Annotated in this window: 65 protein-coding genes and 1 tRNA gene (2 of these 66 only partly in view); 37 read left to right on the forward strand and 29 right to left on the reverse strand. The window is 67.6% G+C overall.

Annotated features, from left to right (window positions below; genetic code table 11):
* Both BLT62_RS15325 and folE read right to left on the reverse strand, forming a co-directional pair.
* Nucleotides 1-408, reverse strand: partial view of an NAD(P)/FAD-dependent oxidoreductase gene (locus BLT62_RS15325; protein WP_231919250.1) — the 5' end (the start) only. It extends 873 nt beyond the left edge of the window; 408 of the gene's 1,281 nt are visible here — the first part of the coding sequence; its start codon is at nt 406-408; the stop codon falls past the left edge of the window.
* A gap of 2 nt (nt 409-410) precedes the next feature.
* Nucleotides 411-1,073 (reverse strand): GTP cyclohydrolase I FolE, encoded by a 663-nt coding sequence (gene folE / locus BLT62_RS15330; RefSeq protein ID WP_083364837.1) that lies wholly within the window; start codon nt 1,071-1,073, stop codon nt 411-413.
* Nucleotides 1,074-1,252: 179 nt separating this feature from the next.
* Here folE and BLT62_RS15335 point away from each other — a divergent pair, with 179 nt between their 5' ends.
* From BLT62_RS15335 to BLT62_RS15350, 4 genes are all read left to right on the forward strand, one after another.
* Complete coding sequence (locus BLT62_RS15335) at nt 1,253-1,936, forward strand: helix-turn-helix transcriptional regulator (protein WP_083364838.1); 684 nt, start codon at nt 1,253-1,255, stop codon at nt 1,934-1,936.
* A gap of 41 nt (nt 1,937-1,977) precedes the next feature.
* On the forward strand, nt 1,978-2,667 hold the full coding sequence (locus BLT62_RS15340; RefSeq protein ID WP_047411850.1) for a response regulator transcription factor: 690 nt from the start codon (nt 1,978-1,980) through the stop codon (nt 2,665-2,667).
* An 85-nt stretch (nt 2,668-2,752) separates the two neighbouring features.
* Nucleotides 2,753-4,453, forward strand: coding sequence for a sensor histidine kinase (locus tag BLT62_RS15345; RefSeq protein ID WP_083364839.1), 1,701 nt, complete (start codon nt 2,753-2,755; stop codon nt 4,451-4,453).
* A gap of 156 nt (nt 4,454-4,609) precedes the next feature.
* Entirely contained in the window at nt 4,610-4,900 is a 291-nt protein-coding gene (locus BLT62_RS15350; RefSeq protein ID WP_083364840.1) for a WXG100 family type VII secretion target, read from the forward strand.
* Here the strand turns inward: BLT62_RS15350 and BLT62_RS15355 are convergent.
* The 5 genes from BLT62_RS15355 to BLT62_RS15375 all read right to left on the reverse strand — a co-directional run bounded on the left by BLT62_RS15355 (nt 4,897) and on the right by BLT62_RS15375 (nt 10,172).
* A complete protein-coding gene (locus tag BLT62_RS15355; RefSeq protein ID WP_156786386.1) occupies nt 4,897-6,132 on the reverse strand; it encodes a hypothetical protein in 1,236 nt (411 codons plus the stop codon). The genes BLT62_RS15350 and BLT62_RS15355 overlap by 4 nt on opposite strands.
* Nucleotides 6,133-6,258: 126 nt before the next feature.
* Entirely contained in the window at nt 6,259-7,887 is a 1,629-nt protein-coding gene (gene groL, locus BLT62_RS15360; RefSeq protein ID WP_083364842.1) for a chaperonin GroEL, read from the reverse strand.
* A 130-nt stretch (nt 7,888-8,017) separates the two neighbouring features.
* Nucleotides 8,018-9,076: a DUF3048 domain-containing protein gene (locus tag BLT62_RS15365; protein ID WP_156786387.1), complete on the reverse strand. Its 1,059-nt coding sequence runs from the start codon at nt 9,074-9,076 to the stop codon at nt 8,018-8,020.
* 69 nt (nt 9,077-9,145) lie between these two features.
* On the reverse strand, nt 9,146-9,721 hold the full coding sequence (locus BLT62_RS15370) for a LytR C-terminal domain-containing protein (protein ID WP_083364844.1): 576 nt from the start codon (nt 9,719-9,721) through the stop codon (nt 9,146-9,148).
* A gap of 133 nt (nt 9,722-9,854) precedes the next feature.
* The gene (locus tag BLT62_RS15375; protein ID WP_083364845.1) at nt 9,855-10,172 is read right to left on the reverse strand and encodes a DUF3263 domain-containing protein; all 318 of its coding nucleotides are present in this window, start codon (nt 10,170-10,172) and stop codon (nt 9,855-9,857) included.
* 253 nt (nt 10,173-10,425) lie between these two features.
* On the opposite strand from BLT62_RS15375, the gene msrB reads away from it, so the two are divergent.
* Nucleotides 10,426-10,842, forward strand: coding sequence for a peptide-methionine (R)-S-oxide reductase MsrB (msrB, locus tag BLT62_RS15380; protein WP_083364846.1), 417 nt, complete (start codon nt 10,426-10,428; stop codon nt 10,840-10,842).
* Between the two features lie 6 nt (nt 10,843-10,848).
* Nucleotides 10,849-11,430: a nitroreductase family protein gene (locus tag BLT62_RS15385; protein ID WP_083364847.1), complete on the forward strand. Its 582-nt coding sequence runs from the start codon at nt 10,849-10,851 to the stop codon at nt 11,428-11,430.
* Nucleotides 11,431-11,452: 22 nt separating this feature from the next.
* Here BLT62_RS15385 and BLT62_RS15390 read toward each other — a convergent pair whose 3' ends face one another.
* Both BLT62_RS15390 and BLT62_RS15395 read right to left on the reverse strand, forming a co-directional pair.
* Complete coding sequence (locus BLT62_RS15390; protein ID WP_231919251.1) at nt 11,453-12,475, reverse strand: DMT family transporter; 1,023 nt, start codon at nt 12,473-12,475, stop codon at nt 11,453-11,455.
* Nucleotides 12,476-12,521: 46 nt separating this feature from the next.
* A complete protein-coding gene (locus tag BLT62_RS15395) occupies nt 12,522-13,526 on the reverse strand; it encodes a DMT family transporter (protein WP_231919252.1) in 1,005 nt (334 codons plus the stop codon).
* 121 nt (nt 13,527-13,647) lie between these two features.
* Here BLT62_RS15395 and BLT62_RS15400 point away from each other — a divergent pair, with 121 nt between their 5' ends.
* The 6 genes from BLT62_RS15400 (at nt 13,648) to BLT62_RS15425 (ending at nt 16,448) form a co-directional block, all read left to right on the forward strand.
* A complete protein-coding gene (locus BLT62_RS15400; protein WP_083364850.1) occupies nt 13,648-13,890 on the forward strand; it encodes a hypothetical protein in 243 nt (80 codons plus the stop codon).
* Nucleotides 13,887-14,129: a hypothetical protein gene (locus BLT62_RS15405; protein WP_083364851.1), complete on the forward strand. Its 243-nt coding sequence runs from the start codon at nt 13,887-13,889 to the stop codon at nt 14,127-14,129. The genes BLT62_RS15400 and BLT62_RS15405 overlap by 4 nt, the downstream gene beginning before the upstream one ends.
* A complete protein-coding gene (locus BLT62_RS15410; RefSeq protein WP_156786388.1) occupies nt 14,126-14,860 on the forward strand; it encodes a hypothetical protein in 735 nt (244 codons plus the stop codon). The genes BLT62_RS15405 and BLT62_RS15410 overlap by 4 nt, the downstream gene beginning before the upstream one ends.
* A 596-nt stretch (nt 14,861-15,456) precedes the next feature.
* Nucleotides 15,457-15,744, forward strand: a complete 288-nt coding sequence (locus BLT62_RS18010) for a hypothetical protein (protein ID WP_083364853.1) — start codon at nt 15,457-15,459, stop codon at nt 15,742-15,744.
* A 27-nt stretch (nt 15,745-15,771) separates the two neighbouring features.
* Entirely contained in the window at nt 15,772-15,975 is a 204-nt protein-coding gene (locus tag BLT62_RS18015; protein WP_083364854.1) for a hypothetical protein, read from the forward strand.
* The gene (locus tag BLT62_RS15425; RefSeq protein WP_083364855.1) at nt 15,972-16,448 is read left to right on the forward strand and encodes a hypothetical protein; all 477 of its coding nucleotides are present in this window, start codon (nt 15,972-15,974) and stop codon (nt 16,446-16,448) included. Before BLT62_RS18015 ends, BLT62_RS15425 begins: the two co-directional genes overlap by 4 nt.
* A gap of 7 nt (nt 16,449-16,455) precedes the next feature.
* Here BLT62_RS15425 and BLT62_RS15430 read toward each other — a convergent pair whose 3' ends face one another.
* Entirely contained in the window at nt 16,456-16,917 is a 462-nt protein-coding gene (locus tag BLT62_RS15430) for a hypothetical protein (protein WP_156786389.1), read from the reverse strand.
* Between the two features lie 273 nt (nt 16,918-17,190).
* Between BLT62_RS15430 and BLT62_RS15435 the strand changes: the two genes are divergently transcribed.
* Nucleotides 17,191-17,820: a hypothetical protein gene (locus tag BLT62_RS15435; protein ID WP_083364857.1), complete on the forward strand. Its 630-nt coding sequence runs from the start codon at nt 17,191-17,193 to the stop codon at nt 17,818-17,820.
* Between the two features lie 4 nt (nt 17,821-17,824).
* Here BLT62_RS15435 and BLT62_RS15440 read toward each other — a convergent pair whose 3' ends face one another.
* Nucleotides 17,825-18,580: a hypothetical protein gene (locus tag BLT62_RS15440; RefSeq protein ID WP_083364858.1), complete on the reverse strand. Its 756-nt coding sequence runs from the start codon at nt 18,578-18,580 to the stop codon at nt 17,825-17,827.
* A gap of 56 nt (nt 18,581-18,636) precedes the next feature.
* Between BLT62_RS15440 and BLT62_RS15445 the strand changes: the two genes are divergently transcribed.
* On the forward strand, nt 18,637-19,140 hold the full coding sequence (locus BLT62_RS15445) for a GIY-YIG nuclease family protein (RefSeq protein ID WP_231919253.1): 504 nt from the start codon (nt 18,637-18,639) through the stop codon (nt 19,138-19,140).
* A gap of 118 nt (nt 19,141-19,258) precedes the next feature.
* On the opposite strand, the gene BLT62_RS15450 is transcribed toward BLT62_RS15445, so the two are convergent.
* Entirely contained in the window at nt 19,259-20,443 is a 1,185-nt protein-coding gene (locus tag BLT62_RS15450) for a TIR domain-containing protein (protein WP_083364859.1), read from the reverse strand.
* 141 nt (nt 20,444-20,584) lie between these two features.
* Between BLT62_RS15450 and BLT62_RS15455 the strand changes: the two genes are divergently transcribed.
* The 9 genes from BLT62_RS15455 to BLT62_RS15495 all read left to right on the forward strand — a co-directional run bounded on the left by BLT62_RS15455 (nt 20,585) and on the right by BLT62_RS15495 (nt 26,334).
* Nucleotides 20,585-21,121 (forward strand): helix-turn-helix domain-containing protein, encoded by a 537-nt coding sequence (locus BLT62_RS15455; protein WP_083364860.1) that lies wholly within the window; start codon nt 20,585-20,587, stop codon nt 21,119-21,121.
* Nucleotides 21,122-21,303: 182 nt separating this feature from the next.
* Nucleotides 21,304-21,816 (forward strand): phage terminase large subunit, encoded by a 513-nt coding sequence (locus tag BLT62_RS15460; RefSeq protein ID WP_269457806.1) that lies wholly within the window; start codon nt 21,304-21,306, stop codon nt 21,814-21,816.
* A gap of 33 nt (nt 21,817-21,849) precedes the next feature.
* The gene (locus tag BLT62_RS15465) at nt 21,850-22,188 is read left to right on the forward strand and encodes a hypothetical protein (RefSeq protein WP_083364862.1); all 339 of its coding nucleotides are present in this window, start codon (nt 21,850-21,852) and stop codon (nt 22,186-22,188) included.
* Between the two features lie 35 nt (nt 22,189-22,223).
* Entirely contained in the window at nt 22,224-22,919 is a 696-nt protein-coding gene (locus BLT62_RS15470) for a hypothetical protein (RefSeq protein ID WP_156786390.1), read from the forward strand.
* A 30-nt stretch (nt 22,920-22,949) separates the two neighbouring features.
* Nucleotides 22,950-23,795 carry a phage portal protein gene (locus tag BLT62_RS15475; RefSeq protein ID WP_083364864.1) on the forward strand — a complete coding sequence of 282 codons (846 nt, stop codon included), beginning with the start codon at nt 22,950-22,952 and terminating at the stop codon, nt 23,793-23,795.
* A gap of 60 nt (nt 23,796-23,855) precedes the next feature.
* Nucleotides 23,856-24,599 (forward strand): hypothetical protein, encoded by a 744-nt coding sequence (locus BLT62_RS15480; RefSeq protein WP_156786391.1) that lies wholly within the window; start codon nt 23,856-23,858, stop codon nt 24,597-24,599.
* Between the two features lie 20 nt (nt 24,600-24,619).
* Nucleotides 24,620-25,531: a P22 phage major capsid protein family protein gene (locus BLT62_RS15485; protein ID WP_083364866.1), complete on the forward strand. Its 912-nt coding sequence runs from the start codon at nt 24,620-24,622 to the stop codon at nt 25,529-25,531.
* A 69-nt stretch (nt 25,532-25,600) separates the two neighbouring features.
* Entirely contained in the window at nt 25,601-26,059 is a 459-nt protein-coding gene (locus tag BLT62_RS15490) for a hypothetical protein (protein ID WP_083364867.1), read from the forward strand.
* A gap of 2 nt (nt 26,060-26,061) precedes the next feature.
* Nucleotides 26,062-26,334, forward strand: a complete 273-nt coding sequence (locus BLT62_RS15495) for a hypothetical protein (protein WP_083364868.1) — start codon at nt 26,062-26,064, stop codon at nt 26,332-26,334.
* Between the two features lie 133 nt (nt 26,335-26,467).
* Here the strand turns inward: BLT62_RS15495 and BLT62_RS17770 are convergent, their stop codons facing one another.
* Nucleotides 26,468-26,824, reverse strand: a complete 357-nt coding sequence (locus BLT62_RS17770) for a hypothetical protein (RefSeq protein WP_156786392.1) — start codon at nt 26,822-26,824, stop codon at nt 26,468-26,470.
* Nucleotides 26,825-26,913: 89 nt separating this feature from the next.
* Between BLT62_RS17770 and BLT62_RS15500 the strand changes: the two genes are divergently transcribed.
* From BLT62_RS15500 to BLT62_RS15515, 4 genes are all read left to right on the forward strand, one after another.
* Nucleotides 26,914-27,489, forward strand: a complete 576-nt coding sequence (locus BLT62_RS15500) for a hypothetical protein (RefSeq protein WP_083364869.1) — start codon at nt 26,914-26,916, stop codon at nt 27,487-27,489.
* A gap of 12 nt (nt 27,490-27,501) precedes the next feature.
* Nucleotides 27,502-28,647: a phage minor capsid protein gene (locus BLT62_RS15505; RefSeq protein WP_083364870.1), complete on the forward strand. Its 1,146-nt coding sequence runs from the start codon at nt 27,502-27,504 to the stop codon at nt 28,645-28,647.
* Between the two features lie 299 nt (nt 28,648-28,946).
* Nucleotides 28,947-29,228 (forward strand): hypothetical protein, encoded by a 282-nt coding sequence (locus tag BLT62_RS15510; protein WP_083364871.1) that lies wholly within the window; start codon nt 28,947-28,949, stop codon nt 29,226-29,228.
* Between the two features lie 2 nt (nt 29,229-29,230).
* The gene (locus BLT62_RS15515) at nt 29,231-29,536 is read left to right on the forward strand and encodes a hypothetical protein (protein ID WP_083364872.1); all 306 of its coding nucleotides are present in this window, start codon (nt 29,231-29,233) and stop codon (nt 29,534-29,536) included.
* 462 nt (nt 29,537-29,998) lie between these two features.
* On the opposite strand, the gene BLT62_RS17775 is transcribed toward BLT62_RS15515, so the two are convergent.
* The 5 genes from BLT62_RS17775 to BLT62_RS15535 form a co-directional block, all read right to left on the reverse strand.
* Entirely contained in the window at nt 29,999-30,529 is a 531-nt protein-coding gene (locus BLT62_RS17775) for a hypothetical protein (RefSeq protein WP_156786393.1), read from the reverse strand.
* Nucleotides 30,530-31,500: 971 nt separating this feature from the next.
* Nucleotides 31,501-31,632, reverse strand: a complete 132-nt coding sequence (locus BLT62_RS18365; RefSeq protein ID WP_269457788.1) for a hypothetical protein — start codon at nt 31,630-31,632, stop codon at nt 31,501-31,503.
* A gap of 31 nt (nt 31,633-31,663) precedes the next feature.
* Nucleotides 31,664-32,002: a hypothetical protein gene (locus BLT62_RS17780; RefSeq protein WP_156786394.1), complete on the reverse strand. Its 339-nt coding sequence runs from the start codon at nt 32,000-32,002 to the stop codon at nt 31,664-31,666.
* A gap of 534 nt (nt 32,003-32,536) precedes the next feature.
* Nucleotides 32,537-32,609: transfer RNA gene (locus tag BLT62_RS15530), tRNA-Thr, on the reverse strand.
* 111 nt (nt 32,610-32,720) lie between these two features.
* A complete protein-coding gene (locus tag BLT62_RS15535) occupies nt 32,721-33,632 on the reverse strand; it encodes a DsbA family protein (protein WP_083364875.1) in 912 nt (303 codons plus the stop codon).
* A gap of 252 nt (nt 33,633-33,884) precedes the next feature.
* On the opposite strand from BLT62_RS15535, the gene BLT62_RS15540 reads away from it, so the two are divergent.
* Together BLT62_RS15540 and BLT62_RS15545 are read left to right on the forward strand one after the other, a co-directional pair.
* Nucleotides 33,885-34,985, forward strand: coding sequence for an ABC transporter ATP-binding protein (locus BLT62_RS15540; protein ID WP_083364876.1), 1,101 nt, complete (start codon nt 33,885-33,887; stop codon nt 34,983-34,985).
* A gap of 139 nt (nt 34,986-35,124) precedes the next feature.
* Nucleotides 35,125-36,417, forward strand: coding sequence for a DUF4032 domain-containing protein (locus BLT62_RS15545; RefSeq protein ID WP_083364877.1), 1,293 nt, complete (start codon nt 35,125-35,127; stop codon nt 36,415-36,417).
* A gap of 108 nt (nt 36,418-36,525) precedes the next feature.
* Here BLT62_RS15545 and BLT62_RS15550 read toward each other — a convergent pair whose 3' ends face one another.
* From BLT62_RS15550 to ispD, 4 genes are all read right to left on the reverse strand, one after another.
* Complete coding sequence (locus BLT62_RS15550; RefSeq protein WP_156786395.1) at nt 36,526-37,098, reverse strand: hypothetical protein; 573 nt, start codon at nt 37,096-37,098, stop codon at nt 36,526-36,528.
* Between the two features lie 548 nt (nt 37,099-37,646).
* Nucleotides 37,647-38,729, reverse strand: a complete 1,083-nt coding sequence (rlmB, locus tag BLT62_RS15555; protein WP_083364879.1) for a 23S rRNA (guanosine(2251)-2'-O)-methyltransferase RlmB — start codon at nt 38,727-38,729, stop codon at nt 37,647-37,649.
* On the reverse strand, nt 38,726-40,141 hold the full coding sequence (gene cysS / locus BLT62_RS15560) for a cysteine--tRNA ligase (RefSeq protein WP_083364880.1): 1,416 nt from the start codon (nt 40,139-40,141) through the stop codon (nt 38,726-38,728). Before cysS ends, rlmB begins: the two co-directional genes overlap by 4 nt.
* Before the next feature lie 66 nt (nt 40,142-40,207).
* Complete coding sequence (gene ispD / locus BLT62_RS15565) at nt 40,208-41,449, reverse strand: 2-C-methyl-D-erythritol 4-phosphate cytidylyltransferase (RefSeq protein ID WP_083364881.1); 1,242 nt, start codon at nt 41,447-41,449, stop codon at nt 40,208-40,210.
* 44 nt (nt 41,450-41,493) lie between these two features.
* Between ispD and BLT62_RS15570 the strand changes: the two genes are divergently transcribed.
* Together BLT62_RS15570 and BLT62_RS15575 are read left to right on the forward strand one after the other, a co-directional pair.
* Nucleotides 41,494-41,940 (forward strand): RrF2 family transcriptional regulator, encoded by a 447-nt coding sequence (locus BLT62_RS15570; protein WP_331710502.1) that lies wholly within the window; start codon nt 41,494-41,496, stop codon nt 41,938-41,940.
* Between the two features lie 108 nt (nt 41,941-42,048).
* Complete coding sequence (locus tag BLT62_RS15575) at nt 42,049-43,230, forward strand: globin domain-containing protein (RefSeq protein ID WP_083364883.1); 1,182 nt, start codon at nt 42,049-42,051, stop codon at nt 43,228-43,230.
* 78 nt (nt 43,231-43,308) lie between these two features.
* On the opposite strand, the gene BLT62_RS15580 is transcribed toward BLT62_RS15575, so the two are convergent.
* Nucleotides 43,309-43,791 (reverse strand): CarD family transcriptional regulator, encoded by a 483-nt coding sequence (locus tag BLT62_RS15580; protein WP_083364884.1) that lies wholly within the window; start codon nt 43,789-43,791, stop codon nt 43,309-43,311.
* Nucleotides 43,792-43,968: 177 nt separating this feature from the next.
* Here BLT62_RS15580 and BLT62_RS15585 point away from each other — a divergent pair, with 177 nt between their 5' ends.
* On the forward strand, nt 43,969-44,451 hold the full coding sequence (locus BLT62_RS15585) for a hypothetical protein (protein WP_083364885.1): 483 nt from the start codon (nt 43,969-43,971) through the stop codon (nt 44,449-44,451).
* A gap of 76 nt (nt 44,452-44,527) precedes the next feature.
* Here BLT62_RS15585 and BLT62_RS15590 read toward each other — a convergent pair whose 3' ends face one another.
* Together BLT62_RS15590 and BLT62_RS15595 are read right to left on the reverse strand one after the other, a co-directional pair.
* Nucleotides 44,528-45,208, reverse strand: coding sequence for a response regulator transcription factor (locus BLT62_RS15590; RefSeq protein WP_083364886.1), 681 nt, complete (start codon nt 45,206-45,208; stop codon nt 44,528-44,530).
* Nucleotides 45,205-46,362 carry a sensor histidine kinase gene (locus BLT62_RS15595; protein WP_083365525.1) on the reverse strand — a complete coding sequence of 386 codons (1,158 nt, stop codon included), beginning with the start codon at nt 46,360-46,362 and terminating at the stop codon, nt 45,205-45,207. Before BLT62_RS15595 ends, BLT62_RS15590 begins: the two co-directional genes overlap by 4 nt.
* A gap of 183 nt (nt 46,363-46,545) precedes the next feature.
* Between BLT62_RS15595 and phoU the strand changes: the two genes are divergently transcribed.
* Nucleotides 46,546-47,205, forward strand: a complete 660-nt coding sequence (gene phoU, locus BLT62_RS15600; protein ID WP_083364887.1) for a phosphate signaling complex protein PhoU — start codon at nt 46,546-46,548, stop codon at nt 47,203-47,205.
* 64 nt (nt 47,206-47,269) lie between these two features.
* On the opposite strand, the gene BLT62_RS15605 is transcribed toward phoU, so the two are convergent.
* On the reverse strand, nt 47,270-48,022 hold the full coding sequence (locus BLT62_RS15605) for a phosphoglyceromutase (RefSeq protein ID WP_083364888.1): 753 nt from the start codon (nt 48,020-48,022) through the stop codon (nt 47,270-47,272).
* A 67-nt stretch (nt 48,023-48,089) separates the two neighbouring features.
* On the opposite strand from BLT62_RS15605, the gene BLT62_RS15610 reads away from it, so the two are divergent.
* Nucleotides 48,090-48,914 carry an SAM-dependent methyltransferase gene (locus tag BLT62_RS15610; protein ID WP_083364889.1) on the forward strand — a complete coding sequence of 275 codons (825 nt, stop codon included), beginning with the start codon at nt 48,090-48,092 and terminating at the stop codon, nt 48,912-48,914.
* A 27-nt stretch (nt 48,915-48,941) separates the two neighbouring features.
* Here the strand turns inward: BLT62_RS15610 and ygfZ are convergent, their stop codons facing one another.
* A complete protein-coding gene (gene ygfZ / locus BLT62_RS15615) occupies nt 48,942-50,099 on the reverse strand; it encodes a CAF17-like 4Fe-4S cluster assembly/insertion protein YgfZ (protein WP_083364890.1) in 1,158 nt (385 codons plus the stop codon).
* Nucleotides 50,100-50,103: 4 nt separating this feature from the next.
* A complete protein-coding gene (locus BLT62_RS15620; RefSeq protein ID WP_083364891.1) occupies nt 50,104-50,742 on the reverse strand; it encodes an FABP family protein in 639 nt (212 codons plus the stop codon).
* Between the two features lie 311 nt (nt 50,743-51,053).
* Between BLT62_RS15620 and BLT62_RS15625 the strand changes: the two genes are divergently transcribed.
* Nucleotides 51,054-52,046 (forward strand): IS481 family transposase, encoded by a 993-nt coding sequence (locus tag BLT62_RS15625; RefSeq protein ID WP_083362845.1) that lies wholly within the window; start codon nt 51,054-51,056, stop codon nt 52,044-52,046.
* On the opposite strand, the gene BLT62_RS15630 is transcribed toward BLT62_RS15625, so the two are convergent.
* Complete coding sequence (locus BLT62_RS15630; protein ID WP_083364892.1) at nt 52,043-52,387, reverse strand: hypothetical protein; 345 nt, start codon at nt 52,385-52,387, stop codon at nt 52,043-52,045. The genes BLT62_RS15625 and BLT62_RS15630 overlap by 4 nt on opposite strands.
* 194 nt (nt 52,388-52,581) lie before the next feature.
* On the opposite strand from BLT62_RS15630, the gene BLT62_RS15635 reads away from it, so the two are divergent.
* Both BLT62_RS15635 and BLT62_RS15640 read left to right on the forward strand, forming a co-directional pair.
* Nucleotides 52,582-53,253 (forward strand): winged helix-turn-helix transcriptional regulator, encoded by a 672-nt coding sequence (locus BLT62_RS15635; protein ID WP_083365526.1) that lies wholly within the window; start codon nt 52,582-52,584, stop codon nt 53,251-53,253.
* 65 nt (nt 53,254-53,318) lie between these two features.
* Nucleotides 53,319-53,432 carry the start of an RNA degradosome polyphosphate kinase gene (locus BLT62_RS15640; RefSeq protein ID WP_083364893.1) on the forward strand. It continues 2,058 nt past the right edge of the window, so 114 of the gene's 2,172 nt are visible here — the first part of the coding sequence; the start codon lies at nt 53,319-53,321; the stop codon falls past the right edge of the window.

The following is a 53,432-nucleotide window of genomic DNA, read 5'->3' on the forward strand; positions in this document are numbered from 1 at the left end:
GCGCAGGTAGTGAACACCGGCCAGCTGCGCACCCGGGCCGGGGAAGCGGCGGGAGCGGGCGCCGGTGGCGAAGAGCAGCTTGTCGAATCCCACGACGCCGCCACCACCGAGGGTGAGGCTGTGCGCCTCGATCGAGAGCCCGGTCGCCGCCTGGCCGCGCAGCACGCGGATGTCGTGCTCCTCGTACCAGCCGTCGTCGTGCACGAAGATGCTCGAGCGCTGGGCGCTGCCGATCAGGTACTCCTTCGAGAGCGGCGGGCGGATGTACGGGTACTCCGCTTCCCCGGCGATGATGCTCACACGGCCGGTGAAGCCGGCATCCCGCACGCCCTCTGCCGCACTCGCGGCGGCCAGGCCGCCGCCGATGATCACGAAGTGGTCCCGCTCGCCGGAATCCAACATGCTCATGATCAGTTCCCTTCCTCCAGGGCGGCCCCGATGCCGCTCAACGTCAGAAACTCGGCCCTGGCCGCGCGGTCGCTGCGCAGCTCGCCGTGCCAGGCGCTCGTCGTGGTGCGGGTGCCGGAGACCCTGACGCCCCGTGCCGCCATGCACTGGTGCTCCGCCTGGAGCACAACGCCGACCCCGCGCGCGCCGAGCTCCTCCTGCAGCCAGTCCGCCACCTGCTGGGTGAGACGCTCCTGCACCTGCAGCGCGCGGGAGAAATACTCGAGGATCCGCGCGAGTTTGGAGAGGCCGATGATGCGCTCCCCCGGCAGATAGCCGATGTGCGCCGTGCCGTGGAAGGGCAGCAGGTGGTGCTCGCAGAGAGAGGTGAATGGGATGTCGCACACCAGCACGAGCGAGTCGTAGCCGGCCTCGTTCTCAAAGGTCGTCGCGGTGAACTCACTCGGCGTGAGCATCTCGATGAGGGCGTCCGCCACCCGGCGCGGGGTGTCGGCGAGATGCGGGGCATCCGGGTCCCGGCCCAGCGCCTGCAGCAACTGGGCCACCGCCGCTATCGCCTGTTCGCGATCCGGCGCGGGCCGTGCCGCGACCGCGTGCACGATGCCGCGCTCCGGCGAGTCCTCGTCATCGAACGCGGTGACAAGAGCGGCATTCTGTCTGGGCATCGTGTCCCTTTCCCTGCGTAGGGCCTCGGGCTGAGGCTAGATCGCTCGGTGGCACTCGTCAATGGCCCGCGCATGCTGCTGCCTGCCGACCACGGCGCACCCGCCGTCTATAACCGTCTGTCCCGAGAATAGATCGCAAAAAGTCTTGCGTCAAGATCTATTTGTTTTAGAATTGGGGCATGCCACCACCGCCACCACCCCTGCCCGAGCGCATCAGCGCGGTAGCCGTTCTGGATGACCCGGCCCGCCGCGCGCTCTACGAGCTGGTCGCCCAGAGCGCACAGCCGATCGGCCGCGATGCCGCGGCCGCGGCGATCGGCCTCAGCCGCAGCACGGCGGCCTTCCACTTGGACAGGCTGGCCGAGGCTGGCCTGCTCGCCGTCGAGTTTCGGCGCCTCAGCGGCAAGACGGGCCCGGGATCCGGCCGCCCGGCCAAGTTGTACAGCCGCGCCGCCGGCGAGCTCAGCGTCAGCCTGCCCGCCCGCCACTACGACCTCGCCGGGGAGCTGATGGCGGCGGCCATCGGCGAGTCCAGCGCGAGCGGCGAGCCCGTGCTCGAGGCGCTGGCCCGCGTCGCCGCACAGGCCGGGCGCGCGATCGGGGCGGGATCCGACGACCTGGGCAGTGCGCTCGAAGCGAACGGGTTCGAACCGCGGGAACAGGGCGATGGCGGGATCGTGCTCGGCAACTGCCCGTTCCATCGGCTTGCCCAGGCGCACACCGCCGTGGTCTGCTCGCTGAACTATCAGCTGCTCTGCGGCGTTGCGGAGGGCGTCGGCGACACGGCCCACACGATCATCGCCGACCCGGATGCCGGCGAGTGCTGCGTCCGCGCGGTCCCCGGCGCGGACTCCCCTCAATAGACACACAGGAAAGCTACAGCTAACGCGCAGATACTGTGACCATGACCGATGGACCTCGCATTCTCATTGTTGACGACGAGCCCAACATCAGGGATCTCCTCACCACCAGCCTGCGCTTCGCCGGCTTCGCCGTGCGCGCCGTCGGCAACGGCGCCCAGGCGATCTCCGCGGTGCTGGAGGAAGAGCCAGACCTGATCATCCTCGACGTCATGTTGCCCGACATGAACGGGTTCGGCGTGACCAAGCGCCTCCGCTCGGCCGGATACACGGCCCCCATCCTCTTCCTCACCGCGAAGGACGACACGGAGGACAAGATCACCGGCCTCACCGTCGGCGGCGACGACTACGTGACCAAGCCGTTCAGCCTCGACGAGATCGTGGCTCGCATCAAGGCGATCCTGCGCCGCACCATGCACGCGGAAGAGGACGCCATCATCCGCACCGGCGAGCTCACCATGGATCAGGACACGCATGAGGTCCTGGTCGGCGACGAGCCGATCGAGCTCTCCCCCACTGAGTTCAAGCTGCTGCGCTACCTGATGCTGAACCCGAACCGGGTGCTCTCCAAGGCGCAGATCCTCGACCACGTCTGGGAGTACGACTTCAACGGCGACGCCGGCATCGTGGAGAGCTACATCTCCTACCTGCGCCGCAAGCTGGACCAGCACTCCAGCGAGCCGCTGATCCAGACGAAGCGCGGCTTCGGCTACATGCTCAAGTCCAAGGGCTGAGACCTGCCCGGCCCGTTGCCCGCGCCGAGCGGCCTGAGGAGCAGCCCGGCTGTTGCTCAGGCTGTCTTCATAGACTGAAGGCCTCATGCACCAGTCACTCTCCGAACGTTGGAACCGCGTCTCGTTGCGCACCAAAATCACCGGTGTGACGGTGCTGATGCTCACACTCGGCCTGCTGGTTGCCGGCATCGGCACGATGACGATGCTGCGCGTCTACGTGCTCGCCCAGATGGATGCCCGGCTCGCCACGACCGCGGCGTCGCAGAGCACCATCGAGCAGCTCGTCACCGTCAGCTGCGAGCCGACGCTCAACACCACGCGCGAGCGCATGTCCTCCGAGTACTTCGTCGCGATCTTCGACGACTCCGGAAAGCTCTGCAACTACAACTGGAAGGACCGCCCGGCCGAGGAGCTGCCGGTTCCCACCTTCCCGCTCGACCTGGCGACGATGATCAAGGCCGAGGGCCGGGTCTTCGACCTGACTGACAAGCTGGACAACACCACCTTCCACGCCGTCGCCGTGCCGGTGACCCTCAACAATGGCCCAGACGGCACCATGGGGGTCGCCCTCGTCGCCGTCTCGCTCGCGGAGACCGAGAAGACCCTCGCCACGTACCTGTCGATCTTCCTGGGCTTCGGCGTCGGCGTCATCATCCTCGGCGCCCTCATCACCCGGATGCTGGTGACCAGCACCTTCGCGCCACTGCGCGAGGTGGAGCGCACCGCCGCCGCCATCGCCGACGGAGACTTCAGCCAGCGACTCGGCGGGGCCACCCCGAACACCGAGGTCGGCCGGCTGAACCGCTCGCTGAACACCATGCTCAACCGCATCGACCGGGCGTTCAAGGACCGCGCCCGCACCATCGACCAGATGCGTCGTTTCGTCGGAGACGCCAGCCACGAGTTGCGCACCCCGCTCGTGTCGGTGCGCGGCTACGCGGAGCTGTACCGGATGGGCGCGCTGCAGACCCCGGAAGAGGTCGCGCAGGCGATGGAGCGCATCGAGAAGGAGGCCATCCGCATGGGCGGGCTGGTCGAGGACCTGCTCGAGCTGGCACGCCTGGACGAGACCAAGCCGCTGGCGCTGGCCCCCGTCGACCTCGTGCCGCTGGCCAGGGATGCAGCGCTGGACGCGATGGCGTCCTCGCCCGGCCGCACCATCACCGTGCTCACGCCCCCGCCCGCCGAGCGCGCCAACACCGGCGAAGTCGCCCCGGTGCTCACCCACCCCGCCGCGCCGGAGGGCGTCAGCAATGCCACCGGCCCGATCGCCTTCGCCGGCGCCACGCTGGCCAGGCTGCGCAGCCGCAGGCCCCGGCGCCCCGGCGCCGAGACCCCGCTCAGCGCGGCCATCACGGCGGGGCCGATCGAGGACGCGCGCTCCGTCATGGTCTTGGCCGAGGAGAACAAGATCCGCCAGGTCTTCACGAACCTGCTCGGCAACGCGATGCGCTTCACCCCGGTGGAGAGCCCCATCGAGATCAGCGTGAGCCTGGACCGCAACACCGAGCGCGCCTCGTTCGCGATCATCGACCACGGTGAGGGCATCCCGCCGCAGATCCGGGAGAAGATCTTCCAGCGCTTCTGGCGTGCCGACACCTCCCGCGCCCGGGAGACCGGGGGCAGTGGCCTCGGCCTGGCCATCGTGTCCTCGATCGTGGCGGCGCACAACGGCACCGTCGACGTCGTGGAGACGCCGGGCGGCGGCGCCACGTTCCGGGTCAACCTGCCGTTGGCCGACTCGGCCGCCGCGCCGAAGACGGTCACCCCCGCCGAGACTCGCTAGCCCGGCCGCGCGGCTGCCGCGACCGCGCCTGCTGTGCACAGCGGCGCCAGCGGCATCCGTTCTGCACAGCGCCCGCTGCGGGCACCCGGCGCCCCCTGCGCCCGCCTAGCCTCTTTGCAGGGCGGTCCTCCGGTGCCGCCAGGACAGGAGCAGAGCATGTCGCAGTTCAGCGTCGACAGCGAGCAGATCATCGCCACCTCGAACGTGGTGCAGGCCGGCATCGAGCGGCTGCGGGCGGAGGCGCACAGCCTCACCGCGCAGGTGACCAACCTGCAGGGCGCCTGGGCAGGGCAGGCCTCGAGCGCGTTCCAGGCCGCCGCGGGCGACTGGCGCACCATGAACCTCCAGGTCGACGCGACGCTCGCCGCGCTGGCCCAGTCGCTGGGCTCGGCCGGCGCGCACTATGCCGAGATCGAGCAGGCCAACGCCCGGTTGTTCCTGCGCTAGCTCACCGCGCCGTTGAGGTTGGCGACGATGGCCGCAGCGAAATCGGCGATGTTGTCGCGGCCTACACGGATGTCGACACCTTCCGGATACATGAACTGATCCGGCAGGTAGGCCGTGAGGTTCAGTTGAATCCAGTTGCCGCCGAAACGGATGTCGGCGGTGCAGGCCTCCTCTGGCACCCCGCAGCGGATGACTGCTGCGTCCCCCGCCCGCAGGCCGGGGACGGTGTCGGCCGTGATCGTGCCGGCAGCCTTCCACCCCTCGTGAAGGGCGTCGAACCCCCACCCGCCGCCCGGGAGGTAGTCGAAATAGCCGATACCGCTGTCGGAGTCCGCCATGTTGAGGTGGCAGCGCTGCGCGCCGGTCTCATTCATCCCGTGGTTGAACTGCCCGACGCGCGGCCCGTCCCAGAAGACGCCGACCGACAAGGGCCCCGCCGCCGCGAACTCCTCCGCCTGGGCATCGCTGAGGAAGTCGGTGCAGTCGGCGGGCAGCGGCAGTACCGTTGTCGGCACCGTCCAGCGCGGCGGAGCCTCGGGTTCGGCGGAGAGCGTCTGGACGAGCGCGTCCGTCAGCGGAGTGATGAGCTCGACCAGTTCGTCGTCATTCGACGTGTCAGCGGCCCCGACCCCGGTGATGGTGAGGTCGACCCACGCCGCGCCGACAAGGGCCTGGAAGAAGCAAGACTCGATTTCGGCGACGCAGCGCGGCCCCAGCGCGTTCTCGCTGTGGGCAAACGGAACCTCCTGCCCGCCGCTGTACGTCTCCGCATAGGCCAGCCACGGGGCCTCACCCTCCGGCACGACGGTCAGGTGCACACCGCGATAGCCCTTCACGCTGGCGGACTCCCACGGCTGCAAGGTCTGGTCATTCGCCCAGACGCAGTTGACGGAGCCCAGCTGCAGCAGCGAGACGGCAACGGGACCGTTGGAACTGTGATCGAATCCGATCGGCCGCAGCGAGAGCTCCTCGGCGAACACCGGTACGAGGAGCGCGGGCGGCACCAGCTCGTCGCAACCGGCCGCCAATCGGGCGCTCGGGGCCGCCTCGATCGGGGCCGCGGAGGGGGATTCGCTCGGCTGTGGCCGTTCGCTCGGCGGCGCGGTGGACCCGGGCGCCGGTTGTCCGGCGCAGGCCGACAGGAACAGTGCAATCCCGAGCGCGGCAGCCGACATCGACCAGCGCCCCACGCGCGTGTACGCGCCATTCTGTGATCCGGCTGAATGCCTCATGCGCGAACTGTATCGTTCGCGCGCGATCGCCGCCAGTGCGTGCCCGAAACCGGCCGGAACGCAGAAACCGGGCGCCTCCCGAAGGAGACGCCCGGCTCAGTTACTGCGAGGTTGTTGCGCGGGGACTTAGAAGTCCATGCCGCCCGACGGGTCACCCATCGGGGCCGGGTTCTTCTCCGGCTTGTCGGCAACGACGGCCTCGGTGGTGAGGAACAGACCAGCGATCGACGATGCGTTCAGCAGCGCGGAGCGGGTGACCTTCACCGGGTCGTTGATGCCGGCAGCGAGCATGTCAACGTACTCACCGGTTGCGGCGTTGAGGCCGTGACCGACGGGCAGGTTGCGCACCTTGTCCGCGACAACGCCCGGCTCGAGGCCGGCGTTGAGGGCGATCTGCTTGAGCGGGGCGTCGATTGCAACGCGCACGATCTGGGCACCGGTTGCCTCGTCACCCGTGAGGGCGGCGATGGCAGCGCCTTCGAAGGCGGTCTTGCCGGCCTGGATCAGGGCGACGCCACCACCGGCGACGATGCCCTCTTCGACGGCAGCCTTCGCGTTGCGAACGGCGTCCTCGATGCGGTGCTTGCGCTCCTTGAGCTCAACCTCCGTTGCGGCACCGGCCTTGATGACTGCAACGCCACCGGCCAGCTTGGCCAGGCGCTCCTGCAGCTTCTCGCGGTCGTAGTCGCTGTCGGTGTTCTCGATCTCGGCGCGGATCTGCGCGACGCGGCCAGCGATGGCCTCGACGTCGCCGGCACCCTCGACGATGGTCGTCTCGTCCTTGGTGATGACAACCTTGCGGGCCTTGCCCAGCAGGTCGAGGGTGGCGTTCTCGAGCTTGAGACCGACCTCCTCGGAGATGACCTGGCCACCGGTGAGGATAGCGATGTCCTGCAGCTGCGCCTTGCGGCGGTCGCCGAAGCCGGGGGCCTTGACGGCAACCGACTTGAAGATGCCACGGATCTTGTTGACGACGAGCGTCGCGAGAGCTTCGCCGTCGACGTCCTCAGCAATGATGAGGAGCTGCTTGCCGGTCTGGATGACCTTGTCGACGATCGGCAGCAGGTCCTTGATGTTGCTGACCTTGCCGTTGACGATAAGGATGTAGGGGTCTTCGAAGACCGCTTCCTGACGGTCGGGGTCGGTCACGAAGTATGCCGACAGGAAGCCCTTGTCGAAGCGCATGCCCTCGGTGAGCTCGAGCTCGGTTCCGAAGGTGTTCGACTCCTCGACGGTGACAACACCCTCCTTGCCCACCTTGTCGATGGCCTCGGCGATGATGGCGCCGATCTCGGCGTCTCCGGCGGAGATGGAAGCGGTCGCGGCGATCTCTTCCTTCGTCTCGACCTCCTTGGCGTTGACGACGAGCTCGGCGATGACCGCAGCGGTCGCCTTCTCGATGCCGCGCTTGAGGCTGATGGGGTCGGCGCCGGCTGCGACGTTGCGCAGGCCTTCGCGGACCAGGGCCTGTGCGAGCACGGTGGCGGTGGTGGTTCCGTCGCCGGCGACGTCATCGGTCTTCTTGGCGACCTCCTTGACGAGCTCCGCGCCGATCTTCTCGTACGGGTCGTCGAGTTCGATCTCCTTGGCGATGGAGACGCCGTCGTTGGTGATCGTGGGGGCGCCCCACTTCTTCTCCAGAACGACGTTGCGGCCGCGCGGGCCGAGGGTCACCTTGACGGTGTCGGCCAGAATGTTGAGGCCACGCTCAAGGCCGCGACGGGCCTCTTCGTTGAAAGCAATGATCTTTGCCATGTGTGATTCTCGTCCCTTCCCGGACGTTCCCAAGACTTTGGATTTAGCACTCAGGTGTTGCGAGTGCTAAGCCAATTCTGGCACTCGGATGCCGAGAGTGCAAGCGAGCCGGGGGCACTCCCGGCGACCATTAGGGAATGATCTCCACGCCGCCGGAGCTCGGCACCAACTCGACCCAGGTATTCCCGGGCGCCAGGGTGATCGGCGTGCCCAGATCGCTGACGAGACGGATGCTTCCGGCCGGGGAATCCTTGCGCCAGACGCCGTGCACGGTGCTTCCACCGCTGGACACCCAGGCCTCCCCCGCGCCGATCATCAGGGTGCGCGGGATGTCCTCGAAGCTGTAATCGTCGATCTCGACGAGCAGCGTCACGACGTTGCTCGCCCGCAGCTGTGCGCCAGCGGCGTCCAGGTCGGGCTCGCCCTCCTGCGAGCGCAGCCAGCTGGCGCCCGCGGCGTCCCAGCCCCAGCTCGGCCACCGGGCGTCAGAGAAACGCAGCTGCACGACCGAGTTGGCGGCGCCCTCTGCAACGGATGTCGGCTCGCCATCGTCCACCGCGTACTCGAACTGCGCAGCCGGCGGCGGGAGCAGGGCGTTGCGCCGCACCAGCTCCGCGGCGTGCACGATGACGTCGTGCGGCGACTCGTGCACGTCGTCGCGGTAGAACAGGCCCGTGTCGTCGAAGTCGAACACGGCGTTGACCACGGGGGTGTTCATCATCATGTCGACGAAGACCTCCTGGCCGCCGGAATAGGCGATGATGCCGCCGAAGGGCGTGACGATGTCGGGGTCCATGGGGCGCACCGAGCGCACCGGGCCGATCTCGTCGGGCAGATCGGAGTGCCAGATGGCGACGTAGCGGGTGAGGCCGCCCTCGACGAGCTCCTCGAACACGATGTCCGTGCGCTCGAGGCCCAGCTGCGGCCGCGCACCCTCGTGGTTGTCGATCTTCGCGGCCAACGCGGGGCGCTCGTCGGCGCCCTCGGCCGCGACCGTGCCGCGCAGCGGGGCCAGCACGGGCGGCGGCGGCGTCGGCCGTGCGGTCTGGGTGGGCCTGGGCGTCGGGCCGGCCGCCGCGGGCTGTTCCTCGGCGGCGCAGCCGGCGGTGCCGAGCAGCAGGCCAACGGCCAGGGTGGCGGCAGCCCAGCGCGCTGCGGTCGGCATCCGAAAAAGCGTGGCGATACTCACCCTGCACAGACTAGGGCTGTGCAGCAGGGTGGCGGTGGACGCCGTGCCCGGTGTGTCGCCCGGCCGCGACTACTCGGCCGACTCGTCGATGGCCGGGTAGTTGGCGCCGATGACGACAACGAGCGAGGCCTCGCCGAGGTCGACGAAGTCCTGCGAGAGCGCGATGCCGGCGCCGGGAATCGACTGTGCGGCGCCGAGGGCCGCCCCCTCCAGCGACGGGTCGCTGTAGTAAACGGTCGACACGGTCACGTCTTCGGTTGCGGCGTTGGAGCGGGTGGTCACATTCCAGCCGGCGGCGGCGAGGGTGTCGCCGGCCGCGGCGGCGAGCCCGGCCCGCTCGGTGCCGTTCAGCACGGTCACGGCCAGGGCAGGGTCGACGGTGGGCTGCACGGCGGGAACCTCGGGCTCGGCGGGCGCGGGCTCCGAGCTCTGCGGGGAGGCAGCGGGGCCGGTGCCGTTCGAGAGGTTGTCGTTCAGCACGAAAAGTGCGACGACTCCGGCACCGACGAGGACGACGGTGGCCAGCGCCGCCCAGGCGAAGGAAACCCAGCCGCGGCCCCGCTTGCGCGGCACGCGGTGGGCGCCGACACGCTGCAGGTCGCTGGGGATCTCGTCGAAGCGATCGTGTTGGAACGAAGTTGCCATAGTGAGTGTGCCTGGCCTGATCTCTCTGGGTTGCTTCCGTCTGGTGTGATTCGGTCTGGTCTGGTTCGGGGCCGCGCCGGAGCGGCTGGCCGGCCTGGGTGCTGCCGGGTTCTGCCCGCGCGTGCGCTGGCCGTTACACCGTGCCCTGCCCGCCGAGGGAGCGCCGGGCCCGGGCCTCGGCCCTGGCCGTGCGCATCCGCAGCAGGCGCTTGACGAGCATCGGATCGTGGGCGAGCGCCGCAGGGCGGTCGATGATGGAGCCGAGCACTTGATAGTACCGTGCCGCCGACAGGCCGAGCTCGGAGCGGATCGCCTGCTCCTTGGCGCCGGCGTGCTTGAACCAGTGGCTCTCGAAGGCCAGGATGGCCAGCTCGCGCTCGCTCAGCGCCTCGCCGTCGGCACCCGGATCCGAGGCGGCGTCGTGCGGGGCCGAGCCATCCGACTGATCCATCGCCGTGCCCCTCTCTGCCGCGCCTCGCGCGGTCAATCCGCCTCAAGCTTTGTCGGGCCCATCATAGGCAGTCCAGATTGGAACTCACGTTGACGCGGTGGGCGGTTCGTCATCCGGAATGTCTCAGGCCCGCCGGGCGTTGCATGGGGAGCGGATGACGGAGGACACCGGATCGAGCGGCCCCGCCTGCTCAGGCACACCGCTTAAAATGTCCTCGGGGCCCCGCGGCCCCGCACGAACGAGGAGGAACGCCATGGGCTACGAAGTGAACAAGAGCGATGACGAGTGGCGGGCCGAGCTTGGCGAGGAGGAGTTCGCCGTGCTGCGCCAGGCAGCGACTGAGCGCCCCTGGACCGGCCAGCTGCTCGATGAGGAGCGCGCCGGCGTCTACACCTGCGGTGCGTGCAACGCCGAGCTGTTCCAGAGCGGCACAAAGTTCGACTCCGGCTGCGGCTGGCCGAGCTTCTACGAGTCGGTGCGCCCGGAGGCCGTCGAGCTGATCGAGGACGACACCCTGGGCATGAGCCGCACCGAGGTGCGCTGCGCCGCCTGCGGCTCCCACCTCGGTCACGTCTTCCCTGACGGCTTCGGCACCCCGACCGGCGACCGCTACTGCATGAACTCGATCGCACTCAACTTCACCGCCGCCGACACTCCCCCCTCCGCGTAGCCCGACATGTCCAAATCGCTCGACTCGCCCGTTCCGCCGCCCGTGCTCGCTGCGGCCCAGGCCCGGCGCTCCCACTCCAAGGTCACCGAGGACGCGCCGAGCACGGCCGAGCTCGAGCGGCTGCTGGGCGCGGCCGGCCGCGTGGCCGACCACAGCGCGCTGCACCCGTGGCGCGTGATCGCGCTGCGCGGCGAGGCCAGGGCGCGTCTCGGGCGGGCGCTGGCCGACGCGGCGGGGCTGCACGGCTCGGGCGCCGCGTCGCTGGCGGCCAAGCCGATGCGTGCACCGCTGCTCATCGCCGTCGTGTCGAGCCCGCAGCCCAGCCACAAGGTGGCCGAGTGGGAACAGGAGGCCGTCGCATCCGGGGTCGCCCACATGCTGAGCCTGCTGCTGCACGAGGCGGGCTGGGGCGTGATGTGGCGCACCGGGCCGCACACCCGCAGCAAGGCGGTGGCGGCCATGCACGGTCTCGCCCCGGGCGAGAAGCTGCTCGGCTGGCTCTATGTCGGCGGTATCCCAGACCGCCTGGGCAGCTCGCACGACAAGCGCGCGCCCCTGGAGCACCGGCTCAGCACGCTCGAGAGCTGAGCGGCGGCGGCGGTAATCGCGGTCAGCGGCGGCGGGCGAAGCCCCCGCTGGCGATGACCACCGCGACGAGGGCGAGCGCCGTTCCGGCGATCGTCGAGAGTGCGATGTCCTGGCCGTGCAGCACCAGGTCGATCGCCAGTGCGGCGATGAGCTGGCCGGCGATGGTGGCCAGGCCGAGCAGCAGCACGCCGGTCACCCGCACCAGGGCCGCCTGCACGGCGATGAAGATGCAGCCGAGCGCCCCGCCGATGTACAGCCACGGCTCGCTCGGGTAGCTGCTCGGCCAGCCGGCCAGCACGTTGTGCACCAGCGCGATCGCGACGAGGGCGATGCTGCCGATGAGGAAGTTGATCAGGGTCGCCGACAGCGCGCTGCCGGCGACGGCCCGCACCCGGCCGTTGACGGCCTGCTGCCACCCGACGAAGACTCCGGCGACCAGCGGCATCACGAGCATCCAGATCGGCACCTCGCCGCCCAACTGGGCCGAGACCGCCCAGCCGACGGCGACGAGGGTGAGCACCGATCCGATCAGGCGGCTGAGCGTCAGCTGTTGCCGGCCACCCGGGCCGAGCCCGATCCGGTCGAGCACGAGGCCGCTGACGGTCTGCCCGGCGACGATGGCCACCGTGAACAGGGCGACGCCGAGCACGGCGGCGGTCAGCCCCTGCGAGGCGACGAGGAGTGCGCCGCCGAGACCGCCGAGCACCATCCAGGGGCGCAGCACCCGCTCGCCCTGCTCGTTGCGGCGGAGCGCCTGCACCACCCGCGCCAGGCCGGCGCGGCCGGGGCGCCAGAAGCAGAGCACGACGAACATGATCAGGAAGCCGGAGCCGAACGAGATTGCCGCGGCCGTGAAACCGTCGTCGAGGCGGAGGCCGAGCTCGCCGTTGATGCGCGACTGCAGGGCGATCAGCGCGCCACAGGCGGTGCCGACCAGCATGGCGAGCCAAGTGGGCACGTGGCGGTGCGTCGGGGCGCCGGAGTCGGGGCGGGCGGGGGTGCCGCCGGCGGATTCCGCAGTCGTCGGCATCCGGGAAGCAGTCATCACTCCAGCCTAGGCCGCGCCGGAGCCGGCACTGGACTCGGCAGTCTTACGCCGTCGTGGCCCTCCGCCACGAGTTCAGCCAGCCGCTCGCGACCACGACGGCGATGAGGGCGACGAGCGTGCCGCCGATCGTGGAGAACGCGACCGCCTGGCCGGGCACGGAGAGGTCGAGAAGCAGCGCGGCGACGAGCTGGCCGGACACCGTCGCCAGGCCGAGCAGGAGCACGCCCGTCACCTTGACGAGCACCGTCTGCACGGCGATGAGCAGGCAGCCGATCGCCCCGCCGATGTAGAGCCAGGGCTCGGCTGGGAACTCGGCCGGCCAGCCGAGAACGGCGTTGCGCACCAGCGCGATGGTGATCAGTGCGGCGCTGCCGACGATGAAGTTGATCAGCGTGGCGCTCTGCGCGCTGGCCGCCGCCGCGCGCACCTGGCCGTTGACGGCCTGCTGCCAGGCTGCGAGCGCGCCCGCGATGAGCGGCATGATGAGCATCCAGAACGGCACGTCGCCGCCCAACTGCGCCGACACCGCCCAGACGACGGCCGCCAGCGCCAACAGCGATCCGATCAGGCGGTCGGCGGTCAACGGCCGGTGCCCGCCGGGCGCCAGGCCGACGCGGTCGAGCACCATTCCGCTGATCGTCTGGCCGGCCACGATCGCCACCGTGAAGAGGGCGACGCCGAGAACGGCAGCGGTGAGGCCCTGCGAGGCGACGAAGAAGGCGCCGGCGAGACCGCCGAGCAGCATCCACGGCTTCAGCTCCCGCTCCCCCAGCTCGTTCGGGCGCAGTGCCCGCGCGACGCGGCCGAGCCCGACCCGGCCCGGCTTCCAGACGCAGAGCACGATCAACAGGATCACGAGGCCGGAGCCGAAGGAGATCGCCGCCGCAGTGTAGCCGTCATTGAGTTGCCGGCCGAGCTCGCCGTTGATGCGCGACTGCACGGCGAGCAGCGCGCCGCTCGCCGTCGCGGCGAGGATCGCCAGCCACATCGGGAAGCGCCGGCGGGGCCGGCCGTCAGGCGCAGAGCCGGGCTCGGAGGGGCGGGGCACCGGATCAGGCTCTGACGTCACCGCCCAAGCCTAGATCCGAGCACCCCGAGACGCCGCGGTCGGCGCGCACTACCCTTGTGCCATGAACGCGGGGTTCGGGGCGGCCTGGTGGCGGTGAATCGTGATCGGCCGCGACGCCGAGTCGAAGCTCGGCACTGCCCGGATTCTGCTCGCCATGTTCGACGCACAGATCGCCTCGCACGACGAGCACATGAAGTCCACTGAGGCGATGAAGCAGCGCAGCATCAAGGCGAAGAAGTTCGACCCGACGATCATCGAGCGGATCGACGGGCTTCGGGAAGGGCGCGAGACGGGGGCTGCCCGCGTCAACGAACTCGAAGCACAGGCAGGAGAACAACCATGACCGACCCTGCATCCTCGCCGTGGTGCCAGGAGGCCGCGTTCCGGGAGTCATTCGCCGACGCCGCGTTCTGGCCCCACGTGCTCCAGAGGCAGGAGCGCGGCGACGAGCCCGACTTCGACCCTGACGTTCCGACCAGCTACCAGATCGACCCCTGCCCCGAGAGTGGCGAGCACGGGGCGTGCGCGTACGACACCGAGGGGCGACCCATGACACACATCACCGAGCGAGAGGACGAATGATGACGCTGGTATGTCTCACAAACGACATCCCCAATCTGCGGTCATGCACGGTGCGCGATCAGCACCAGGCGCACTGCAACGGCTTCGCGTGGCGGTACGACCGCGCGCTCGAGATCGACATGCCCACGAATGACGAGTGCACGGGATGCCTGCCCCGCCAGGCCGAGCACGGCTTGCTGTGCTGGTCGTGCTGGATGCGCGTCACCGAGGCGTGGTCGAAGGCGCACGACATGATCACGCACCTGCGATCCGTCGACCGGGCGCAGCAGATCGACAACGGCGGTGTGCGCGCGGATCCGGGCTGGGTGATCCCGGTGCCGATTACGTGGCGGATGGCCGACGAGCTGATCATGCTGCTCGGGCACCCGGCACCGGGGTTTCCCTCGGATGCCGTCGTGGAGGAGATCGACGTGATCACTGAGCGGTTCATCGACGATCTCGACCCCGAGGTGTGGGTGTCACGCCCGGCCGGCGCTGAGGACGCGCTGCGGTTCGTCGTGCTCATGCAAACGGCCATAGCAGGACACCCGATGGACGATCGCGAACATCGTGTGGTGAACGTGAGATGCCCGGAGTGCAGGCTCAAGGCGCTGCTGTGGAAACCGCCACTCGAGGCCGGAGACGAACTCGACGTGACCTGCACGAACTGCGGCTACGAGATGGATCACAACCGGTACGAGGCAGTCATGACGCTGCAGCGACTCGAACCGAAGACGAGGAAGGAAGCCTGATGGCAACCAGCAAACACGGCGGTGATTGCCGCGGCACATGGTGCGACTTCTGCGGCTGCTGCGAGCACGGTGAGCCAACGGACGGGATCGGATGCCGCGCAGCCGATGCACCATCAGGGATGAGCTGCCCAGGCGACGGTGGCGCTTGCGGGTGCGAGGGCGAGTTGGGACACCTCAAGCCCGTTCAGCCCCCGCCAGCCGAGGACGAGGACGACACTTCCAAGCCCGTGCAGCTGCATCAAGAGACGTCGCTGTTCTGATGTCTGAGCGTCGCTACATCCCCGACAAGGGCGACCACGACGTGGTGTCTGGTCGCCGCGGCCCGCTTACCGCAAGGCAGCACCAACAAATCAGGTTTCGGCTCGCAGAGGGCAAGCACCCCACCTCGACATTGCGCTCGAGGTGGGGTGCTGCGCCAACACAGTCGCGAACACGAAGAGACGAATGGAGAAGGCGAATGCCTGAGATCGACCGCGCCGCACTGCGCGCGCAAGCAGAAGCAGCAACCGAGGGCCCTTGGCACTGGGCCGGGAACTCCGACACCGGTGAGCCGTATCTCGCGACGTGGATCCCCGGGCGCCGGCCGGTGCCAAGTCATGTCCATCGGCAGGGAGGATCGGAAGACCACCGGGCGCGCGGCAGACCAGGTGCGCTCCGCAGCGCGCGAGTTCGACCTCGGCGATCCCGAAGAGCTCGTGGAGCAGTGGGCGCATGACCAGTACGGCGAGCCGGCGACCGACCCGCGCCTCGAGTTCATGACCGACCTCATGTGCGTACAGTCAAGGGACCTCGTCGTCTACCAGGTCGCACCGAACGCGACCTCTCGCGAAGACCCGAAGGTCTACCTCGCAGACGTTGTCGGCATCCGGCACCCGGACGCCTAGTTCATCGCGGCCGCGAACCCTCAGACGGTGCTCGCCCTGCTCTCGGCGCTCGAAGTGGCTGAGGGGAGGCTGGCGCGGGTGGCTGCCGAGGGCGAGGCGGTCCGGGCTGCGTATCTGTCGTTCTGGGGCGCTCACAGCTCCAATGACCTGACCGCCCTTGGGCGGAAGCCTACGATGCCACCGACACCGGAGCTGGACATCCTCAACGACGGCGCGGAGGAACAGCGATGAGCGACAACGAAGCACGCGACAAGGCATGGCGCGGGTACTCGGGCAGGGACGGGCGGATCAATCCGAGCAAGGACTTCCGGGCTGGCTACGACGCCGCGAAGGCTGAGCCGCTGACCATCGACCGGGACGCTATGGCGACTGTGATCCGTGAGGCAATGTCGGACGCCGACATCGACGGCTACGGCTACGGCTACGGCGACGAGGGTGCGGGATACGACTTTACGATTGTCGCCGACGCCGTGATTGCTCACCTCTCCGCACAGGAGGCGGCAACTGAAGACGAGTGGGAGTACCGCAGCCATATCGTCAATTCGCTGCAACGCCACGCGATCAGTGAGCGGACGGACGCAGAGACCGCGTACGTCTTCGTCCGGGACGCACGGCCTGGCGAGCGCGGATGGGTTGAGCGCCGGCGGCAGGCTGGCAATGTCGAGCGAGTGCCGGCGGCGCAGGAAGGCGAGCGCGGTGCCTGAGCCGCAGTCATACCTCCGAGTAGGTCACACGCTCGACACCCGCGAGGACTGGACTCGTCGGCTGGTGTCGCACCCACCCGACGCCATCCCAGAATCGCCGCGAGGTCGCATCATCGTTCAAAGCGGTTAGACGCGGCTCCGGGTACATGTCTCGGATCGCCCTCAGGGCTGCGCGTCCGACGCCCTGCCGCCGAGCGGAAAGCGCCACTTCGAACGCAAGAATGTCCAGTTGCCCCGTCGGCATCGAACCGAGCATTTTACGGGACAGCTGCCCTCCTGTGAGGTGGAACTTGCACCGCACGACCTCGATGCCGTCTCGCTGAATGGAGAGCCAATGCTCGCCCCGGTTGACCCACAGCTCTTGCTCCCACCAGGGTGCAGGGAACTCGCTCGACGGGGCAAACACACGCCACTGCTCACCCTCCTCGCGCGGGAAGACCTCGACAAGCGTCAACGATTCAGAAACCATGCACCGACACTAGCCGCAAGGCAGAAAGGAGAGACCGGTGGGTGAGCCGAAGGAGTGGGTGACGGTGAAGGAAGCCGCGAGTTAGAACGCTTCGCCTAGTTCGGCAGGCATACGCAGAGGAATGCTCTCAAAGCGTGCTCTTCCAGCGCTGTCCACCCAACGTGCGCGAGCGGTCGCCCCGTCCCAGACTCTGACCGCCGGGTAGTTATGGTATCTGTTGAGCGCGGCTGGCCATACGCGCCCGTCCGCGACAATAGGGGCGAATCCCTTGCCGTGAAGCGGCTCCGGGACGTGCGCATGAAATGTTGTGCTCGGCACATCGCCAGTCCCCACCACGAGCGCCTGGACCGTGATGTGGGCAGCAGTTCCGTCACCGAGATTGTGGACTACCCAGCGGTCGCCATCTGTGCGGCCGAGGATTGGGACACCTACCAATTCGAGCCTGGCGCGACCGCGCGCGCGTCGTTCGAGATGCGCGATCGCTGCCTGCCAGCCAGTGAATCCGGCAGCGAGAACGGAAACGACGAGCGCGATGAACGCTACAGGGTCAGTCTGCATGAGCTCAGCTTCGCAGATACCAGGCAGGATGCCGGCTCGTCCATCACGCTGACCTGGATGCCGCGCGGCGAGAGCCCTGTGATCTCGCCCGCGCGCTTCCAAGGCACACCGGACGCCAACGCGATCCGGAACGCGTGGTTGCGGTATCCGAGCTGCTCACGCGCTCCACCTCAAGGATACGAGCTTCGCCTGCGCAGCCGCCAGGTCGTCCTCGGCGGTCATACGGAAGGGCGGCACTCACTGGAAGGGGAAATCCTGGCGCGCGGGTATGTGCGGGGTGACCTCCGGCAAGGCGTCCGACGGGGACGGTTCATAGAGATACCGATCGGGAGGGAAGATGCATGAAGCCCTAGTCGTCAGGACCCTCGTTCACGACGACGCCCACCGTGATGCCCCTTGAGGACGCCTTGGGTGCATCTTCGACCCACTCAGCCAAGACCTGATCGGGGAACGCATGCCTGTAATCCCAAAACACATTAGGGGTGTTCAGCGCGAGAGCGAGCTCGTCGTCGATTAGTGGGGTGCTTCGCTCTGGGTCGAGACCCCACGTCCGTATGCGCTCCATGGTTCGGTGTTCCCTCCACCTGAACGCTTCGTTTCGCATGTTGCTCTTCCACGTGCCGCCAAGACCAGACGTCAATCTCTTGTCTGGGAACTCCTCGGATTTCGGCATCCGTTCGTGGCGGTGTTCAAGCTCCAGCTCGGTAAGTCTGAGAAGGCTCCGGGCGCCCGGAACAAGGCTCTGATCGAGTGTCGTCATCGCGTCGATTCGCGCGACTCTTGGGTCGCGCTCGACGGGAAGCGCGGGCGCACGAGGATCGTGCATCCAACCGCGGATCTCAAATGTGAGCCGGGCCCAGCGCAGCATGGCGCGTGCCTCTTCACGTGACATCGTGAGGAGGCGTTCACTGCGCTGTTCGGCATAGCGCCGTTTCTCATCAGCATCGCGCATGGACTCGATCTTCCGCGCCAGCACACTCGCCCGATGGCTAGTCCAAACGGCCACACCTGCCAGGATCGCGGTCACGATGCCGAGCGCTACCGGAATCCAGACTTGAGCCAGCCAGTCGTAAGAGCCCATTTCTGACCAATCGATATCACGCATTCCCGCAGCCTACTGACCACCACAGACACCACCCCACAACTGAACAGGAGACACCCATGAAGCAATGGCTCACGACCGCGGAGGCCGCCAGGCTGGCCGGCCGTCACCAATCCCGCATCTACGCCTGGATCGAAAGCGGAAAGCTCGCCGGGCAGCGGGCCGAGGATGGCACGATGGAAGTCGCATCGGCCGATGTCCTCCAAGTCGAGGCGAAGACACACCGCGGCCGGCCGTCTACTCCGGCAAGCCGGAAACGCGAGGTCGTCACGCACCAGCCGATCGTCTACTACCTGCGGTTTCGCAGCCGAGTCAAGATTGGGACAACCACTCAATGCCGCCGCCGTTTCGCCGCGATCCCATGCGAAGAGTGGTGCGCATTCGAACCGGGGAGCCGATCGTTGGAGAGCCAACGGCATCGTCAATTCGCAAAGAGCCGCGCATCTGGGCATCACGAATGGTTCGAGCCATCCCCCGAACTCGAACAGCACATGGCCGATCTACGCATGGCCCACGGCGATCCTCTGAAACTCTTCGAGGTCTCGACACACCGCACACGTTAGTTGACATAAAGCGCGAATGGCGCGAAGATCAATTCAGATGTTGGATCACTGTGTTCGACGGAAAGCCCCGGAGTCACTACGACTGCCGGGGCTTTCGTGTTGGCCGATCAATCAGGAACTAGACGCTCCGTGCTTGCTCACCATGCTTTGACTGAATGGCAATCGCGGCGTCACGCCATGAGTCGATAATCGTTTGGCCGTCGGCAACACTTCTCATCGCGATATCGAACTTCCGAAACGGCTTGCGGAGGTCTCTGCTCAGCCCCGAATACTTTCGAGCCATGTCGGCCACAGAGGTTATCTGCTCTGCAGCCGTAGTGCCCGCCTCCGCGAGGCCAAGGATGCTTCCCGTAACTTGAAGCGCCTCTTCCCCGCCGCTATCACCCTGATCGACGAGTTGCAAGAGCGCTCTCATGTTCGGATCGATGGCGATGAGTTGGCGAGTATAGGAGCTTGAGAGGTCTTCCAATCGCTCCACTGGGGCCTCAATTTGTTGCGACAGCTTCCTAAGCAACGACAGACGAGCGCCGATGGGGTTCGCTTGCGACTCAGCTGCCTTCAGAGCTGGCGTGATTGCAGTCATCGGACCTGTGAACGATTCGAGCGCAGGCTGGAAGCTCGCTATCGTTTCGGTCCATTCCTCGATGCCAGGCTGCAATTCAGCTAGTCGGTCAAGGATTCCTAGCTCATCGTCTTCCTCTTCCGGCTCGCCACCCTCAGTCTTGGCGATCTCGCCAGTTCCGGCCGAAGCTTCACTTTCGTCTGAATCCGTTCGTTCGAGAGGACGAGATTCAAGCGTCTCCTCGATCTCCGCCAAACGGGTCGCAAGTCGGTGAACGGCGGTTCGATACTCCGTACGTTCCTGATCGAGGAGCCGAAGCCCGTCCCAGGATACGTACTGGAGTGAGGCCACAATCTGCTTCACCGGATCTGTACTGTCGAGCGCCAAATCGCGCACGGGAAGGTAGACGATGGGCAAGATCAGCTCAGTCACGCCTAACTCCTTCGCGGAGGTATTGAACGCGATTAACTCATTGCGACACTCTGGCCTTGTAAAGAACGTTGGCGTGATGATCGGGATGAAGAAGGCAGATGAGCTAAGTGCGTTGTCGATCTTTTCGCGCCATCGATCACCCCATTCGAGCCCCTCTCTGTCAACAAAGATCTCGATCTCGCGGCCGGTAATCAACGCGAACTCGTCGCTCACTAGCTGAGCAAGTTCAGTGATACGACCACGATCGCGCTCATTGTCTGCGTGAGCGTAGCTCCAGAAGCCGACCATCTTGCTTTCAATATCCGCCATCGGATCAACCTAGCGATCTCTAGTCCGCAGAAGTAGCCCCCAAACTAGCGCCCGCTGGGCTATGCACATTGCTGTGATCGTCTCTGATCCACGACAGTCCAGGTGCCTCGCCGAACTCTTCCCGCAACGAGGTGATGCGCTGTGCCGAAGCCACTCACCGAAGAGAAGCGCCAACAGATCCTCGACCTCCACGCACAAAAGCTCAGCCGCAACGAGATCGCCCGCCAAGCCGGCGTCTCCCCCAGCTCAGTCTCCAAAGTGTGTGCCGCTGACGACCGCACCTTCGACCGGACGCAGACAAAAGACGCTACCCGGGCGAAGCAGGTTGACCTCGCTGAGGCGCGGATGAATCTGGCGCACCGAATGAACGCTGCGGCGAACGAGATGCTCGACATGCTGGACAAGCCGTTCACGGTGTTCAACTTCGGCGGCAAGGACAACACGTTCGCGTCTGAGGTTCTTGACTCTGTGCCTGTGGATGCGCGGCGCACGATCATCACGTCTTCGATTTTGTTCGACAAGATCAGTCGCATCGTCGAGAAGGATAACGGCGGGCTCGAGCAGACCGTTGGTGTGCTGGATGCTCTGGCGGGCAACCTGACCGCGGCTGCCGAGCTGCTGCGTGCCCAGGACGATGTCCCTGTCGGCGACGGTGATTGGCCCGAACCGGCCGCTTAAACCGGGTGTGCTCGATGAGCTGCTGAAGAAGATCTCGAAGGCTCAGCTGCTTTCAATCGTGGACAGCCGTCAGCGGCGCATTGCGTTGTGGCCTGGGTCTGTGTCGGCCGGGAAGACGTTCGCCTCCCTGATCGCGTTCCTGCTCGCTGTTAAAGGATGCGCCGACCAACGGTCTGATCGTCATCGTCGGCAACAGCATCGACACGATCTACACGAACGTGTTCGAGCAGCTGCAGAACGCTGAACTGTTCGGCTCCCATGTGGTGTCGCAGATCTCGTACACGCCTGGCGCGACCAAGTCCGTCATCCTTGGCCGCGAGGTCATCCTCGTTGGTGCGTCGAACTCGTCGTCGGTGTCTCGCATTCAGGGAAAGACGATCGGTCTCGCGTACGTCGATGAGGCTGCCCTGTTGGGTGAAGCGTTCTGGGACATGCTCATCACGCGTCTCCGTGTCGCCGGTGCTCGTCTCTTGGGCACGATGAACCCTGCTTCGACGAACCATTGGATTCGCAAGAAGTGGATCATGCAGGCCGACGCTCAAGACGTCATCCACTTCCACTTCACGATGCTCGACAACCCGGCCCTCCCGGCTTGGTATGTCGAGCAGATGAAGCGCTCGTTCGCGGGCGTGTTCTTCGACCGGATGATTCTCGGGAAGTGGACGAACGCCGCCGGCGCCGTCTACCCGATGTGAAATCCCGAGAAGCACATCATCCGATTCGACGACATGCCCCGCATCTCCCGGGTCCTCGCCGACGGCATGGACTTCGGTGTCTCGAACGCCTCCGCTGCCCTCCGTGTCGGCATCACTGCCGAGCAGAAGCCGCGCCTCGTCCTCATGGATGAGTGGCGGTACTACCCTCGCGACCACGACGGCGCACAGTTGGCACCGTCCGACCGGTGCGCCGGCTGGAACTCGGAAGTCACCGAGTACCGGTGGGATCCGAAAGCGACAGCCAAGGGCGAAGACGAAGTCGTGAAGGTTGACGACCACTCGCTCGACGCCGGCGGCTATGGCATCTACACGACCCGCTCGAACTGGCAGTACGAACTCGAAGCCGCCTGATCCCCGCCCGGGGTATTACCCCGATGGAGGTCAGCATGGCTGAACAGTTCCCACCCGCACCTTGGGCTGACGCATTCACGCAAATCGCGATCTATGACGCTCTGTACTCGAACCAGCTGCAGAACGTCCCGAACTGTGTCGGCTCCCCCGCAACGCACGTGCACCGCGGGGTGCCGCACACGGGCGGGATCGTCGGCAAGATGTCGGGTGCAGTGTTCGGTTCACCGTCCAGCGAGAATCAGTCGGCGATCTCGATCCCGGTTGCTGGTGACCTGGCGCAGCTGTCCGCTGACATGCTGTTCGCGGAGTCGCCGGCGATCACGCTCCCGCCTGCCGTCGACACTCCCGACGCCGAAGCGACACCGGAGAGGAAGGCCGCGCAGGCCCGCCTGGACAAGATCATGTCCTCCGACGAAGCGCACGCCGAGCTCCTCCGCTCAGGTGAGTACTCCGCCGCGCACGGCGTCGCGTATCTCGCGATCGTGTGGGACAAGGACGAGATCGACCACGTCTGGTTCCGTGCGTTCCGTGCTGACTGCGCGATCCCCGAGTTCCGTTACCAGCGGCTCTCCGCCGTCGCCCTCTGGACTGACTACCAGCGGAAAGAGGACACGTACCGTCTGCTCGAGCGCCACAGCAAAGGCTTCATCACCTACCAGCTGTGGAAGGGCACGTCGACGATCAAGGGCGCACAGGTGCCGATCGACACGATCCCCGAGACAGAGCACTAACTGGCCATCCGGGACGTCACCGATGCCGAGGTGCTGCCCGAAGCAGAGACGCTCGACGTCGTCGTCCGCACCGGCGTGGAATGGCTCACGGTCGAGTTCTACCCGAACATGCTTCCGAACCCCGTCTGGGACAAGAAGGGCGAGCTGGCCAACATGGGCCGCTCGGACTACTTCGGTATCGAACCGTTGTTCGCCCGCATCAACTCGATCTGGTCGAGCCTGATGCGCGACTTCGACAACGGCATGGGCCGGCTCACTGTCCCCGAGTCGTACCTGAAGCTCAACGGCCCCGGCCGGGGTGCTGAGTTCGACTTGGGTCGCCAGGTGTACTCACCGATTGGCGGTCTCGTCGATGACGGCAAGGGCGGCCAGATCACGATCTCGCAGTTCAAGATCCGCGTCGCTGAACACCTCGACACGATCGAAGGACTCAAACGACAGATCGCGAACTCGTGCGGCTACTCCGTCTCCCACTTCGGCATCCACGACACCGGCACGAAGACCGCCACCGAAGTGAACGACGACAGCGCCGACTCAGAACGGACCCGCGACAAGAAGGCGCTCTACGTTCGGCCGGCACTCCCACGGTTGGCACGCACCGCGCTCGCCATCGATGCGCTCGTGTTTCCCGGCAGGGGAGGCCAGAAGATCGACGACCTCCCGGTGATCACGTTCGCGGAGGTGTCGCAGGTTGACCCGCTCGCCCGCGCACAGACCGTGCAGATGCTCGACGCAGCTCGGGCGGTATCGACGCTCACGAAGGTGCGCATGGCTCAGCCGCTGCTCAACTCCACCGAGGCACAGACCGAGGCCGACACCATCCGGGAAGAGAACGGGCTCGGCCCGGTACTAGACCCCACACAGATCATCGACTGATTCACCGTCCACCGCAGGGGTGGGCGCAACCGATACGGCCAGGCGCCCTGAAGGAGCACCATGTTCAACCGTCACCCGTTCGGCCCGCGACGTCCGTCGAAGCTCGCCCTGATGGGCATCCGCTTCCTCGAGGGTGAGGAGGGCGCGACGCCGCCCAGCACTCCCGCGGTCGAGACTCCGCCTACGGCGTCGCCCGTAGAGCAGCCGCCCGCGAATGAGCCCCCGAAACCCGGCCCGCCCGCAACGACACCGCCCGCGCAGGAGGTGTTCGACGCCGCGTACGTGAAGAAGCTCCGCGAAGAGAACGCGGCCGCACGCATCAAGGGCAAGGAAGAAGCCGAGGCCGCGGGCAAGACCGCCAGCGAGGCCGCGTACAAAAAGCTTGGGCAAGAACTCGGCCTCATCGAAGCCGACGAAGAGTCCAACGTGGAGACGCTGTCCGCGGCGATCCAGGCGAAGGACACCACCATCACCGAGCAGGCAGCCGACATCAAAGCTTCCCGCCTCGAGAACGCTCTCCTCCGCGAGGCCGACAAGCACAACCTCGACGTCGACCTCGCTACAGACTCCAAGACCTTCCAGGCGAAGCTCTTGGCCATCAATACGACCGCTGACGATTACCGCTCCCAGGTGGACGAGCTCGTCAAGACGGAGGTCGCATCAAACACGAAGCTGCGGAAAGTCCAGGTGGCCCCGCGCAGCGGCAGTGAAACACCCCCAGCTGGCACGCCCAACCCGGGCGGACCGAAAACCATCGACGAGATCCGTGAGGACCGTCGGAAGCGCAGGACTGGCACCGCCTAGCCTGCCGGAAGGCCACCAACATGGCAAACAAGTTCCTTACCCCTAATGTGATCGCCGCTCAGGCGCTCGCGACGCTGTACGAGACCACGCACATGCTGCCTCTCGTGTACACCGACGTCACGTCGGAGTTCGCGACGCAGAAGATCGGCAACACGATCAACGTGCGCAAGCCCGCCGTGTTCGAGGCGAAGCTCTTCGACCGCGCCCAGGGCATCCAGCCGCAGGACGCGACCGAGGGTGACATCCCCGTTGTCCTCGACAAGATCGCTGACGTCTCGTTCGTCGTGACGTCGGAGGACCTGACCCTCGAGATCGAGAAGTTTGAGGAGCAGCTGCTGACCTCCGCGATGGGGGCCATCAGCCAGCACATCGACCGTGCGATCCTCGGCCTGCGTTCCACTGTGACGCAGACTGTCGGTGTCGCTGCTGGCCTCGAGTGGGACAAGCCGGAGTCGCTGATCGACGCCGGCCGCATCCTCGACATCAACAAGGTGTCGCCGTCCGACCGATACTCGGTCGTCGGCCCGACCACGAAGGCGAAGTGGCTGAACACCGACCTGCTCAAGCAGGCCGACAAGTCCGGCTCCACCGAGGCGCTCCGTCAGGGTTCCATCGGCAAGGACTTGTTCGGCTTCGAGTCCTACTGGACTCAGAACGTCGGCCAGGCGCCCGTCCCCGGTGTGACCGGCGACCCGACCACTGAGGTGAACCTCGCCTTCCACAAGACGGCGTTCGCGTTCGCTTCCGCCCCGCTTGAGATCGCGCCCGGCTCCAACGCCGCGGTCGTGAACTACAAGGGCATCTCGATCCGTGTCGCGTACGACTACGACATCAAGTACAAGCATACCGTCGTTTCCCTCGACACGCTCTACGGCGTAAAGACGCTCGACGCGAAGCGCGCCGTCCTGATCAATGGCGCCAACCAGGCGTAGCCCGCCACGGTGGGCGGTTCCTTCGGGGACCGGCCACACCCCACCACTTTCAAGAGAGCAGGAATTCTCATGGCACCACACGCATACCAGTCGCTCGAGCCGGGCGCACAGATCGTCATATCCGAGGATCCGCGCGAGGACCTCGAAGCGCTCGCCCGATGGGAGACGATCCCTGTCGCAGATGCGAAGGCGATCCTCAAGCAGCGGGACGCCGCCGCCTCTCCCAAGGCCCCCGCGAAGACGGCCGCCGAGAAGAAGGTGCAGAAGATCGCCGCCGACGAAGAGGCTGCCCGCATCGCCGCGCTGCCGATCCACGTCGGCGACACGGTCGGGCTCACCGTCGAAGCTCTCGCGCTGGTCGCCACCGAACCGGATGTCGTCGCTGAGGTCATCGAGAAGGCCGCCGCTTGGCGCGCTGTCGTCACGGCTGTGCGTCGCGACGACGACACCGACGAAGACGTAGCCGAGTTCGAGGACGGCCCCGCTGTCCTCGTCGCTGACCTCGCCCTCGACGAGATCAAGGAGTAGCGATGGAATCCCGAATCGTTCCCAAGCCGACGCCGCCGACCATTGGCCGCGTCGTTCACTACCGCTCCTACGGCACGCCCGGCGGCGAGTACCTGCCAGAGCCGCGGGCTGCGATCGACACCGAGGTTACGAGTGCGCAGCTCACTCCCGGCGCCGTCCTGGAGCAGGTCGTTGGCCTCTGCGTGCTGAACCCCACCGGGATGTTCTTCAACCAGCGCGTCCCGTTCTCGGCGGAGCCGAATCCCGGCCACTGGTCGTGGCCGCCTCGCGTGTAACCGTTCCATCGCAACCCCGCTGGCCAGAGTCGGTACTCCTGTCTCTGGCCAGCACCCAGGTTCGAGGCTCAGAGCGTCAGTCGAGCCCACAAGGCTATGGGTCGTCCCCAGCGCGCGATCGCTCAATTGGTGTCTAGCGAAGGACGAAGACCCAAAGATTGATCGCCAGATAGACAGCACAGCCAGCGATGAGCCCCAGAGTGTAGGTGTTTACCAGCTCTCTGGCTGAATCGGACTTGATCGATGGAATAAACGCCAACACCACTGCTCCAGCCGCTGTCCCGCTCGCAGCGACGGCAGTGATTATGTCAATCGTCCCGCTGAACCAGCTCGATGCGAAAGCGGAGCACACGCAAAGAAAGAGTGCCAAAGTCAGTGAGAGTAAAGCGATTCGCCATTGGGCACCCCGCGGCACTCCTGATGTGGACGGCTGTGCTGAGATGCTCGGGTCGGGAGAGGCCGGCGGCGTGGACTCCGTGAGTTCGGTCATCGCGACAACCTATCGCACGCTCGCACCGGGGCGAAGTTACGCCAACACAAGCCCTGATCCGGTATGTGCGTTACGCGTGGAGGTGTCTCGTGGCACTCTTCCTCCCTGACCCTGACGGGCTCCCCGTTGACGAACTGATTGAGCAGCTCGCCCTCGACATCGCCGCACGTTACGCGGCCGCCGAGGATGAACTGATCCGCGAGGTGGCCCGCCGTGCCGCCCGCGACCTCGCGCTGAGCGGGCAGATCCAGACAGCCCCGGCCGGCGCAGGCCTCACCGTCGCTGAGAGGCGCCGCCAGAACCGGATCCTCGCCGAGCTCGCCGGGCACCGCGCCCAGTCGCTCCGGGAGCTGCAGTACAGGGCGATCCAGCTGGTCGACCATCTCCGCAAGGACGACTTCGCGCAGCGGGTGGTGGAGATCGCATCCCGGGAGGGTGAAGCGGCCGCAGCCGCCCATCTCGGGCTGGCCGGGCCGATCCAGCCGGGCATCATCCCCATCCCGGTGATCGGCGGCCCGGTCGCAACCTCTGCCACCACCTTGGGCAGCACGGCGACGCAAGCGGTTGGTGCGATCGCGTTCTCGTTGGAGTCTCGCCTCGAGGTGCTGAACCAGCGACTCACCCGGTTCCCGCAGGACGCCTACCAGCGGATCGTGGCGATCTAGTCAGCGAACACGGTGCTCGGCATCACCACGAGCCGGGTGCAGCAGGCGCAGACCGTGCAGCGGTTCCTGTCCGAGGGCATCACCGACTTCGTCGACAGGGGCGGGCGCCGATGGACGATCGGCTCCTACGCGGAGATGGCCGGCCGCACCACCGTGAACCGGGCCTTCAACGACGCCGGCGTTTGGCGGATGCAGCAATCCGGAATCAGCCTCGTCACCGTCGTGCGCGGCCTCGACTCCCGCGAGAAGTGCGCCCAGTGGGCCGGCCGCATCCTCTCCACCGACGGCACCTACCAGCTGCCGCACACGACTGGCATGGGCACCGTCACCGTCGTGGTGGCCGGCACCGTCGACGGGGCGCGCAACACCGGCTGGAACCACCCAAACTGCCGGTTCCGTCTCGTCGCTTTCTTGCCCGGGCTGACCGTCCCCCAGGCTGACACGACCTACGACCCGGCCGCCGAGCGCGAGCGGGCTGAGCAGCGCCGCCTCGAGCGCGAGATCCGCGCGGCGAAGCGCAAGGAAGCCGTCGCCATGGACGACGTGCAGCGGGCCAAGGCCCGCGCGAAGGTAGGTGGCGCACAGGCCCAGATGCGCGGCTTCATCCAGGAAACCGGCCGGCATCGGCAGTCCTACCGCGAACAGCTGCATTTCGCGGATGGCCGCGGCGGCCGCGCGGCAGGCGGTGAAGCATTCACAGCCAGGCCACACCGCCCGCTGATCGCCGCCGACAGAGTCTCTGCACGCAACCTCGACGACGTCCGCGAGGCACAGCGCGGCGCCCAGTCTGTTCCCCAGGGTGCCTACCCACGAGCCCACGAACTCGCGACAGGCGACCGCTTGGCTCGCGCCGGCATCAACGTGCAGTGGCGCGTCGAGGACTTCACGCCCGGCGTGAAGAATCCGGACGTCACTATCGCCGGGCATATCTGGGACTTCAAGTCCCCCGAAGGCGGCGGCAAGAACACGATCTCGAATCAGTTCAGTCGCGCGAAGGAACAAGGCGTCCAGCGGATCGTGATCGACCTCGCTCGGAGCCCTCTCGACGCAACTGCGGCTCTCGCGGAATCCCGGCGCCGCCTCGCTGGTGGCGACTGGTTCACCGAGGTGATCTTCATCGACCAGGCCGGCACTGTCACCTGGCTCACCAAGGAATGAGAGAACGCGGCCCGACTGTCCGAGGGGACGGTCTGCCGCGTTCCCTCACATGATACCGCGCCGCGCTGGTGGCGTACAGAACTTTCCCGGCGGCGGTCAACGCGCTCTCTTCGGGCTTCGCGCGAAGGCTGCTCAAGACGCTGATCCTTTCCGGCAGAAGGTAGACCTGCCGCCGCCGGGAATCCCTCAGACCCCGTGTCGTCGCTGTCCCTGCACGGCGGCGGCACGGCCCCACCTTCCACGCGCAGGGCGTGGACGCCCGGCTGAGGCCGGGAACCAACGAGCTGGAGGCTCACACCATGACGAAGCACACACTCGCCCGCGCACGACGCGGCAACGACGACCTGGCCATCATCGGCCGCACGCTCCACGACCTCCGCGGCATCCGTTTCGAGAACGGCGAGGAAGGCGACGACCGCCACGAGGAGCTCACCACGCTCGTCAGGCAGGTCATCACCACGCAAGCAACTCAGGGGCTCGACATCGGCGGCATCCGCTCAGAGCTGCGCGCGCTCCGCAAAGACGATAGCGACCAGCGCGACCGGCTCTTCGAGCTCGAGCGCACCCGACCCAAGGAGTAACCATGGACATCACCCTCCCCACCATCCCCCTCGGCGTGCTCACGCTTCTCGCCCTGTTCGCCCCGTGCGCCGTGGCACTGATCAACCAGCCGGCATGGCCGGCGAAGTGGAAACGCGCCGTCGGGGTCATCATGGCCATCGTGCTCGCGGCCGTCGTGCTAGTGCTCTACTACGTACTCACCGGCGATGTGCTCCCGGACTGGCCTTGGCTGCTCCTGCTCGCCGTGCTCGTCTCTCAGACTTCCTACGCTCTCCTCCTCAAACCCAGTGCGACCCGGCTCGAGAGTTCGACTGCGAGACACCTTTAGCACCAATGCTTAGACCCCCAGCGATCGCCGTACCCGGGCGGCCGCTGGGGGCCGTTTCGTATTGAGTCGTCATGTGCGGCGGTCGGCCCGAGCCATCGCTCTGAGACCGGTAGTAGAGTACGAGGCCATTCACCCTATCGAGCGACTTGCAGACGCCGCGCATCACTAGTCATGTGTCGACGTAGTAGCGGATGGGCTGCGGGGTGGCTATGGGGGCTCCTGGTGATCATGATGAGCACCTTGATGTTGATGGCGGCGCGGTCAGGGTGGCACAGCTGGAGCTGGAGCTGGAACACTAGGCCACTGCGCCGAGGTCGGCCAGAAACAAATGACCCCTGCAGCTGTCCCGGTCAAGGACACGCTGCAGGGGTCATGCGATGAAAGCCTGCGCGCTATCTTCCACCAAGCGCGACGGCGAATTCTCATGTGGGATGAGACGTATCTAATCTAAGGGTGCGAATTTCAAAGAGCCTGCAATAACTTGCGAGGCCTACCGCTGGATTTACTCCGAGTCTCCAACCAACGCTCAACGGCATGCTTGCTCATCAAAGGCCCCTGGGCGGTCTCTATGACCGGCACCGGGAACCCCTCAATCTGAGCAAACTGCCTTGCGCGCTGGCGTGAGACACCTGCCAGCTCTGCAATCTCTGCGTATCCGACTACGTCGGGAAACACCGGGGTTGCGAGTTCTGCATCAAGCGCTTCTTCGCTCATCACGTCGAGACCGGTGATGGTCAACGCACCCAATATGGAGTTGAGTGCGTTTGTGATGATGTTGAGCGCTGATGTTGTTGCTTCAAGCGGTGTCGACGCTTCCACCGTGAGGACTACTCCACCCTCACGAAAGCTGCGCGAAACGCTCCCTGATGCACCGTGGTCAGCGAGTGCATCGATGAGCGCGGCAAAGTCATCCGCAACGAACGGCTGAGCCGTCTCGAAGCTGACGCGAGCATGCCACCAAGACATCTGTTCCTTCTCTTTCTGGATTGTCATGATTGATCACTATCGAAAACGGGTGTTAGATTGTGGGAAGCCTCAGCGACCAACTATGGCCTCCCACAATCTCATCCCACTGCTACTGCAACTGCAACTAGCCTGAGTAGCCGCTTCTCCGCAATTCAGCCATCATGTTCTTCCACGCTCTGTGATCTGACGGTGTTTTGTGGATTGCGACTCCGGACTTCTTAAGATCCGGAGGCCACGCGATCCAACCTGATTTGGTTGAATCGAGTCGCCAGCCCAGCTGTTCCAGCTCTTTCAGCAGTGCTTTCATCCGTTTTTCGATGGGATTTCTCACCTCCCTTTTTACTTGTCACTGACAAGCCTACCAGATGACTTGTCAATGACAAGAGAAGTGGCCGGCACGATGCGGCGTCGTCAGCTTGGACGCGCTACATTGCGTGCGGCTCCTGGGGGATCTGTGGAAGCCAGCTCTGCTCGGGCGCCCTCCGGGTGAGCGATGACCCTACTCACGAGCCCGACAGGCTTCGAGCTCTGCAAGGTGGCGCCGCTCAAGGGCGACGGGCCGGAGCTGGTCGGGCCAGTCTGACGAACCCTTCGGCGACCTGCGGCGGCAGCCCTTGGCTTCGCCCCCTCGGGCACGTCGTAGAGCACGAGCTCGTTGGGCTTCTGGAGGGAGTCGTGCACGCCGCGGAGGACTCGTTTGGCCGGGTCGAGGCCCCACCGCAATAGAAGGTACCGGTCGCCGTCGGCGCCGTGTACACGCTGGATGACGGCTTTCGGGAGCACCGGGTCGGTGCGCATAACGAGCCAGGTGTCGGCGTCGTAGCGGATCGGTTTCGGGAAGGGCCTGGCGGGCTCCTGGTGGTGGCGGAGCACTCGGGGTGGCGCAGCAGCGACGCTAGCCGCCTGGACTGACATCGCCCTCACTGCTGGCCGCAAGCCGGCCGCGTACCTCCCGGACAGGTTTCGGCGGCAGGATCAGCTCGGAGAGGTCGCCGAGATCAGCGGGCCGCGCCCTCCCCCTCGGCGGCAGGCCCAGGACAGCCCTTGCCGCGGCGAACCTTGCGGCGGCGTCGAAAATCCCGCTCAGACACGGCCAGGCCGAGCCCGTCGTCCAGATCCTTGTGCGGCATGGCGGGATTCTACGCCTGCCAATCCGGTGATTCACCACTCGATGCCCAACGCAGCACACGTTTCTTTGATCGCCGGACCTGCCGCACTCTGAGTGCCCGTCAGGTTATCTAGATCGGGGTTCTCCTCGAAAATGGCGCCCATGACCTTGATGTGCCCAGCAAGCTCGTCGTCGGCAAGCGAGGCCGCCTCCGTACGGAGCTTGATGGCGACGCCGGATTGAGCGACGGCACCGGTGCCACCGCTCACAGCCCCATCTGACAGAACCGTCGTGTACTGCCTGCATGCCGCCGCGTTGTCAGATGCGGGAGTTCCTGTGCAGCCCGACAGGAGCAGGACAGATGCAGCGAGTACCGGGAGAAGTCTGTTCATGGTGTGAGCGTATTCGAGGCCACAGACTTCGCCAGCAACTTTCGCGCTGTACCAAGACGACCCGACACGTCCTCCCGGCATCCCGGCATCCCCCAGCATTAATTGCTCTCTCGATGAGCTCCACCTCGGCCGCGTGGTTGCCGAGCTTACGCAAGATGATGGCTACCTCACGGATCCAACCTCCAGCACCTTTCTGGCCCCGAATGGACTGCACTCGTGCTGCCGCATCCATGCACGCGCAGGCGAGGATCAGAGCGTCGTCAAGCTGTCCGTCACGCTTGTGCTGATTGATCACGTCGATCCACTCGAAGAATGGGCGCCCTCGCACGATTGATTCCTGGGCGATCAGCTCGCATTGCGCGCGCAGACCGTCGAAGTATGCGTCGTCGAGCAACGTGCCGTGGAGAGCAACCACTGCCCCCAAAGCGACTCCCCTGCTTCATTTCCGCTGGGTAAGCGATGGATTGTTGATCAGAACCAGCGGTGGAGAGAGGCGTCCGGCGCGTGATTCCCAGTGTCTATCTAGCGGTACAGGGCCGGCTGCGGGACTTGAACCCGCAACCCCCGCTTTACAAGAGCGGTGCGCTACCAATTGCGCCAAGCCGGCGTGAGTGTTGTGCTCCAGGCGGAACACGACTCGGACTAACAATAACCGCTCGCCGCCCCGGGCAAAAATCTGCCGGGGCGTCGAGCGGTTACGGGTGAAGAGGCCGCGTGCCTAGCCGGCCGGGGCGGGCGTCGGAGTCGGCGTTGCGGTGGAGTAGGTCTCCCCCATCGCCTGCTGCACGAATGCCGCGAACTCCTTCGGGTCGTCCAGGGAGCCGGCGTACTGCTTGCCGTTGACGAGGACGGTCGGCGTGCCCTTGACCTTGGGCAGCTCGGTGTTCGGGAGCGGGCCGGTGAGGGCGCGGTCCGTGGCATCCAGCACCCACGCCTTGAACTGCTCGTCGTCGATGCACTTGTTGATCTCGGAGGTGTTGGCGACGCCGGCATCCTTGATGCGCTGCTTGAGCTCGGTGTTGTTCAACGCCGGGGTGTTCTCCTGCGGCTGGTCGATGAACATGGCCGAGTTGAAGGCGAAGAAGTCGTTCGGCGAGAAGTTCGCCACGCAGCCGGCCGCGTTCGCCGCGCGCAGCGAGTACTTGGTACCGGCCGACTTGCTCACCAGGGTGGCGATCGGGAAGGTCTCCAGCGTCGCGGCACCGGACTCGAGCCAGCCCTGGATCTGCGGCCCGTTGGTGCGCTCGAAGTCTCCGCAGTAGGGGCACAGGTAGTCGACCCAGACGCGGATGTTGGCGACGGAGCCGGTCTCGTCGGGCTGCGACGGGATGGGCACGGCGTTGGCGGGCAGCGCCGGGGTCTCCACCGCGACGAGGCCCTCGCCGATCAGGATGCCGTCGCTGGCCATGTTCTTGGGGCCGGGGCCCTCTGGGCGCACACTGTTGACGACGATGAGCAGGATCACCGCGACGACGGCGACGATGCCGAGCACGATGCCGCCCTGCAGCATCATCTTGTTGCGCCGGTCCTTCTTCTTCTGCTGCACGCGCAGCTCACGGGCCTTTTCGCGCGCGGCTTCGCGGCGCTGGTTCTTCGTGGGCCGGGGCTCGGGGGATGCGCCGAAGGTCATGTAATCAGTACTCCGAAGTGTGAAGGGCGCGCAGTTCATGCAAACGCAGTCAAAATAGTAGGTCTGTTGCCTGTGAAATGCCCAGAAGCGACGCGGCGACTCGAAAAACCGGCGGATTCGTCCGCGCGCCGCACGATGCCCGTCCGCCGCCGCGCACGTGCCATACTGGATGCGGTCGTCGCTGACCAGCAGTGGCACCATCCATCACAACGGATCGTCCGGCACGTACCTGCCGGTGAAGGAGATATTTCCATGGCATCTGTAACTTTCGACAAGGCAACGCGCGTTTACCCCGGTGGTACCCGCCCGGCCGTCGATGCCCTCGACCTGCAGGTCGCTGACGGCGAGTTCCTCGTCCTCGTCGGCCCCTCCGGCTGCGGCAAGTCCACGTCGCTCCGCATGCTCGCCGGCCTCGAAGAGGTCAACGGCGGCAACATCTTCATCGGCGACCGCAACGTCACGGACGTTCCGCCGAAGGACCGCGACATCGCCATGGTCTTCCAGAACTACGCGCTGTACCCGCACATGACCGTCGCAGAGAACATGGGCTTCGCCCTGAAGATCGCCGGCGTCAACAAGGACGAGCGCGCCGCCCGCGTGCTCGAGGCCGCCAAGCTCCTCGACCTCGAGGCCTACCTCAGCCGCAAGCCGAAGGCCCTCTCAGGTGGTCAGCGTCAGCGTGTTGCCATGGGTCGCGCCATCGTGCGTCAGCCCCAGGTCTTCCTCATGGACGAGCCGCTGTCGAACCTCGACGCCAAGCTGCGCGTGCAGACCCGCACCCAGATCGCGTCGCTGCAGCGTCGTCTCGGTGTCACCACCGTCTACGTCACGCACGACCAGACCGAGGCGCTCACCATGGGTGACCGCATCGCCGTGCTGAAGGACGGCCTGCTCCAGCAGGTCGGAACTCCGCGCGAGCTGTACGCGTCCCCGAACAACGTCTTCGTCGCCGGCTTCATCGGCAGCCCCGCCATGAACCTGTTCAACACCGACATCGCCGACGGCGGCGTCAAGTTCGGCAGCGCGCTCGTCGCCGTCGAGCGCCAGGCGCTCGACTCCGCGACCGGCTCGAGCGTCACCATCGGTGTGCGCCCCGAGGACATCATCGTCTCCACCACCCCCGGCCAGGGCCTCGAGGTTGACGTCGACCTCGTCGAGGAGCTCGGCGCCGACGGCTACCTCTACGGCCACTCCACCCTCAACGGCAAGCGCACCGACGTCGTCGCTCGCGTTGACGGCCGCTCGCACCCGAACGCCGGCGAGAAGGTGTGGCTCATGCCGGCACCCGACCACGTGCACGTGTTCGACGCCGAGTCGGGCGAGCGCCTGCTCAACAAGGCGATCGCGATCTAAGTAGTTCGCACCGCTGTCATTCGCACAGTGGCAACGGCCGGCGGGGCAACCCGCCGGCCGTTGTTGTTTGTGCGGATGCCGGTTCAGCCGGCATCCGCACCCCGTCAGCTCTCACCCCAGACGACTAGGCTCAAAAATCATGAGTGGCTCCCTCAACATCACCTCGGCGATGGCCGACCCCGCCCTGCTCGACCTGCCCTGGCACCTGCCGCTGGATGCCTGGCCGAACGAGAACATCGCCTCGCTGCCCAAGGGTATCTCGCGCCACCTGGTGCGATTCGCCCACCTCGGCGGTCACGTCGTGGCGATCAAGGAGACGACGGCCGAGATGGCGAAGGGCGAGTACGAGATGCTGCGCACGCTGCAGCGCATGGAGATCCCGTGTGTGGAGCCCATCGCCGTCATCACCAACCGCAGCGACGGCGAGGGCGAGATGCTCAAGCCGGTGCTGGTGACCCGGCACCTCAAGTTTTCGATGCCGTACCGGGCCCTGTTCTCGCAGTCGCTGCGGCCGGACACGGCGACGCGCCTCGTCGACGCCCTCGCCGTGCTGCTCGTGCGCCTGCACATCGCCGGCTTCTTCTGGGGCGACGTCTCCCTCTCCAACACGCTGTTCCGCCGCGACGCGGGCGCCTTCGCCGCCTACCTGGTGGATGCCGAGACCGGCCAGCTGTACACCGGCGGCCTCTCCAACGGCCAGCGCGAGAACGACCTCGAGATCGCCCGGGTCAACATCGCCGGCGAGCTGATGGACCTGGAGGCCGGCGGCCGCGTGGCCGACGAGCTCGACCCGATCCGCATCTCCAACGGCATCGTCGACGCCTACCGCAACCTCTGGAAGGAGCTCACCGGCTCCGAGTCGTTCCACTCCTCCGAGCGCTGGCGCATCAGCGAGCGCGTCGACCGCCTGAACAGCCTCGGCTTCGACATCGAGGAGCTCGCCATCAAGACCGACGACACGGGCGCCACCGTGCGCATCCAGCCCAAGGTGGTGGATGCCGGGCACCACCAGCGCCGCCTGCTGCGCCTGACCGGCCTCGACGCCGAGGAGAACCAGGCCCGCCGCCTGCTCAACGACCTGGACTCGTACCGGGCCAGCTACGGCAAGACCGAGTTCGACGAGGACATGGTCGCCCACGAGTGGCTGATGCGCGTGTTCGAGCCCGTGGTCCGCGCCATCCCGCTCGATCTCAAGGGCAAGCTGGAGCCGGCCGAGGTGTTCCACCAGCTGCTCGAGCACCGCTGGTTCATGGCGCAGAAGCAGGGACACGACATCCCGCTGGCCGAGGCGCTCAGCTCGTACATCAACGACGTGCTGCGGCACCGGCGCGACGAGGCGACGATGATCGCCCCGGACACCGGCCTCATCACGATGGCGATCGGCACGGTGCCCGACGACGAGGAAGACACCGACTGGCGCCTCAAGGTCTAGCCGCACCCGTTCTCCCCGCGCCGAGAGTGCAGAATATGTGCAGGAATCGCCGATTCCTGCGCATATCCTGCACTCTCGGGCGATGCCGGGCACTGCCGGGCGCCGTGCTCAGCGCGCCAGTTCCGCGCGCCGCGCCGCCACAATCGTGCGAACGCGCTCGATGAACGCGTCCAGTTCTTCGCCGAGGTCATCGGCGGTGACCCGGATCACGCGCCAGCCGGCAGCCTCGAACTTCTCGCGTCGCGCACCGTCAGTCGCCTGTCGGTTCTGCCCCCTGAGGCTTCCGCGCTTCGGGCTGCCGCCTTTCGTGATGCTTCGCATCACGCCCTCGTATTCGAGGACAAGCCGCAGATTGGGCCACGCGAGGTCGGGATGCAGCAGCAGCGTGCCGCGGTCCACCAGCACCGGGAGCCCGATCACCGGTTCGGGGAAGCCGTGTGCCACCAGCGTCAGACGCAGCCGGGTCTCCTTCGGGGAATCGACGCCGTCCCGCACACGTTCCAGCGCCCAGCGCAGTGCCCTCGCCCCACGACCGGCACGATGGCGGGATGTCGCAGCACGGAGCTGCTCGAGCGTCGCCAGCGAGCCGCTCCGGCCGCCGCCAGACTCGCGCCTGCCAGAGAGGATGAAGTCACCCGCAGCCGTGAGCTCCTCGCGGCTGAGCCCGTCGCGAGCTGACACCAGGTGCTCGCTGCATCCGTCACGGTGAAGCCACCGATCGACTCCACGCACGGTGTGTCTGTCGGCAGCCGGTGACCGACGACACCCGCGCGTCGCGGTCCTTGGCCGCCCAGCGCACCCACGTGGAGCCGCGTGTCAGCACGGATGGGCAGTGGCAACGGCAAGCCGAGAAGTGCCGCCGCCGTCTGGGCACAGAAGACATGGTTGCGGGCGAGCAGCGGTTCGTAGCTGAGGCAGCGGTCGAAGACGTTGTCAGCCCGGATGCCGAGGGTGCGCACACCGTGGAACGGTGCGTCGAGTTCCCGCGAACGCAGCCTCCCGGGTGTCAGCCCGTGGTGCCCGATCGCCGCCGTGCGGAAGGCCGCACCGCGCAGGTATGGCTGAAACGGCCTCTGCTCCGGCATGCACACCATGCTGCCGCATTCGCCGACCAGCCATCAGAAGTTATCCACAGCGCCTCGAGAGTGCAGAAAATGCGCAGGATCCGGGGATTCCTGCGCAATTCCTGCAGGCTCGACGGGCGGATGCCGCCGCATCCGCCCCGCGAACTACTTCTGGAGGGCGCGCAGGCGCGAGATCTCGTAGAGGGTGACGGATGCGGCGATGCCGGCGTTGAGTGACTCGGTCGCCGCGCTGATCGGGATCGACACGACGGCGTCGCACGTCTCGGTGACGAGGCGGGACAGGCCCTTGCCCTCGCTGCCGACGACGACGACGACCGGGCGGTCGGCCAGCTCGAGGCCGGGCAGCATCACGTCGCCGCCGCCGTCCAGGCCGAGCACGAAGACGCCAGCCGCCTTGAACGCCTTGAGCGTCTGCGTGAGGTTCGTTGCCATGGCGACGGGCGTGCGGGCCGCGGCGCCGGCCGAGGTCTTCCAGGCGGAGGCGGTCAGGCCGACGGAGCGACGCTGCGGCACGATCACGCCCTGGCCACCGAAGGCGGCCGTCGAGCGGATGATGGCGCCGAGGTTGCGCGGGTCGGTGATGCCGTCCAGCGCGACGAAGAGCGGGGTCTCGCCGCGGGCGATGACCTGCTCCAGCAGCTCGGTCGGGTGCGCGTACTCGTACGGCGGCACCTTGAGCGCGAGGCCCTGGTGCACGCTGTCGCGGCCGGCGAGGCGGTCGAGCTCCGGGCGCATGACCTCGAGGATCGGGATGCCGTTGCTGGTGGCCAGCTTGAGGGCCTCCTTGACGCGGTCGTCCATCTCGACGCGGGTGGCCACGTAGAGCGCGCTGGCGGGGATCTTGGCGCGCAGCGCCTCGACCACCGAGTTGCGGCCGGTGACGATCTCGATCTCGTCGGCCGACTTCGGCTTGCGTCCGCCGGCCGGGCGGCCGGAGACGGCGACGTTGCGCGGGGCGCCGTCGGGGCGACCGGCGTCGCGGGGGCGACCGCCCTCACGGCCGCCGTCGCGGGGTCCCGCCACACGGCGCTTGCCGCCGCTGGCCGCCTCGTAGCGCTCGTTGGCCGCCTTGCGCTTGCCGGCGGGGTGGTACGGGCGGTCTTCGGCCTTGGGGGTGGGCTTCTTGCCCTCCAGCGCCTGACGGCCCTGGCCGCCGGAGCCTACCTGGGGGCCGCGGGCACCCTTTCGGACGGCGCCGGCGCGGGGCTTTCCAGCTGTGTTCTTCATGATTCCAGACTCCAATGTGCACCCGTCTGGGTGTCTTCGAGGGTGATTCCCGCCGCCGTCAGTTCGGCGCGGATGCGGTCTGCTGCCGCATAGTCTTTGTTGTCGCGCGCGGTGGCGCGATCGTCGATCAGCCGGGTGACGAGCGCGTCGAGGGCGGCGCGGGCCGCGGTGTCCTCGTTCGACGCCCACTCCGGCGAGAGCGGGTTGATGCCGAGCACCTCGGTCATCGCGACGACCTCGGCCCTGGCGGATGCCGCGGTCTGCAGGTCTTCGGCGTCGAGCGCCGCGTTGCCGGCCCGCACGGTCTCGTGCAGCACGGCGAGGGCCTGCGGAACCGCCAGGTCGTCGTCGAGTGCGCTGGCGAAGGCATCCGGTACCTGCGCCAGGCCGCTGCCGGCGAAACGGGTGCCGGCCAGGCGCCGGTCGACCCGGGAGAGGAAGCTCTCGATGCGCTCGAGCGCCGCCTCCGCCTCGGGCAGCGAACCGGCCGAGTAGTCGATGGTGGAGCGGTAGTGCGCCGCCGCCAGGTAGTAGCGCAGCACGAGCGGCCGCGCCTGCTCGAACAGCTCGGCCGCGTAGACCGAGTTGCCGAGGGACTTGGACATCTTCTGGCCGCCGGTGTTGACCAGGCCGTTGTGCACCCAGTAGTTGGCGAAGGCATGGCCGGCCGCACGCGACTGGGCCAGCTCGTTCTCGTGGTGCGGGAAGCGCAGGTCGAGGCCCCCGCCGTGGATGTCGAACTGGGTGCCGAGGTAGCGCTCAGCCATGGCCGAGCACTCGATGTGCCAGCCGGGGCGGCCGGGTCCCCACGGGCTGTCCCAGTTGGCCGAGGCGGGCTCGCCCGCCTTCTGCCCCTTCCAGAGGGCGAAGTCGCGCGGGTCGCGCTTGCCACGGGGGTCGGCGTCGGCCGCCGCCTCCATGTTGTCGCGGTTCTGCCGGGTGAGGGCGCCGTACTCGGGCCAGCTGGCGGTGTCGAAGTACACGTCGTGGCTGTCATCCGCCGCCGGGTAGGCGTGCCCGCGCTCGATCAGCGAGGCGATGATCGCCTGCATCTGCATGATGCTGGCGGTCGCCCGCGGCTCATAGGTGGGCGCCAGGATGCCGAGGCGGTTGTACCCGGCGGTGAACTCGAGTTCGATCCGGTAGGCCAGGGCCCACCACGGCTCGTGCTCGCTCGCATTGGCGAGCACCTTGTCGTCGATGTCGGTGACGTTGCGCACGAAGGTGACGGCGTGGCCGCGGTAGTTCAGCCAGCGGCGCAGCAGGTCGTAGACGAGCGCGCTGCGCAGGTGGCCGATGTGCGGGCTGGACTGCACCGTGGGTCCACAGACGTACATGCTGACCTGCCCCGGTGTGATGGGGGTGAAGTCGCGCAGGGCCTGGGCCTGGGAGTCGTAAAGTCGCACTGTCACCCGACGAGTCTACCGGCGCGGGGCTGTACCCTACCTCAGTGCCCGGCTCGGGCTCGCCGCCGCCGCTCAGGCGGGCAGCAGCAGCGCCGTCGCGATGGCGGCGACGCCCTCGCCCCGGCCGGTGAAGCCGAGGCCGTCGGTGGTGGTGGCGGCGATGCTGACGGGGGCGCCGAGGATGCCGCTGAGCAGCGCCTCCGCCTCCGCCCGGCGCGGCGAGAGCTTCGGCCGGTTGCCGAGCAGCTGCACGGAGACGTTGCCGATGCCGAAGCCGGCCCGCTCGACGAGACGCTTCGTCTCGCGGAGGAACACCTCTCCGTGCGCGCCGGCCAGCCGCGGGTCGTCGGTGCCGAAGATGCCGCCGATGTCGCCGAGGCTTGCGGCGGCCAGCAGCGCGTCACAGACGGCGTGCACCGCGACGTCGCCGTCGCTGTGGCCGGAGAGCCCGCGCTGGCCCGGCCAGTGCAGGCCGGCGATCCACAGCTCGGGCGCGGCATCCGCCGCGTCGTCGCCCTCCGGCGAGAAGGCGTGCACGTCGACGCCGGTGCCGACCCGCGGGGCGGATGCCGTTGACGGCATCTGCGCGCCGGGTGCCGCCTCGGCGAGCAGCCGCTCGGCCCGGGCCAGGTCCCACGGGGTCGTGATCTTGAAGGCGCGCTCGTCGCCGGCGACCGTGCCGACGGAGTGGCCGAAGGACGCCAGCAGGGCGGCGTCGTCGGTGAAGTCGGCGGCCGGGTCGGCGTAGGCCTCGTCGAGCTCGGCGCGCACGAAGCCCTGCGGCGTCTGCACGGCGACCAGCTCGGAGCGGTCGACGGTCTCCCGCACGGCCCCGCCCTGATCGACGCGCTTGATGGTGTCGACGACGGGCAGCGCCGGAATCACGCCGGAGCGGGTGGCGCGCACGGCGGCGATCACGGCCTCGAACTGGGCGGTGGGCGTGAGCGCGCGGGCCGCGTCGTGCACCAGCACGATGCCGACGCCGGGCGCGACCGCCGCGAGGCCGGCCGCGACGGAGAGCTGCCGGCTCGCTCCCCCGGCCACGACGCTGGTGTATCCGACGGCCGGGCCGGCGGATGCCGCCACGATCGCCCTGGCGCTCTCCAGTTCGGCGTCCGGGGCCACCACGATCAGCTGCACGGGCTCGGTCAGCGCGAAGATGCCGTCGAGGGCATGTGCGAGCATCGGTCGCCCGGCGAGCGGGGCGAAGGCCTTCCGCTCCGGCCGGCCGAGCCGGGTACCGCTGCCGGCGGCCACCACGATCACCGCTGTCTGGACCGACTCCGCCTGGCTGTGTTCGCCCGAAAAGTTCATACTCCGAGGCTATCGCGGGCACCGCCCAGCAAGCGCCTGCGACAATGAGAGGCGTGAAACTGAGCGCCTTTGCTGACGTGTGCCTGCGCACCCTGATGCTGCTCGGGTCGCGACAGGGTCAACAGCTCACCAGCCGGGAGATCGCCGAGCAGATCGGCGTGCCATACAACCACGTCGCCAAGGCCGTGCTCGAACTGCGCAATCGCCGCGCGATCGATGTGACCAGGGGTCGGCACGGCGGCTCGCAGATCACCGCCACGGGGCTGCAGCTGAGCGTCGGCACCCTGCTGCGCGAGCTTGACGTGCGCGATGACGTCGTGGATTGCGTCTCCGAGGCGGGCGTTGCCTGCCCACTGCTGGCGCAGTGCCGGCTGCGCTCCGCCCTCCGACGCGCCCGCGAGGCGTTCTATGCGGAGCTGGACCAGCTCCGCGTCGAGGATCTCGGCGGGCCGGAGGCCTCGGTGCTGCTGCCGTTCCCCGTGCTGCGCTGAGCCCGGCGGGTCGATTTGCGCCCGAGTTCTACACGGCGTAGAACTTAAGCGTCAATCTTGCATATCCCCCGCAAGATAACGACCCACCCCTCATCAAGGAGCCACACCATGCTGTCTGAAAAGTCCCGCCCGGTCATCGAGGCGACGCTGCCGATCATCGGGGAGCGCATCGCGCACATCACCCCGAAGTTCTATTCGCGGATGTTCGCGGCACGCCCCGAGCTCCTGGACGGACTGTTCTCGCGCGCCAACCAAAACAACGGCACGCAGCAGCAGGCGCTGGCCGGGTCCATCGCCGCCTTCGCCACGCACCTGCTGAACCACCCGGAGTCCCTGCCGGAGGCGGTGCTGGTCCGAATCGCCCACAAGCACACCTCGCTCGGCATCGCCGCAGACCAGTACGCCCTCGTCTACGAGCACCTCTTCGCGGCCATCGCCGAAGACCTGGGCGACGCGGTGACCCCCGCGGTCGCCGAGGCCTGGACCGAGGTGTACTGGCTGATGGCAGACGCGCTGATCAAGATCGAGAAGGGCCTCTACGCGCAGCAGGCCAACAACGAGGTCTGGACCAACTGGACCCTCACCGCGAAGGAAGTCGCGGGCGTCGGCTCGATCACGTTCCGCTTCAGCCCCGCCGACGACACCCCGGTCACGGTCGCCAAGCCCGGCCAGTTCGTGTCCGTCCGGGTAGCCCTCGCCGACGGCATCCGTCAGTGCCGCCAGTACACGCTGAGCGACGCGGTGGCCTCGACCACGGAGCGCGTCATCACCACGAAGTTCGACGAGGGCGGCGAGGTGTCGCCGTTCATGCACCAGAACCTCAGCGTCGGAGACACCATCGAGCTCTCCAACCCCTACGGTGACCTGACCATCGACACCGTCGGCGGCCCGATCGTGTTGGCAACCGCAGGCATCGGCTGCACCCCGAGCGCCTCCGCGCTGGCCACCCTGGCCGCGGCCGGTTCCGACCGCCGGGTGCTCGTCCTGCACGCCGAGTCGACCGAGGACGCCTGGGCGTTGAAGGAGCAGATGCGCGAGTCCATCGCGGCACTGCCGAACGCCGAGCTCAAGCTGTGGCTCGAGGACGTCACCGCGAAAGCCGACGACACCGAGGCGAGCGAGGGATACATGTCACTGGCCGGCCTCGAGCTGCCGGACGACGCCCGGCTGTACCTCTGCGGCCCGTTGCCCTTCATGCGCGCGGTGCGCTCGCAGGCCATCGACGCCGGCATCCCGGCGACACACATCCACTACGAGGTGTTCGGCCCCGACCTCTGGCTCGCCGCCTAGGCTGCCCCGGGCAGGCAGCACGAAAGCCCCGGCCGTGGGGCCGGGGCTTTCGGATGATGCGGGTGGCGCGACGGCGGCCTAGGAGGCCAGAACCTCGTCGAGCACGGTGGAGGCCTTCTCCTCGTCGGTCTTCTCGGCGAGCGCGAGCTCGGAGATCAGAATCTGACGGGCCTTGGCCAGCATGCGCTTCTCGCCAGCGGAGAGTCCGCGGTCCTGGTCACGGCGCCACAGGTCGCGGACGACCTCGGACACCTTGATGACATCGCCGGACGCCAGCTTCTCCAGGTTCGCCTTGTAACGACGCGACCAGTTGGTGGGCTCCTCGGTGAACGGCGCGCGCAGCACCTCGAACACCTTGTCGAGCCCCTCACGGCCGATGACGTCGCGCACGCCGACGAGGTCGACGTTCTCGGCGGGGACCTCAATGGTCAAGTCACCCTGGGTGACGTTGAGCTTGAGGTAGAGCTTCTCTTCACCCTTGATGACACGGGTCTTGATTTCGATGATCGTTGCAGCACCGTGGTGCGGGTAAACGACGGTTTCGCCAACCTCAAAAAGCATGAATTGATATCCCTTCAGCAACCTCTATGATACCACAGCCGCAATAGTGGTAAGGTTCGCCTTGCTTCCGCGCCGGTCCCGCAGCGATAGGCTAAACTCTGGAGCGATATTTCGCACGCGTTCCCCCGCTCACCAGCCGTTCGGCCGGTGAGGGAGCGCAATTTTTTTGGAGGTCTTGTGAAGGCGCGTATTGCGGCATCCGTTCTCTTGGCTGCCGGCCTTCTGGTCGGCACCGCTGGTTGCAACCTGGTGGCCCCGCAGGCCACGACCAAGCACTATGACGCGAGCGATGGCGTGAGCGCCAACCTCGACGGTGTCGATGTGCGCAACGCGCTCGTGATCACTGAGGACGGCGAGCTGGGCAACCTGGTCGTCACCTTCGTGAACACCACCACCGAGAGCGCCAAGGTCACCGTGCAGTACGAGTCCGACGGCAGCAAGGAGACCGAGACGGTCACCCTCGACCCGTCCTCGAGCACCCCGTTCGGCCTGCCCGACGGCGAGCAGATCACGCTGGTCGACATGGGCGCACAGCCCGGCGCACTGCTGCCGGTCTACTTCCAGTCGGGCCAGAGCGAGGGCAAGCAGCTGCTCGTGCCCGTGCTCGACGCCTCACTGCCGGAGTACGCCGACCTGGTGCCGACCGCACCGAGCAAGTAATACTCAGCCAGCACCACACGAAGAGGCGCACCCGCGGGTGCGCCTCTTCTGCGTTGTCCGGGCGGATGCCGCCGGCTCAGGCCTCGAAGCGGTAGCCGAGCCCGCGCACCGTCAGCAGCATCGCCGGCTCCGACGGCACCGCCTCGATCCGCGAGCGGATCCGCTTGATGTGCACGTCGAGCGTCTTGGTGTCGCCGAAGTAGTCGGTTCCCCAGATCCGGTCAATCAGCTGGCCGCGGGTGAGCACCCGGCCGGCGTTGCGCATGAGGTACTCGAGCAGCTCGAATTCCTTGAGCGGCATGGGCGTGAGCTCGCCATTCACGCTCACTGTGTGGCGCTCCACGTCCATCCGCACGCTGCCGGCCTCGATCACGCTGTCGTCCGGGGCATCCGCCTCGACGTGACGGCGCAGCACGGCGCGCACGCGGGCCAGCAGCTCCCTGGTCGAGTACGGCTTGGTCATGTAGTCGTCGGCGCCGAGCTCGAGCCCCACGACGATGTCGACCTCGGAGTCCTTCGCCGTGAGCATGATGATCGGAACGCTGGAACGCTGCCGGATCTCGCGGCAGACCTCGGTGCCCGGGATGCCCGGCAGCATGAGGTCGAGCAGCAGCAGGTCGGCGCCGGCCCGGTCGAATTCGCGGAGCGCGCTCGGGCCGTCGGCGGCCACCGTCACCTCGTACCCCTCGCGCTCGAGCAGGAAGCTGAGCGGCTCGCTGAGGGCCGGCTCGTCTTCGATCAGCAGAATTCGTGTCACGCGGTGTCTCCCAGTGGTTCGGTGGCTGGTGCCGCCTTCGCATCGGGAAGGCGGATGGTGAAAGAGGAGCCGAGGCCGGGCTGCGACCAGACCCGGATGTCGCCGCCGTGGTTCTGCACGGCGTGCTTGACGATGGCGAGGCCCAGGCCGGTGCCGCCGGTGTTGCGGGCGCGGGCCTGGTCGACGCGGAAGAAGCGCTCGAAGACACGGTCTTGGTCTTCCTCCGGGATGCCGACGCCCTGGTCGGTCACGACGATCTCGACGGTGCCGGCACCGGTCTTGACGCCGACGCCGACCCGGGAGCCGGGCGGCGAGTAGTTCACGGCGTTGGCGACAAGGTTGTTCACGGCGGTGACCAGCAGCGACTCGTCGCCGAGCACCTGCGCGCCGGAGCGCTTGCCGAGCGCGATCTCGATGTCATTGCCCTCGGCGATGACCCGGTTCTGCTCGACGGCGGTCGCGACCACGGCGTCGATGTCGACGGGGTGCGCCTCGGCGACGGCATCCTGCGACTGCAGCCGGGAGAGCTCGATGATCTCCTGGGTGAGCCGGGCCAGCCGGGTGGACTCGCTGCTCAAGCGGTTCGCGAAGCGCCGCACCTGCGCCGGTTCGTCGGCGGCGGCGTCCAGCGCCTCAGCCAGGAGCCCGACCGACGCGATCGGCGTCTTCAGCTCGTGGCTGACGTTGGCCACGAAGTCGCGGCGCACGTCGTCGAGCCGGTGCGACTCGGTGCGGTCGTCGGCCAGCAGCAGCACGAAGCGGGTGCCGAGCCGGGCCACGCGCACGCTGAGGTACATGCTGGCGTCGCCGAACGGTCCGCGCTTCAGCACCAGCTCGCGGCTGATCGGCTCCCCGGTGCGGCGCACCTCGTCCGCGAGGGCCAGCAGCTCCGGGTGCACGAGCGTGCCGTTCCAGACCAGCCCCATGGCGTGGGCGCCCGGCGAGGCCTTCATCACGTTGTGCGAGGGGTCGAGCACCACGCCGGCCGATTCCAGCGCTTCGAGCACTTGGTCGATGCCGTCGGGGATGCGTGGGCTGACGACGCCCGCCGCCGAGGTGCCGCGGCGTTCGGCGACGTGCAGCAAGGTGACAAAGCCCGCGCCGACGGCTAGGCCGAGTGCCAGGGCGAGCAGCACCAACCAGGTGGAGTCCATGCCCACTAGAGTAGTGAACCCACCAGGTGGCCACCCCCTGTTCCACCGCAGAACGCCGCACCTTTGCCGAGTGTTCAGCGGTGCGGCACCGTTTGTTCATCTAACGGGGGCATCATCGAGCAGGGGGCCACAGGGGTCTTCGGATGCCGTGGTCACCCGTCGGCAGGAAGGATCAGATTAGCCGTGCGTGAAGTGTTTCAGCAGGAGCTCCGCGAGGTGCAGGACCGGCTCGTCGAGCTCAGCGGGCTCGTCGCCGTCTCCATCGACAAGGCCACCCGCGCCTTCAACGAGTCAGACGTCACCCTCGCCGAGGAGGTGATCGCCGACGACGACAAGATCGACGGCCTCACCGTCGCCCTCGACGAGCTCGCCATCATGATCCTGGCCCGGCAGCAGCCGGTTGCCCGCGACCTCCGCATCGTCGTCAGCGCCCTGCGCATCAGTGCCTCGCTGGAGCGGATGGGTGACATGTCGACGCACATCGCCCAGCTGGCCCGCTACCGCTTCCCCGACAAGGTGGTGCCCAAGTCGCTGCGCGGCACCTTCGCCGAGATGGGCCGCCTCGACGTGGAGATCGCGCAGAAGCTCACCGAGCTGCTCCGCAGCCAGGACGTGCAGCTGGCCGAGACCATCCGCAACGACGACGATGAGATCGACGCGCTGCACCTCAAGGTGTTCGACAAGGTGCTGGGCGAGACGTGGAAGGGGCAGGCAGCCGACACCGTCGACGCCACCCTGGCCAGCCGCTACCACGAGCGCTTCGCCGACCACGCGGTGTCCATCGCCAAGAAGGTGCTCTACCTGGCCACCGGCGACTGGGACCCGGACGCCCCGAGCGCCTAAGCCCTGAACGAACGAGACTCCGGATGCCGTGGCATCCGGAGTCTCTTTCGTTAACCCTGCGTGGCTACTTCTTGCCCTGGGCGGCGACCGCGGCGGCGCCGGCGGCGGCGGCCTCGGGGTCGAGGTACTCGCCGGGGCCGAGCGGCATGAGGTCTTCGCCGAGCTTGTAGACCAGCGGGATGCCGGTGGGGATGTTCAGCTCGGCGATGTCGTCGTCGCTGATGCCGTCGAGGTGCTTGACCAGGGCGCGCAGCGAGTTGCCGTGCGCGGTGACGAGCACGGTCTTGCCGGCGCGCAGGTCGACGGTGATGTCGCTCTCCCAGTACGGCAGCATGCGCTCGATGACGTCCTTGAGGCACTCCGTGCGCGGCATCTGCTCGTCGCTGAGGTTCGCGTAGCGGGGGTCGCCCACCTGCGAGTACTCGGCGTCGTCGGCCAGCACGGGCGGCGGCACGTCGAAGCTGCGGCGCCACAGCTGGAACTGCTCAGGGCCGTACTTCTCCAGCGTCTCGGCCTTGTCCAGGCCCTGCAGCGCACCGTAGTGGCGCTCGTTCAGGCGCCAGCTGCGGCGCACGTCGATCCAGGCGCGGTCGGCCTTGTCGAGGGCGATGTTCGCGGTCTGGATGGCGCGGGTGAGCACCGAGGTGTGCAGCACGTCCGGCAGCAGGCCGGACTCGGCCAGCAGCTCGCCGGCGCGGGCCGCCTCGGCCTCGCCCTGCTCGCTCAGCCGGACATCGACCCAGCCGGTGAAGAGGTTGGCCTGGTTCCAGGTGCTGTTGCCGTGGCGCAGCAGGATGAGTGTGTAAGGCGCAGTCATGCATTCCACTCTAGCGATCCGGCCCCGTGGTAATACTGAACAAGCCTCAGGTGGCAGAATTGTACGAATGCCGGTTGGAACAATTACACGTGGAACGACGAACACAAACCGGCTCCGCCGCATCGACCGTTGGACTCAGACCCTCCCGATCCTGCGCAGCAGCGCCGACCCCCTCGTGGTCGACCTCGGCTACGGGGCGAGTGCCGTGACCAGCCTGGAGCTGCACCAGCGCCTGGCGAAGACGCGCTCCGATGTCGAGGTGCTCGGCCTCGAGATCGACCCGGAGCGGGTGCGCGGGGCGAATTCGCAGCTGGAGGCCGTGCGGGCCGGGCTGACCGGTTTCACCCCGGATGCCGCGGTGCGCTTCGCCCTGGGCGGCTTCGAGGCTCCGCTGCCGGACGGGCGCCGGGCGGCCGTCATCCGGGCCCTCAACGTGCTGCGCCAGTACGACGAGCACGAGGTGCTGCCCGCCTGGCGGATGCTGGCGCCCCGGCTGCAGCGGGGCGGGGTGCTGATCGACGGCACCTGCGACGAGATCGGCCGGATCGCGGCCTGGGTCGCGGTCGGGCCCTCCGGCCCGGCGACGTTCTCGATCGCGCTGCGGCTGGACGAGCTGGAGCGGCCGTCGGTCGTGGCCGAGCGGCTGCCCAAGGTGCTGATCCACCGCAACGTCGAGGGCGAGGGGGTGCACGCGCTGCTCGGCCTGCTCGACCGGCACTGGCAGTACAACGCGGCGCTGGCCGCCTACGGCCCGGTGCAGCGCTGGCAGGCGACCGTGGAGGGCGTGCGCGCCGCCGGCTGGCCGGTGCACGGTCGCCGCAGCCGCTGGCGGCTCGGCGAGCTGACCGTGCCGTGGGCCTCGGTCGCCCCGAACGGCTTCCACTGGGGGTAGCGGCCGCCGCCTAGCTCCCGCAGCGGGCTAGACGCCGCGGGCGCCGAGGCGCGGCAGCCGCGGGATGTTGGCGGCCGCCCCGGCATCCGTCGGCACGATGGCCTGTTGGGCCGCGGCGACCTTCTCGCCGTGTGCGTGCACCTCGAGCGGGATGTCGGTCGGCACGGCGCGCTTGACCACGGCGAGCGCGATCGGGCCCAGCTCGTGGTGGAGCGCCGCGCTCGTGATCTGGCCGACGACCTTCCACTCGGCCTCGGTCTCCGGACGCACCTTCTCGGCCAGCACCTCGTCGCCGTGCACCGGCAGGATCGTGTCCGAGCCGTCCAGGTGCAGCATCACGAGCCGCCGCGGCGGGTGGCCGAGGTTGTGCACCTTGGCGACCGTCTCCTGCCCGCGGTAGCAGCCCTTGTTCAGGTGCACCGCGCTGCGCAGCCAGTCCAGCTCGTGCGGGATCGTCTTCTCGTCGCCGTCCAGGGCCAGCCGCGGCCGCCAGGCGGCGATGCGCAGCGCCTCGAGGGCGAGGGTGCCGGCCGCGGTGGGCTCGCCGGCGGCGACCCGCTCGGCGAGCGCGCCGAGCTCGGAGCGCGGCACGAGCAGCTCGTGCCAGTGCCAGGCGGATGCCGGGTGCTCGTCGGCGGCGGCGTACTGCCAGCCGCCGGGCGCGACGGCCGTCCACGGGTCGGTCCAGGCCAGCGGCACGCCGTTGGGCGCGGCCGCCGGCAGCGCCAGGGCGGCGAGTGCCGCGGCATCCGGGGCCATCGTCCCGATCGTGGCGTAGTTCTCTGTCTCGTCGGCAACCTCGACGCGCAGCATGAACCGCATGCGCTCCAGCCAGGCCTTCAGGCCGGGCAGCTCGGCCGCCTCGAGCAGCAGCCAGGTGGTGACGCCGTCGTCGATCACCCGCGCGTCGTACTCGACTCGGCCGTTGCTGTCGAGCACGAGGGTCTCGCTGGACTCCCCCGGGGCCAGCCGGTCGAGCGCCTGCGAGGTCATCGAGTTGAGCCAGCTGAGCCGGTCGGGGCCGGTGACGCTCAGCACGCCGCGGTGCGAGAGGTCGACGATCGCGGTGCCGGCCAGCAACTGGCGCTGCTCGACCATCGGGTTGCCGTAGTGGGCGGCGACCCCGGCGTCGAGGCCGTCGGCGGGCACGGCGGCGGGCAGGCCGAGGAACGGGGAGCTGGTCATGGTGTCAGTCAACCTTCGCGAGGCGGCCGGAGGCGTGCGTGCGCAGCGTCTGGCCGAGCGCGGCGATGTCCCAGGCCCAGAGCAGGTGGTTGTCGACGAGGCCGTACAGCCTGGTTGCCGCGGCGTAGTGCTTGGCCGTCTGGGTGCGCACGACGGCATCCGTCGCCAGGTCGATGCGCGGGCCGAGCACCTGGCCGAGGTAGAGCTCGCTCACGCCGTTGGGGTGCACCAGCGAGACCTCGATGTCGAAGCCGCCGGCGGCGTTGCGCAGCGTCTCGACCGACTCGGCGTCGGGGTAGCGCGGGGCGGCCGTGCCGGGCAGCAGGCCGGGGCCGGCGTCGGCGTCGCCGAGCGGCCGGGAGAGCCGCCAGTAGCCGGTCTCGGTGACGAGGGGCGTCGGCTCGCCGCCCTCCTCCTCCGGAAGCAGCCAGCTGTAGGAGTGGTAGCTCAGGTACGGCAGGCCGTCGTGGGCGAAGCTCACGCGCTGGCCGAACTCGCGGGTGACCTTCGTCGGCTCCGCCGTTGCCGGGGAGCCGGCCGGCGGGTCGATCGAGTAGTCGAGCACGCCGGAGCCCTCCCAGACGCCCAGCAACCAGGACAGCGGTACGAGCTCGGCGGGCAGGCCCAGCGGGATCTCAATCATGCGGTGTTACCGCTGACCCCGCCACAGCTTGTAGACGACGACGCCGGAGATCCACACAATCGCCAGGCTGGCGAGGCCGAGCAGGCCGATGAAGAGCAGTTCAAGAGCAAGGGGTGACATGCCTCGATTCTACCCATGCCGTCGGCGTTCACCGCAGCGGCATGCCCGAGCGCGCGGCCCTAGCTGTACTGCCCAGGGACGTTGGTTGAATCGGTGTGACGACTCGCTGTAGTCCTTCGGGAATGAGTGAGGACCTCCTGCTGCAGAGTGGAGCTGCTTAGAAACCAGTTCTGCGAGACCAGGAGGCCCTCATGTCCCACGCTAACGCTGCGCTGACTCCACGCCAAAGGCTGCGCATGGCGCGCCTGATCGTGGACGACCGTTGGCCGATCTCGCAGGCCGCGAGACAGTTCAACTGCTCCTGGCCGACCGCCAAGCGGTGGGCTGAACGTTACGCGGCGATGGGTGAGGACGGCATGCAGGACCGCTCCTCCCGGCCGCACCGGAACCCGAACAGGACCCCGCAGCGGCTGGTGCGGAAGATCGTGCATCTGCGGTGGAAGAAGCGTTTGGGGCCGGTCGCGATCGGCGCGAAAGTGGGCATGCCCGCGTCGACCGTGCACGCCGTGTTGACCCGGTGCCGGCTGAACCGGTTGAGTCACGTCGACAAGCGCACCGGGGAAGTCGTGCGGCGCTACGAGCACGACAAGCCGGGGGCGATGATCCACGTCGACGTGAAGAAGCTCGGCAACATCCCCGATGGCGGCGGCTGGCGTTACCTGGGCAAGCAGCAGGGCGGCAAGAACCGGGCCGCGACCGTTGGCGCGGGCCGGAGCAAGCGCCGGCAGCCGCTGGTCGGGACGGCGTTCGTGCACACCGTCATCGACGACCACTCCCGCGTCGCCTACGCCGAGATCCACGCCGACGAGCAAGCGGTCACCGCCGTGGGTGTGCTCCGCCGGGCCGTGTCCTGGTTCGCCGCCCGAGGCATCACGGTCGAACGGGTCCTCTCCGACAACGGCTCTGCCTACAAGTCCCACCTCTGGCGCGACACCTGCACCGAGTTGAACATCACACCCAAGAAGACCCGCCCCTACCGGCCACAGACCAACGGGAAGATCGAACGCTTCCACCGCACCCTCGCCGACGGCTGGGCATTCTCACGGTTCTACGCGTCCGAGTCAGCCCGCCGGAACGCCCTCCCGGCCTGGCTCCACGAATACAATCACCACAGGCCCCACACGGCCATCGGGAGCAAACCACCCATCAGCCGGTTAACCAACCTTGCTGGGCAGTACACCTAGCGGTGCAGCAGCTGGATTCCGTTGGCGGATGCCGCGAACGCGAACACCACGGTGGCGAGCGCGAGGATCACGGCGCTGCCGACGAGGCTCGCCGTCACCCGGCTGACGAAGCCCTCCTTGCGGCCCGTGGCCAGCTGCACGGCGAGGGCGCAGATGGTGCTGACGGCCAGCGTGAGGCTGACGCCGCCGAGCGCGAGCTCCGGCGGGGCGACGACGCCGGTGAGGATCGCGCCGACGAGCGCCACCAGCCAGATCGGGGCGATGCTCTGCCAGGCACGGCGCACACCCCTCTGCCCTTCCCACTCCGGGTCGGTGGGGATCTGCTGCTGAGCGGCTGCCATGCCCCTATTCTGCCTCGTGCCGCCGCGCCCCGCGAACACCCCGTGCCGCGGATGCCGCAGGCTGCGGTGTCTGCTGAGTCGCTCGGGGCGTCGGCCACGGCGCCAGCACCGCCTCCCCCGTCCTCGTGAAATGCGCGCGGATCGAGTGCGCGAGCAGGATATGCTGAGCGCCACGATAAAGCTGGAGGATGCGCGTGGCGCAGTTGTTGATCCTGACGTCGGCAGTGAACAATGATGTACTTCCCGCGCTCGCCCTGCTCTCTCACCGCGTGCGCACGCTGCCCCCGCAACTGGACCAGCTGCTCGCAGCGCCCGAGGCCGATCTGATCCTCATCGATGCCCGGGTCAACCTCGTGCAGGCGAAGAGCCTCTGCTCGATGCTGCGCACCGCCGGCCTCTCGGTTCCGGTCGTGCTCGTGCTCACCGAGGGCGGCCTCGCCGCGGTCAGCCCGGACTGGGGCATCGACGACGTCGTGCTCGAGACGGCCGGGCCGGCCGAGATCGATGCGCGCATCCGGCTGGCATCCGCCCGGTCGCTGCCGGCCACCCCGCCGACGATCAAGACCTCCGGCGTCGTCATCGACGAGGCCAGCTACTCGGCGAAGATGCGCGGCAAGACGCTCGACCTCACCTACAAGGAGTTCGAGCTGCTGCGCTTCCTGGCCGGTAACCCCAGCCGGGTGTTCACCCGTGAGCAGCTGCTCAGCGAGGTGTGGGGCTACGACTACTTCGGCGGCACCCGCACCGTCGATGTGCACGTGCGGCGGCTGCGCGCCAAGCTCGGCGATCTCGAGACCGTCATCGGCACGGTGCGCAACGTCGGCTACCGCTTCAACGAGAGCGACGAGGACGAGCGCACGCCCTAGGCCGCGTCATCCCGCATTTACCTTCACGCCACCGTGCACGCGGCGCGGGGTGCCATGATGTTGGGATGGATGTCGACAACCTGCTGGACTCCGGCCTCGGCCGTGACTTCGACGACGACTTTGAGCCCTTCGACACGGCCGGCGATGCCGACCTGCCCGAGGAGCGCTTCCTCGACCGC

It is taken from the genome of Microterricola viridarii (assembly GCF_900104895.1).
GTDB classification, from domain to species: Bacteria; Actinomycetota; Actinomycetes; order Actinomycetales; family Microbacteriaceae; genus Microterricola; species Microterricola viridarii.

Coding starts and splice junctions, on each gene's coding strand:
- folE (WP_083364837.1), bottom strand. CDS start 1,073: ATGCCCAGACAGAATGCCGCTCTTGTCACCGCGTTCGATGACGAGGAC.
- BLT62_RS15335 (WP_083364838.1), top strand. CDS start 1,253: ATGCCACCACCGCCACCACCCCTGCCCGAGCGCATCAGCGCGGTAGCC.
- BLT62_RS15340 (WP_047411850.1), top strand. CDS start 1,978: ATGACCGATGGACCTCGCATTCTCATTGTTGACGACGAGCCCAACATC.
- BLT62_RS15345 (WP_083364839.1), top strand. CDS start 2,753: ATGCACCAGTCACTCTCCGAACGTTGGAACCGCGTCTCGTTGCGCACC.
- BLT62_RS15350 (WP_083364840.1), top strand. CDS start 4,610: ATGTCGCAGTTCAGCGTCGACAGCGAGCAGATCATCGCCACCTCGAAC.
- BLT62_RS15355 (WP_156786386.1), bottom strand. CDS start 6,132: ATGAGGCATTCAGCCGGATCACAGAATGGCGCGTACACGCGCGTGGGG.
- groL (WP_083364842.1), bottom strand. CDS start 7,887: ATGGCAAAGATCATTGCTTTCAACGAAGAGGCCCGTCGCGGCCTTGAG.
- BLT62_RS15370 (WP_083364844.1), bottom strand. CDS start 9,721: ATGGCAACTTCGTTCCAACACGATCGCTTCGACGAGATCCCCAGCGAC.
- BLT62_RS15375 (WP_083364845.1), bottom strand. CDS start 10,172: ATGGATCAGTCGGATGGCTCGGCCCCGCACGACGCCGCCTCGGATCCG.
- msrB (WP_083364846.1), top strand. CDS start 10,426: ATGGGCTACGAAGTGAACAAGAGCGATGACGAGTGGCGGGCCGAGCTT.
- BLT62_RS15385 (WP_083364847.1), top strand. CDS start 10,849: ATGTCCAAATCGCTCGACTCGCCCGTTCCGCCGCCCGTGCTCGCTGCG.
- BLT62_RS15390 (WP_231919251.1), bottom strand. CDS start 12,475: ATGACTGCTTCCCGGATGCCGACGACTGCGGAATCCGCCGGCGGCACC.
- BLT62_RS15405 (WP_083364851.1), top strand. CDS start 13,887: ATGACCGACCCTGCATCCTCGCCGTGGTGCCAGGAGGCCGCGTTCCGG.
- BLT62_RS15410 (WP_156786388.1), top strand. CDS start 14,126: ATGATGACGCTGGTATGTCTCACAAACGACATCCCCAATCTGCGGTCA.
- BLT62_RS18010 (WP_083364853.1), top strand. CDS start 15,457: ATGTCCATCGGCAGGGAGGATCGGAAGACCACCGGGCGCGCGGCAGAC.
- BLT62_RS15425 (WP_083364855.1), top strand. CDS start 15,972: ATGAGCGACAACGAAGCACGCGACAAGGCATGGCGCGGGTACTCGGGC.
- BLT62_RS15430 (WP_156786389.1), bottom strand. CDS start 16,917: ATGGTTTCTGAATCGTTGACGCTTGTCGAGGTCTTCCCGCGCGAGGAG.
- BLT62_RS15440 (WP_083364858.1), bottom strand. CDS start 18,580: ATGCGTGATATCGATTGGTCAGAAATGGGCTCTTACGACTGGCTGGCT.
- BLT62_RS15445 (WP_231919253.1), top strand. CDS start 18,637: ATGAAGCAATGGCTCACGACCGCGGAGGCCGCCAGGCTGGCCGGCCGT.
- BLT62_RS15450 (WP_083364859.1), bottom strand. CDS start 20,443: ATGGCGGATATTGAAAGCAAGATGGTCGGCTTCTGGAGCTACGCTCAC.
- BLT62_RS15465 (WP_083364862.1), top strand. CDS start 21,850: ATGCCCCGCATCTCCCGGGTCCTCGCCGACGGCATGGACTTCGGTGTC.
- BLT62_RS15470 (WP_156786390.1), top strand. CDS start 22,224: ATGGCTGAACAGTTCCCACCCGCACCTTGGGCTGACGCATTCACGCAA.
- BLT62_RS15480 (WP_156786391.1), top strand. CDS start 23,856: ATGTTCAACCGTCACCCGTTCGGCCCGCGACGTCCGTCGAAGCTCGCC.
- BLT62_RS15485 (WP_083364866.1), top strand. CDS start 24,620: ATGGCAAACAAGTTCCTTACCCCTAATGTGATCGCCGCTCAGGCGCTC.
- BLT62_RS15490 (WP_083364867.1), top strand. CDS start 25,601: ATGGCACCACACGCATACCAGTCGCTCGAGCCGGGCGCACAGATCGTC.
- BLT62_RS15495 (WP_083364868.1), top strand. CDS start 26,062: ATGGAATCCCGAATCGTTCCCAAGCCGACGCCGCCGACCATTGGCCGC.
- BLT62_RS17770 (WP_156786392.1), bottom strand. CDS start 26,824: ATGACCGAACTCACGGAGTCCACGCCGCCGGCCTCTCCCGACCCGAGC.
- BLT62_RS15510 (WP_083364871.1), top strand. CDS start 28,947: ATGACGAAGCACACACTCGCCCGCGCACGACGCGGCAACGACGACCTG.
- BLT62_RS15515 (WP_083364872.1), top strand. CDS start 29,231: ATGGACATCACCCTCCCCACCATCCCCCTCGGCGTGCTCACGCTTCTC.
- BLT62_RS17775 (WP_156786393.1), bottom strand. CDS start 30,529: ATGACAATCCAGAAAGAGAAGGAACAGATGTCTTGGTGGCATGCTCGC.
- BLT62_RS18365 (WP_269457788.1), bottom strand. CDS start 31,632: ATGCCGCACAAGGATCTGGACGACGGGCTCGGCCTGGCCGTGTCTGAG.
- BLT62_RS17780 (WP_156786394.1), bottom strand. CDS start 32,002: ATGAACAGACTTCTCCCGGTACTCGCTGCATCTGTCCTGCTCCTGTCG.
- BLT62_RS15535 (WP_083364875.1), bottom strand. CDS start 33,632: ATGACCTTCGGCGCATCCCCCGAGCCCCGGCCCACGAAGAACCAGCGC.
- BLT62_RS15540 (WP_083364876.1), top strand. CDS start 33,885: ATGGCATCTGTAACTTTCGACAAGGCAACGCGCGTTTACCCCGGTGGT.
- BLT62_RS15545 (WP_083364877.1), top strand. CDS start 35,125: ATGAGTGGCTCCCTCAACATCACCTCGGCGATGGCCGACCCCGCCCTG.
- rlmB (WP_083364879.1), bottom strand. CDS start 38,729: ATGAAGAACACAGCTGGAAAGCCCCGCGCCGGCGCCGTCCGAAAGGGT.
- ispD (WP_083364881.1), bottom strand. CDS start 41,449: ATGAACTTTTCGGGCGAACACAGCCAGGCGGAGTCGGTCCAGACAGCG.
- BLT62_RS15570 (WP_331710502.1), top strand. CDS start 41,494: ATGAGAGGCGTGAAACTGAGCGCCTTTGCTGACGTGTGCCTGCGCACC.
- BLT62_RS15575 (WP_083364883.1), top strand. CDS start 42,049: ATGCTGTCTGAAAAGTCCCGCCCGGTCATCGAGGCGACGCTGCCGATC.
- BLT62_RS15580 (WP_083364884.1), bottom strand. CDS start 43,791: ATGCTTTTTGAGGTTGGCGAAACCGTCGTTTACCCGCACCACGGTGCT.
- BLT62_RS15595 (WP_083365525.1), bottom strand. CDS start 46,362: ATGGACTCCACCTGGTTGGTGCTGCTCGCCCTGGCACTCGGCCTAGCC.
- BLT62_RS15605 (WP_083364888.1), bottom strand. CDS start 48,022: ATGACTGCGCCTTACACACTCATCCTGCTGCGCCACGGCAACAGCACC.
- BLT62_RS15610 (WP_083364889.1), top strand. CDS start 48,090: ATGCCGGTTGGAACAATTACACGTGGAACGACGAACACAAACCGGCTC.
- ygfZ (WP_083364890.1), bottom strand. CDS start 50,099: ATGACCAGCTCCCCGTTCCTCGGCCTGCCCGCCGCCGTGCCCGCCGAC.
- BLT62_RS15620 (WP_083364891.1), bottom strand. CDS start 50,742: ATGATTGAGATCCCGCTGGGCCTGCCCGCCGAGCTCGTACCGCTGTCC.
- BLT62_RS15625 (WP_083362845.1), top strand. CDS start 51,054: ATGTCCCACGCTAACGCTGCGCTGACTCCACGCCAAAGGCTGCGCATG.
- BLT62_RS15630 (WP_083364892.1), bottom strand. CDS start 52,387: ATGGCAGCCGCTCAGCAGCAGATCCCCACCGACCCGGAGTGGGAAGGG.